At 41.3% G+C, this 56,704-nt stretch carries 70 protein-coding genes, 1 pseudogene and 2 other annotated features (1 of these 73 cut by a window edge); of the genes and pseudogenes, 1 reads left to right on the top strand and 70 read right to left on the bottom strand.

Going from position 1 to position 56,704, the window contains the following annotated elements; genetic code table 11:
• From IOC57_RS17055 to IOC57_RS17040, 4 genes are all read right to left on the bottom strand, one after another.
• Positions 1–190 carry the beginning of an Mrp/NBP35 family ATP-binding protein gene (locus IOC57_RS17055; protein WP_207439815.1) on the bottom strand. The gene continues 869 nt to the left of window position 1, outside the view, so the window shows 190 of its 1,059 coding nt (coding positions 1–190); the start codon lies at positions 188–190; its stop codon lies off the left edge, out of view.
• Between the two features lie 140 nt (positions 191–330).
• Positions 331–1,047 carry an N-acetylmuramoyl-L-alanine amidase CwlD gene (cwlD, locus tag IOC57_RS17050; protein WP_207439814.1) on the bottom strand — a complete coding sequence of 239 codons (717 nt, stop codon included), beginning with the start codon at positions 1,045–1,047 and terminating at the stop codon, positions 331–333.
• A gap of 83 nt (positions 1,048–1,130) precedes the next feature.
• Positions 1,131–1,556 (bottom strand): DUF2521 family protein, encoded by a 426-nt coding sequence (locus tag IOC57_RS17045; RefSeq protein ID WP_207439813.1) that lies wholly within the window; start codon positions 1,554–1,556, stop codon positions 1,131–1,133.
• Between the two features lie 577 nt (positions 1,557–2,133).
• The gene (locus IOC57_RS17040; RefSeq protein ID WP_207439812.1) at positions 2,134–2,664 is read right to left on the bottom strand and encodes an ECF transporter S component; all 531 of its coding nucleotides are present in this window, start codon (positions 2,662–2,664) and stop codon (positions 2,134–2,136) included.
• Between the two features lie 178 nt (positions 2,665–2,842).
• Between IOC57_RS17040 and IOC57_RS25980 the strand changes: the two are divergent.
• Positions 2,843–3,017 (top strand): annotated as a pseudogene (locus tag IOC57_RS25980) (MFS transporter); the annotation flags it as partial.
• A gap of 171 nt (positions 3,018–3,188) precedes the next feature.
• Here the strand turns inward: IOC57_RS25980 and rpsI are convergent.
• The 66 genes from rpsI to IOC57_RS16710 form a co-directional block, all read right to left on the bottom strand.
• Positions 3,189–3,581 carry a 30S ribosomal protein S9 gene (gene rpsI / locus IOC57_RS17035; protein WP_057915234.1) on the bottom strand — a complete coding sequence of 131 codons (393 nt, stop codon included), beginning with the start codon at positions 3,579–3,581 and terminating at the stop codon, positions 3,189–3,191.
• Between the two features lie 20 nt (positions 3,582–3,601).
• Positions 3,602–4,039 carry a 50S ribosomal protein L13 gene (gene rplM, locus IOC57_RS17030; protein ID WP_034304960.1) on the bottom strand — a complete coding sequence of 146 codons (438 nt, stop codon included), beginning with the start codon at positions 4,037–4,039 and terminating at the stop codon, positions 3,602–3,604.
• Between the two features lie 267 nt (positions 4,040–4,306).
• Complete coding sequence (gene truA / locus IOC57_RS17025; RefSeq protein WP_207439811.1) at positions 4,307–5,047, bottom strand: tRNA pseudouridine(38-40) synthase TruA; 741 nt, start codon at positions 5,045–5,047, stop codon at positions 4,307–4,309.
• Positions 5,048–5,061: 14 nt separating this feature from the next.
• Positions 5,062–5,859: an energy-coupling factor transporter transmembrane component T family protein gene (locus IOC57_RS17020; RefSeq protein WP_207439810.1), complete on the bottom strand. Its 798-nt coding sequence runs from the start codon at positions 5,857–5,859 to the stop codon at positions 5,062–5,064.
• Entirely contained in the window at positions 5,859–6,725 is an 867-nt protein-coding gene (locus IOC57_RS17015; RefSeq protein ID WP_207439809.1) for an energy-coupling factor ABC transporter ATP-binding protein, read from the bottom strand. Before IOC57_RS17015 ends, IOC57_RS17020 begins: the two co-directional genes overlap by 1 nt.
• Complete coding sequence (locus tag IOC57_RS17010) at positions 6,701–7,537, bottom strand: energy-coupling factor ABC transporter ATP-binding protein (protein ID WP_207439808.1); 837 nt, start codon at positions 7,535–7,537, stop codon at positions 6,701–6,703. Before IOC57_RS17010 ends, IOC57_RS17015 begins: the two co-directional genes overlap by 25 nt.
• A gap of 370 nt (positions 7,538–7,907) precedes the next feature.
• Entirely contained in the window at positions 7,908–8,270 is a 363-nt protein-coding gene (rplQ, locus tag IOC57_RS17005) for a 50S ribosomal protein L17 (RefSeq protein WP_034304973.1), read from the bottom strand.
• An 83-nt stretch (positions 8,271–8,353) separates the two neighbouring features.
• Positions 8,354–9,298 (bottom strand): DNA-directed RNA polymerase subunit alpha, encoded by a 945-nt coding sequence (locus IOC57_RS17000; protein WP_034304976.1) that lies wholly within the window; start codon positions 9,296–9,298, stop codon positions 8,354–8,356.
• 176 nt (positions 9,299–9,474) lie between these two features.
• Positions 9,475–9,864 carry a 30S ribosomal protein S11 gene (rpsK, locus tag IOC57_RS16995; protein ID WP_028390438.1) on the bottom strand — a complete coding sequence of 130 codons (390 nt, stop codon included), beginning with the start codon at positions 9,862–9,864 and terminating at the stop codon, positions 9,475–9,477.
• A gap of 22 nt (positions 9,865–9,886) precedes the next feature.
• Positions 9,887–10,252, bottom strand: coding sequence for a 30S ribosomal protein S13 (gene rpsM / locus IOC57_RS16990; protein ID WP_034304978.1), 366 nt, complete (start codon positions 10,250–10,252; stop codon positions 9,887–9,889).
• Positions 10,253–10,274: 22 nt separating this feature from the next.
• Entirely contained in the window at positions 10,275–10,388 is a 114-nt protein-coding gene (gene rpmJ, locus IOC57_RS16985; protein WP_003156543.1) for a 50S ribosomal protein L36, read from the bottom strand.
• A 40-nt stretch (positions 10,389–10,428) separates the two neighbouring features.
• On the bottom strand, positions 10,429–10,647 hold the full coding sequence (gene infA / locus IOC57_RS16980) for a translation initiation factor IF-1 (RefSeq protein ID WP_028390440.1): 219 nt from the start codon (positions 10,645–10,647) through the stop codon (positions 10,429–10,431).
• A gap of 565 nt (positions 10,648–11,212) precedes the next feature.
• A complete protein-coding gene (locus IOC57_RS16975) occupies positions 11,213–11,866 on the bottom strand; it encodes an adenylate kinase (RefSeq protein ID WP_207439807.1) in 654 nt (217 codons plus the stop codon).
• A gap of 58 nt (positions 11,867–11,924) precedes the next feature.
• Positions 11,925–13,220 (bottom strand): preprotein translocase subunit SecY, encoded by a 1,296-nt coding sequence (gene secY / locus IOC57_RS16970; RefSeq protein WP_207439806.1) that lies wholly within the window; start codon positions 13,218–13,220, stop codon positions 11,925–11,927.
• Positions 13,220–13,660 (bottom strand): 50S ribosomal protein L15, encoded by a 441-nt coding sequence (rplO, locus tag IOC57_RS16965; RefSeq protein WP_034304982.1) that lies wholly within the window; start codon positions 13,658–13,660, stop codon positions 13,220–13,222. Before rplO ends, secY begins: the two co-directional genes overlap by 1 nt.
• 32 nt (positions 13,661–13,692) lie before the next feature.
• On the bottom strand, positions 13,693–13,875 hold the full coding sequence (gene rpmD, locus IOC57_RS16960; RefSeq protein ID WP_034304984.1) for a 50S ribosomal protein L30: 183 nt from the start codon (positions 13,873–13,875) through the stop codon (positions 13,693–13,695).
• A gap of 16 nt (positions 13,876–13,891) precedes the next feature.
• On the bottom strand, positions 13,892–14,392 hold the full coding sequence (rpsE, locus tag IOC57_RS16955) for a 30S ribosomal protein S5 (RefSeq protein ID WP_034304987.1): 501 nt from the start codon (positions 14,390–14,392) through the stop codon (positions 13,892–13,894).
• Positions 14,393–14,414: 22 nt separating this feature from the next.
• Complete coding sequence (gene rplR, locus IOC57_RS16950) at positions 14,415–14,777, bottom strand: 50S ribosomal protein L18 (protein WP_053349055.1); 363 nt, start codon at positions 14,775–14,777, stop codon at positions 14,415–14,417.
• 32 nt (positions 14,778–14,809) lie between these two features.
• Positions 14,810–15,346, bottom strand: coding sequence for a 50S ribosomal protein L6 (rplF, locus tag IOC57_RS16945; protein ID WP_207439805.1), 537 nt, complete (start codon positions 15,344–15,346; stop codon positions 14,810–14,812).
• 30 nt (positions 15,347–15,376) lie between these two features.
• Positions 15,377–15,775, bottom strand: coding sequence for a 30S ribosomal protein S8 (gene rpsH / locus IOC57_RS16940; protein WP_034304995.1), 399 nt, complete (start codon positions 15,773–15,775; stop codon positions 15,377–15,379).
• A 30-nt stretch (positions 15,776–15,805) separates the two neighbouring features.
• Positions 15,806–15,991, bottom strand: a complete 186-nt coding sequence (locus IOC57_RS16935) for a type Z 30S ribosomal protein S14 (protein ID WP_034304998.1) — start codon at positions 15,989–15,991, stop codon at positions 15,806–15,808.
• 25 nt (positions 15,992–16,016) lie between these two features.
• Positions 16,017–16,556 (bottom strand): 50S ribosomal protein L5, encoded by a 540-nt coding sequence (gene rplE / locus IOC57_RS16930; RefSeq protein ID WP_048677889.1) that lies wholly within the window; start codon positions 16,554–16,556, stop codon positions 16,017–16,019.
• A gap of 29 nt (positions 16,557–16,585) precedes the next feature.
• Positions 16,586–16,897, bottom strand: coding sequence for a 50S ribosomal protein L24 (rplX, locus tag IOC57_RS16925; protein WP_034305002.1), 312 nt, complete (start codon positions 16,895–16,897; stop codon positions 16,586–16,588).
• A gap of 43 nt (positions 16,898–16,940) precedes the next feature.
• A complete protein-coding gene (rplN, locus tag IOC57_RS16920) occupies positions 16,941–17,309 on the bottom strand; it encodes a 50S ribosomal protein L14 (RefSeq protein ID WP_034305005.1) in 369 nt (122 codons plus the stop codon).
• A 41-nt stretch (positions 17,310–17,350) separates the two neighbouring features.
• Positions 17,351–17,614, bottom strand: a complete 264-nt coding sequence (gene rpsQ / locus IOC57_RS16915) for a 30S ribosomal protein S17 (RefSeq protein ID WP_048677887.1) — start codon at positions 17,612–17,614, stop codon at positions 17,351–17,353.
• An 18-nt stretch (positions 17,615–17,632) separates the two neighbouring features.
• On the bottom strand, positions 17,633–17,836 hold the full coding sequence (gene rpmC, locus IOC57_RS16910) for a 50S ribosomal protein L29 (RefSeq protein WP_034305010.1): 204 nt from the start codon (positions 17,834–17,836) through the stop codon (positions 17,633–17,635).
• Positions 17,826–18,260, bottom strand: a complete 435-nt coding sequence (rplP, locus tag IOC57_RS16905) for a 50S ribosomal protein L16 (RefSeq protein WP_034305012.1) — start codon at positions 18,258–18,260, stop codon at positions 17,826–17,828. The genes rpmC and rplP overlap by 11 nt, the downstream gene beginning before the upstream one ends.
• Position 18,261: 1 nt before the next feature.
• Positions 18,262–18,918, bottom strand: a complete 657-nt coding sequence (gene rpsC / locus IOC57_RS16900; protein ID WP_034305014.1) for a 30S ribosomal protein S3 — start codon at positions 18,916–18,918, stop codon at positions 18,262–18,264.
• Positions 18,919–18,921: 3 nt separating this feature from the next.
• Positions 18,922–19,263, bottom strand: a complete 342-nt coding sequence (rplV, locus tag IOC57_RS16895) for a 50S ribosomal protein L22 (RefSeq protein WP_034305017.1) — start codon at positions 19,261–19,263, stop codon at positions 18,922–18,924.
• 17 nt (positions 19,264–19,280) lie between these two features.
• Complete coding sequence (gene rpsS, locus IOC57_RS16890) at positions 19,281–19,559, bottom strand: 30S ribosomal protein S19 (RefSeq protein ID WP_034305018.1); 279 nt, start codon at positions 19,557–19,559, stop codon at positions 19,281–19,283.
• Positions 19,560–19,619: 60 nt separating this feature from the next.
• Positions 19,620–20,450: a 50S ribosomal protein L2 gene (gene rplB / locus IOC57_RS16885; RefSeq protein ID WP_034305021.1), complete on the bottom strand. Its 831-nt coding sequence runs from the start codon at positions 20,448–20,450 to the stop codon at positions 19,620–19,622.
• Between the two features lie 26 nt (positions 20,451–20,476).
• Positions 20,477–20,764, bottom strand: coding sequence for a 50S ribosomal protein L23 (rplW, locus tag IOC57_RS16880; RefSeq protein WP_170946989.1), 288 nt, complete (start codon positions 20,762–20,764; stop codon positions 20,477–20,479).
• Positions 20,761–21,384, bottom strand: a complete 624-nt coding sequence (rplD, locus tag IOC57_RS16875; RefSeq protein WP_034305025.1) for a 50S ribosomal protein L4 — start codon at positions 21,382–21,384, stop codon at positions 20,761–20,763. Before rplD ends, rplW begins: the two co-directional genes overlap by 4 nt.
• 25 nt (positions 21,385–21,409) lie before the next feature.
• Positions 21,410–22,039 carry a 50S ribosomal protein L3 gene (rplC, locus tag IOC57_RS16870; protein WP_076372869.1) on the bottom strand — a complete coding sequence of 210 codons (630 nt, stop codon included), beginning with the start codon at positions 22,037–22,039 and terminating at the stop codon, positions 21,410–21,412.
• Between the two features lie 40 nt (positions 22,040–22,079).
• Positions 22,080–22,388 (bottom strand): 30S ribosomal protein S10, encoded by a 309-nt coding sequence (rpsJ, locus tag IOC57_RS16865; protein WP_019244375.1) that lies wholly within the window; start codon positions 22,386–22,388, stop codon positions 22,080–22,082.
• 418 nt (positions 22,389–22,806) lie between these two features.
• On the bottom strand, positions 22,807–23,994 hold the full coding sequence (tuf, locus tag IOC57_RS16860; protein WP_207439804.1) for an elongation factor Tu: 1,188 nt from the start codon (positions 23,992–23,994) through the stop codon (positions 22,807–22,809).
• Between the two features lie 121 nt (positions 23,995–24,115).
• A complete protein-coding gene (gene fusA, locus IOC57_RS16855) occupies positions 24,116–26,194 on the bottom strand; it encodes an elongation factor G (protein WP_207439803.1) in 2,079 nt (692 codons plus the stop codon).
• Between the two features lie 44 nt (positions 26,195–26,238).
• Positions 26,239–26,709 carry a 30S ribosomal protein S7 gene (rpsG, locus tag IOC57_RS16850; RefSeq protein ID WP_048677878.1) on the bottom strand — a complete coding sequence of 157 codons (471 nt, stop codon included), beginning with the start codon at positions 26,707–26,709 and terminating at the stop codon, positions 26,239–26,241.
• 41 nt (positions 26,710–26,750) lie between these two features.
• The gene (rpsL, locus tag IOC57_RS16845; protein WP_034305038.1) at positions 26,751–27,173 is read right to left on the bottom strand and encodes a 30S ribosomal protein S12; all 423 of its coding nucleotides are present in this window, start codon (positions 27,171–27,173) and stop codon (positions 26,751–26,753) included.
• 104 nt (positions 27,174–27,277) lie between these two features.
• The gene (locus tag IOC57_RS16840; protein ID WP_207439802.1) at positions 27,278–27,526 is read right to left on the bottom strand and encodes a 50S ribosomal protein L7ae-like protein; all 249 of its coding nucleotides are present in this window, start codon (positions 27,524–27,526) and stop codon (positions 27,278–27,280) included.
• Positions 27,527–27,816: 290 nt separating this feature from the next.
• Positions 27,817–31,416: a DNA-directed RNA polymerase subunit beta' gene (gene rpoC, locus IOC57_RS16835; RefSeq protein ID WP_207439801.1), complete on the bottom strand. Its 3,600-nt coding sequence runs from the start codon at positions 31,414–31,416 to the stop codon at positions 27,817–27,819.
• Positions 31,417–31,599: 183 nt separating this feature from the next.
• Positions 31,600–35,169 carry a DNA-directed RNA polymerase subunit beta gene (gene rpoB, locus IOC57_RS16830; RefSeq protein ID WP_048677874.1) on the bottom strand — a complete coding sequence of 1,190 codons (3,570 nt, stop codon included), beginning with the start codon at positions 35,167–35,169 and terminating at the stop codon, positions 31,600–31,602.
• Between the two features lie 238 nt (positions 35,170–35,407).
• A complete protein-coding gene (locus IOC57_RS16825) occupies positions 35,408–36,013 on the bottom strand; it encodes a class I SAM-dependent methyltransferase (RefSeq protein WP_207439821.1) in 606 nt (201 codons plus the stop codon).
• Positions 36,014–36,207: 194 nt separating this feature from the next.
• Positions 36,208–36,567 carry a 50S ribosomal protein L7/L12 gene (gene rplL, locus IOC57_RS16820; RefSeq protein WP_034305050.1) on the bottom strand — a complete coding sequence of 120 codons (360 nt, stop codon included), beginning with the start codon at positions 36,565–36,567 and terminating at the stop codon, positions 36,208–36,210.
• Positions 36,568–36,629: 62 nt separating this feature from the next.
• Positions 36,630–37,130: a 50S ribosomal protein L10 gene (gene rplJ / locus IOC57_RS16815; protein WP_207439800.1), complete on the bottom strand. Its 501-nt coding sequence runs from the start codon at positions 37,128–37,130 to the stop codon at positions 36,630–36,632.
• A 39-nt stretch (positions 37,131–37,169) separates the two neighbouring features.
• Positions 37,170–37,320 (bottom strand) — a sequence feature (ribosomal protein L10 leader region).
• Between the two features lie 46 nt (positions 37,321–37,366).
• On the bottom strand, positions 37,367–38,062 hold the full coding sequence (rplA, locus tag IOC57_RS16810; protein WP_207439799.1) for a 50S ribosomal protein L1: 696 nt from the start codon (positions 38,060–38,062) through the stop codon (positions 37,367–37,369).
• Positions 38,063–38,166: 104 nt separating this feature from the next.
• Complete coding sequence (gene rplK / locus IOC57_RS16805) at positions 38,167–38,592, bottom strand: 50S ribosomal protein L11 (RefSeq protein ID WP_063235791.1); 426 nt, start codon at positions 38,590–38,592, stop codon at positions 38,167–38,169.
• Between the two features lie 174 nt (positions 38,593–38,766).
• Positions 38,767–39,300, bottom strand: a complete 534-nt coding sequence (gene nusG / locus IOC57_RS16800; protein WP_063235790.1) for a transcription termination/antitermination protein NusG — start codon at positions 39,298–39,300, stop codon at positions 38,767–38,769.
• A gap of 257 nt (positions 39,301–39,557) precedes the next feature.
• A complete protein-coding gene (gene secE / locus IOC57_RS16795) occupies positions 39,558–39,740 on the bottom strand; it encodes a preprotein translocase subunit SecE (protein WP_053349076.1) in 183 nt (60 codons plus the stop codon).
• A gap of 51 nt (positions 39,741–39,791) precedes the next feature.
• Positions 39,792–39,941, bottom strand: a complete 150-nt coding sequence (gene rpmG / locus IOC57_RS16790; RefSeq protein WP_081113075.1) for a 50S ribosomal protein L33 — start codon at positions 39,939–39,941, stop codon at positions 39,792–39,794.
• Positions 39,942–40,143: 202 nt separating this feature from the next.
• Entirely contained in the window at positions 40,144–40,776 is a 633-nt protein-coding gene (sigH, locus tag IOC57_RS16785; RefSeq protein WP_094246690.1) for an RNA polymerase sporulation sigma factor SigH, read from the bottom strand.
• Between the two features lie 85 nt (positions 40,777–40,861).
• Positions 40,862–41,371, bottom strand: a complete 510-nt coding sequence (locus IOC57_RS16780; RefSeq protein WP_034305067.1) for an NYN domain-containing protein — start codon at positions 41,369–41,371, stop codon at positions 40,862–40,864.
• Positions 41,372–41,375: 4 nt separating this feature from the next.
• A complete protein-coding gene (rlmB, locus tag IOC57_RS16775) occupies positions 41,376–42,119 on the bottom strand; it encodes a 23S rRNA (guanosine(2251)-2'-O)-methyltransferase RlmB (protein WP_063235788.1) in 744 nt (247 codons plus the stop codon).
• Complete coding sequence (locus IOC57_RS16770) at positions 42,116–42,538, bottom strand: Mini-ribonuclease 3 (protein WP_207439798.1); 423 nt, start codon at positions 42,536–42,538, stop codon at positions 42,116–42,118. The genes rlmB and IOC57_RS16770 overlap by 4 nt, the downstream gene beginning before the upstream one ends.
• 3 nt (positions 42,539–42,541) lie before the next feature.
• Positions 42,542–43,939, bottom strand: a complete 1,398-nt coding sequence (cysS, locus tag IOC57_RS16765; RefSeq protein ID WP_207439797.1) for a cysteine--tRNA ligase — start codon at positions 43,937–43,939, stop codon at positions 42,542–42,544.
• A gap of 1 nt (position 43,940) precedes the next feature.
• Positions 43,941–44,582, bottom strand: a complete 642-nt coding sequence (gene cysE / locus IOC57_RS16760; protein ID WP_286184951.1) for a serine O-acetyltransferase — start codon at positions 44,580–44,582, stop codon at positions 43,941–43,943.
• A 94-nt stretch (positions 44,583–44,676) separates the two neighbouring features.
• Positions 44,677–44,925: a binding site (T-box leader), on the bottom strand.
• Between the two features lie 42 nt (positions 44,926–44,967).
• The gene (gltX, locus tag IOC57_RS16755) at positions 44,968–46,425 is read right to left on the bottom strand and encodes a glutamate--tRNA ligase (protein WP_207439796.1); all 1,458 of its coding nucleotides are present in this window, start codon (positions 46,423–46,425) and stop codon (positions 44,968–44,970) included.
• Between the two features lie 89 nt (positions 46,426–46,514).
• Positions 46,515–46,994, bottom strand: a complete 480-nt coding sequence (gene ispF, locus IOC57_RS16750; RefSeq protein WP_207439795.1) for a 2-C-methyl-D-erythritol 2,4-cyclodiphosphate synthase — start codon at positions 46,992–46,994, stop codon at positions 46,515–46,517.
• A 14-nt stretch (positions 46,995–47,008) separates the two neighbouring features.
• The gene (gene ispD, locus IOC57_RS16745; protein ID WP_207439794.1) at positions 47,009–47,698 is read right to left on the bottom strand and encodes a 2-C-methyl-D-erythritol 4-phosphate cytidylyltransferase; all 690 of its coding nucleotides are present in this window, start codon (positions 47,696–47,698) and stop codon (positions 47,009–47,011) included.
• A gap of 21 nt (positions 47,699–47,719) precedes the next feature.
• Entirely contained in the window at positions 47,720–48,817 is a 1,098-nt protein-coding gene (locus IOC57_RS16740; RefSeq protein WP_207439793.1) for a PIN/TRAM domain-containing protein, read from the bottom strand.
• A 226-nt stretch (positions 48,818–49,043) separates the two neighbouring features.
• Positions 49,044–50,117, bottom strand: a complete 1,074-nt coding sequence (gene disA, locus IOC57_RS16735) for a DNA integrity scanning diadenylate cyclase DisA (protein ID WP_207439792.1) — start codon at positions 50,115–50,117, stop codon at positions 49,044–49,046.
• A 2-nt stretch (positions 50,118–50,119) separates the two neighbouring features.
• Complete coding sequence (gene radA / locus IOC57_RS16730) at positions 50,120–51,508, bottom strand: DNA repair protein RadA (RefSeq protein WP_207439791.1); 1,389 nt, start codon at positions 51,506–51,508, stop codon at positions 50,120–50,122.
• Between the two features lie 197 nt (positions 51,509–51,705).
• Positions 51,706–54,147, bottom strand: coding sequence for an ATP-dependent protease ATP-binding subunit ClpC (gene clpC, locus IOC57_RS16725; RefSeq protein WP_207439790.1), 2,442 nt, complete (start codon positions 54,145–54,147; stop codon positions 51,706–51,708).
• Between the two features lie 129 nt (positions 54,148–54,276).
• A complete protein-coding gene (gene mcsB, locus IOC57_RS16720) occupies positions 54,277–55,353 on the bottom strand; it encodes a protein-arginine kinase McsB (RefSeq protein ID WP_207439789.1) in 1,077 nt (358 codons plus the stop codon).
• Complete coding sequence (gene mcsA / locus IOC57_RS16715) at positions 55,350–55,901, bottom strand: protein-arginine kinase activator protein McsA (protein ID WP_207439788.1); 552 nt, start codon at positions 55,899–55,901, stop codon at positions 55,350–55,352. Before mcsA ends, mcsB begins: the two co-directional genes overlap by 4 nt.
• A 21-nt stretch (positions 55,902–55,922) precedes the next feature.
• Positions 55,923–56,384, bottom strand: a complete 462-nt coding sequence (locus tag IOC57_RS16710) for a CtsR family transcriptional regulator (protein ID WP_048677843.1) — start codon at positions 56,382–56,384, stop codon at positions 55,923–55,925.
• Between the last annotated feature and the right edge of the window lie 320 nt (positions 56,385–56,704).

The raw sequence follows: 56,704 nt of genomic DNA, 5'->3' as shown, positions 1-56,704 counted from the left end.
CCACAACCTCCGATTGCATTTGCATTTGTTCGGCAGTCCCCGTTTTCGCAATCGCAAGCTTAACGCTTACATGATTCTTTTCAGGTTTTATTTTGATTTCTATGATTCCATTTGTCTCTTCAAGGTTTTTATGTAGAAAAGGGTCTTTAAGATCCTTTAATAAACTCAGCACTTTCTCTTCTGTTAACAAGTCGAGCACCCCTTTGAATTTTTATTTTCCCATTTTTCAGTATAACATATTACAAAAGGAAAGCTTATTATCTACCCTGCATGCGAAACCGGATTATTTTCCCATAATAAAAAGGCCTTGTACCTTACAAGACCCAGACATCACTCTTCATCAGATAGTTTTTCCTCTGTAAAGTACCGTAAAATACCCATATATATCGAACTGGCAACCTTTTCTTGATACTTATCACTGATAAGGCGTTCCCTTTCCTCAGAATTGGAAAGAAAGCCAATTTCCACAAGCGCTCCCGGTTTCTTTGCATTATTCATCAAATACACATGATTAATCGTTTTTGCATCACGCTTTGTATTTTCCAGGTTTCTAATGATTTCAGTCTGAATGAATTTTGCAACCTGTTCATTTTCCTCGAACCTGCTTGTATAAAAAGTCTGGGCACCTTTCGATGACGCTGATGGGAAAGAGTTTAAATGAATGCTTAAAAATAAGTCCGCTTCCGAATCATTGATCATTTCAACCCGATTCCGTAAGTCCTCCTGTTTTCGCTGGCGGATCCCCTTTGTATTACCCTGTGCCAAATCCTCATCCTTCTCACGGGTCATGATGACAAGAGCACCCTGTTCCTGTAAATAGTCCCTGACCTTTAATGAAACGGAAAGAGCAATTTCCTTTTCCATTACCTCTTGTACATTTGCCCCGCCATCCATTCCTCCGTGACCTGCATCCAGAATGATGACCTTACCTGCCAACGGAAGGTTCCAGGAGTCCCAAGAATCATCTTCAACAAATTTAAAAGTCACAATTAAAAAAAGGACAAACAATCCCATAGCGATTCCTGTATATTTCAGCTTTCTGCGCATGACCGTTCCCCTTCCATGATCTCTCTACTAAAAAGTATGGGACAAACCATGGAATTAGAACAAGGAATGGGATTTTTGCCTGCTTAATGCAGTTTCATTTTATATCGTTTTTCTCCAGTCTTAAAGCCATCCAGCCACCAATCTCCCACAAATCCTTCACAACAATAAAACAAACCCTCATCGAAAGCGTTATTCGCAGTAACTTCCCGCCAATACAAAATAAAGTTAAAAAGTGTATCGACCAAAAACTTTTCTTCCTTCCAGCACCTGGCCCTTACATCTTCTTCCGACTCACCATAATAGCCAAACTTACTATAGTTGGCTCCTAATAAATAAGCCTCAATGGCAACATCAAAGTAGCCTTCCTCCAAAACATCCATCAAATCCTGTCCGAAGTAACGCTGGATCCTTCCCTTCATATCCTCAATGGAAAGTTCCCTGAGCAACCTACGTTCGAACTTCAATTGCCTTTCCCTTTGCATCTCCTGTAAACCTACTATCAAAGCCATATTTCACCTCCGGGGCAATTCTCCATTTCCCAAAATTATTTCCCAAGACATAATTTAGTTTTTACGTTCTATTTTGAACCATTCATTTATTCCATTGGCAAAAAATAATGAGGATAGGATTGGCAGGCAACTGAAAGGCCTACCGATATGTGATTTCCTTTCTCCTATAAGAAACCCGTTAAAGTGCTAACTGCAAATTTTGGAAGATAAAAGGTTCTTGCAAGGGGTATAACAGTCTTGAAAAAAGTCGGAATCACCCCCCTACCCCGCCACTCAGGCCGCTACCCGAGGCTGACCTTGCAGACTTGGGTCGCTCACTGCGCATGTCCCTTTGGACTTTGATCAATACTTACATTAGCCAGCCATTCTGCATGAAAATCTTCAGGCTTTGTGATTTATTAAGATAAAAAGGACATCCATGGTAAACGGATGCCCTTTTCTAACAGGATATAACAAAAGTCATTTAATGCCCGCCTCTTAGCAGAATGTCTTTTTAAACTGCCTGAAATTCAGAGCGCAGTCACATTTAATCGGTGTGCAACACAAAATTTGAAATGGCTTCTATATTTGTTTCACTTTATATCTGCCCTGCCCTTTTCTTTAATCGTCCAGCAAGCGGCACTACTATTATACCCGCTATCACGACCTGCATTACGTTTCCGGGGATGGAGCCAAATGGCTGTATCCAGTTACCATAAAGAATAACTTCGACAAAATAGTAGCCGATTATTTTTATAATCAATGCAACGGCAACCGCGATTGTATATACAAATTCTCTTTTGCCCGGTACCTTTTCGGATATAAGGCCGGCTAGAAAGCCCATAGCTCCCACGATGACGAATGTAAACGGTGCCCATGCTGCCCAACCAGAGAAAAGGTCGAAGAAGGCCATACCGAAGGCGCCTGCTATCGCCCCTGTTTTTTTGCCATATACCAAAGCTGCTATAAAAAGGGGAACGTTACCCAGATGGATTAGGCCACCGTTACCCATTATTGGAAGCTTAATGTTGATGAACATGGTTGCTACAAGTGTTAATGCAATGAATAACGCATTGATGACCAAGGCTTTTGTTTTAGTTGTTTCAATCGGTGAGTATGTTGAATTCATATGAAGTCCTCTTTCTTTTTTTAAGTATTATCATACTCCTAAACGGAAAGTTAATAAATATGGATTTTACAAATAAACCTGCTTTACATAAATAAACTCACATGTCAACAAACGGAACAACTGTCACCAACGTCTCTGCGGCGTTTCATTTGTATCCGATGCCGGAAATATGGTCAAATTTATCGGGTTAACCCCTTTTATATTAATCGTCATTGTTCTAGCATTCCAAAATTCAATGAATGTTGCAGAGACAACAAAAGCAAAGTTATCAACGACTGGTTTTGGCTGTATTTTATTTGGATTTAATAGCGCAGGACAAGGGGTGGGATGATCTCGTTGTCATACCTACAATTCCACATAATTCATCTCTGAATGGTAAATATTCGTGAACCTATAACAGTTGCTATACGCAAAAAGCTTCCAATATTCAAAGGTTCGCTTGCATGAGGGGGATCAAAAAAATTTTCAGACAAAAAAAGACCCCCAACCAAAATGGTTGAGAGCCTTTCGAAACGGTAATGGAATTAACGTTTTGAGAACTGAGGTGCACGACGTGCGCCTTTAAGACCGTATTTTTTACGTTCTTTCATACGTGGGTCACGAGTTAGTAAACCAGCAGTTTTAAGAGACGGACGGTATTCTGGATCAACTTGAAGCAATGCACGAGCGATACCGTGACGGATTGCTCCAGCTTGACCAGTGTATCCACCACCGCTAACGTTTACTAGAATGTCGTAATTTCCAGTAGTTTCAGTTGCAACTAGTGGTTGGTTAACAACTTCACGTAATGCTGCGAAAGGAATATATTCATTAATGTCACGACCGTTGATAACGATGCGACCTTCGCCTGGTACTAAACGTACACGAGCTACTGAGCTCTTACGGCGACCAGTACCATAATATTGAACTTGTGCCAAGATAGTAACCTCCTTAGTAATTATCCGCGTAATTCGTATACTTCTGGTTGTTGAGCAGCGTGTGGGTGCTCAGCTCCAGCGTATACGTGTAATTTTTTGTAGATTTGACGTCCAAGAGAATTCTTTGGAAGCATACCTTTGATAGCAAGTTCAAGCATTCTCTCAGGGTAGTTTGTACGCATTTCAAGAGCAGTTCTAGTTTTAAGACCGCCTGGATGCATAGTGTGACGGTAATAAATTTTGTCAGTCAATTTTTTACCAGTCAAATGGATTTTTTCAACATTGATTAGAATTACATGATCACCAGTGTCAATGTTCGGTGTAAAAGTTGGTTTATGTTTACCACGTAGAATGGATGCTACTTCAGTAGAAAGGCGACCCAAAGTTTTGCCTTCAGCGTCAATCACATACCATTTACGTTCTACTTCATTAGCTTTCGCCATAAATGTCGTACGCATGGTTAACCTCCTAAAAAACTTTTTAATTTTTTATATTTATTTTCAATCACAATAAACTTCCGGGGCTTATCGTGGGATTAAAATACATACCATATTATATTAACTTCTCCCAGATTCATTGTCAAGGGAATGTTACACTAGGATAAGTTGTCTATAAAACACTCTCAGCAACTCCATGAAATGGTCTGTATAGCGTCAAACCGCTCCGTTACTGATTTCATCCCGTTTTCCATTTGTAAAAAAACTGGAATCACCACAAAAATATTTTTATTTGTAAAATACTTTCCATAAATACAAGCCTTGGGCTGGTGCTGTTTTTCCTGCAAAACTGCGGTCCTTTTTGTCCAATATCCCGAGCATATCCCGAGCTGACATCTTGCCGCTGCCGACATCCAGGAGCGTCCCAACCAAGATACGCACCATATTATACAAAAAACCTTCGCCAACGAAGCGGAAAACCATGACACCATCGCTCTCTTCAAACTCCATCTCCCGTATCGTTCGAACTTTATCGACCACTTCCGTTTTTGCCGAACAAAAACTTGTAAAGTCATGTGTCCCTATCAAATAGGAGATCGCTTCCCTCATCGCCTCCCCATCTAATGGGAAGGGGTAATGGTAGGCGTAATTTCGTTGAAACGGATCCCGTAGTTTCGAGCGGGCTATGATATAACGGTACTCTTTCCCAGTCGTATGGAACCTCGCATGAAAATCGTCAGGGGCGATTTCGACTTCCAGAACGATGATATCGGTCGGAAGAAGGGCGCTGAACGCCTTTACCCAGTTTTCCGTAGGAAATGTAAGGGGCGATTCAAAATGAAGTACCTGCCCCTTTGCATGGACCCCTGAATCTGTCCTGCCTGAAGCAGTCACTTTTATAATTGTGCCTTTATGCATTTGGGCCAAGACTGCCTCGAATTCACTTTGTATGGTACGTTTCTCAGGCTGCACCTGATAACCAGCAAAATCCGTGCCGTCATAGGCGATCACACATTTATATTTTGGCATAGTTCTCTTCCTTATTATGAACGTAATAAAAATAACATGACCGTTAGAACACCAATTGAGACCATCAAAAGGCTATCACTCGTCTTCCAGTCCAATTTGCGATATTTCGTACGGCCTTCACCGCCACGGTATCCTCTAGATTCCATGGCAGTTGCCAATTCTTCCGCCCGTTTGAACGAACTAACAAATAAAGGAACAAGCAGCGGTACAATCGATTTAACCCTGTCCTTTATCGGGCCAGATGAAAAATCGACGCCCCTTGCAGTTTGAGCCTTCATGATTTTTTCCGTTTCCTCCATTAGTGTTGGAATGAATCGAAGGGCAATGGACATCATCAATGCCAGTTCATGTACAGGCATCTTCCACTTTTTCAAGGGCGCCAAAAGCTCTTCCATGCCATCTGTAATGGATATCGGTGAAGTTGTCAAAGTTAAAAGTGACGTAACAAGGATTAGTAAGGTAAATCTAATGGATATGAAAAGACCCTGAATCAGACCGCCTTCATAGATTTCAAACCAACCGTATTCAAAAAGCAATTCCCCTTCTTTCGTAAACAAGATATGGAGAATGAATGTAAATATGATCAAGAAAAAGATTGGCTTTAACCCATTATAAAGATAGCGAAGCGGTATTTTGGAGAGACTGATCAATAGGATGGTGAATACAGCAAGCAATCCATAGGAAACGACATTATTCGCCAAAAAGACGACACAAACAAATAGGAACACGAGGAGCAATTTAGCCCTTGGGTCCATCTTGTGGATCAGTGAGTTTGCAGGGACATAACGCCCGATAATCATTTTATCCAGCATCAGCGGTTCCCCCGTTTCATGGCTTTATCAATTTCTATCGCCAAATCACCGATATTAAGACATGGGTGATCAAATCGAACACCAAGTTCCTTCTGAAGCTTTAGCTGAAAACGGACCGTATCAGGAACATCCAGGCCAAGCTCCATTAATTGTTCCGGCTCAGAGAAAATTTCCTGGGGGGTTCCTTTTTTGAACACAGTACCTTTATGCATAATAATGATATCATCCGCGTACTTGGCTGCATCCTCCATGCTATGTGTCACCAGAATCGTTGAAATGCCTCTTGCTTTATGCAGATCATAAAACATATCCATGATTTCTTTACGTCCTCGTGGATCCAGCCCAGCTGTGGGCTCATCAAGTACCAATACCTCCGGCTCCATGGCAAGTACCCCAGCGATGGCAACCCGCCGCATTTGTCCGCCGGATAAGTCGAATGGGGATTTTTTAAGAATTTCCTCATTCAATCCGACTTGAGCGATGGCTTTTCTGGCCAGTTTCTTAGCATCGATTTCAGAAACCCCAAAATTCATGGGCCCGAAACATATATCCTTTTCAACCGTTTCATCAAATAGCTGATGTTCCGGAAACTGAAAAACAATACCGACCTTTTGTCTAATTGGTCGCAACGCCTTCTCTTTTCTTCCGGCCTCAATCGTCCGATCCCCAATGAAGACCCGACCCTTCGTCGGTTTTAGTAGAGCATTCAAATGCTGCAGTAGAGTCGATTTCCCGGACCCTGTATGCCCGATGATTGCGGTATAGGTTCCCGGCTCCATTGAAATATTGACATCATGAAGGGCTAGATGTTCAAAAGGAGTATTCACCTGATAGCGGTATTCTACATCATCGAGTGTAATTCGCATAAATCCTTCACCAACTCTTCCTCTGTCAAATGCCCATCAACTACACGAACACCATTTTTTTGTAACTCCTTGGTTAGTTTCACTGAAAAGGGAATATCCAAACCAAGAGCAATCAATTCTTCCTCTAATTCAAAAATATCCTGAGGAGGTCCTTCACGATATAACCTACCTTGATTCATGACGATCATTCGATCAGCTTTCGCTGCTTCCTCAAGATCATGGGTGATTGATATGACAGTAATCTCGTTTTCCCGTTTTAATTCCCTAACTGTTTCAAGCACTTCTTCACGGCCTCTTGGGTCAAGCATGGAGGTTGCTTCATCTAAGATGATTATGTCTGGCTGCAAGGCTATTACACCTGCTATGGCCACTCTTTGCTTTTGACCGCCGGATAGATGGTGCGGCTCTTGATTAAGAAAGGCATTCATTTTAACCTTATTTAACGCACCATGAACACGCTCCACCATAACCTGCTGAGAAACACCGGCGTTTTCTAAACCAAAAGCCACATCATCCTGAACTGTAGTGCCTACAAATTGATTATCTGGGTTTTGAAAAACCATGCCAATTCTCTGGCGTACATCCCAAACGGATTCTTCTGTCAAAAGTTGATCATTAATAGTAATGGTACCTGAGTTAGCGAACTGAAGACCATTCAGTAACTTCGCTAATGTCGACTTGCCAGAACCATTATGCCCGACAATCGCAAGCCACTCCCCCTGATGAATATCAAAAGAAACATCATCCAAGGCGTTTCGAGACTGACCCTCATATTTAAAAACAATATTATTTAAAGAAACCAGCTTCTTCACTTTGTGGCCCTCCTCATCCTCGACTGCACTCGTCTAATCTAAACTCTGCTCATTCAAACTAAAAATAGTAGTATTTCCTTCTGAAAATATAAAAAAACGCTGCACCCCTTCCACCGAAAGAATTTTCGGTAAATTAAGAGCAGCTAACAGCGGGCCTGTTACGAAAAACAGGTTATCTTATAATCGCTTATCAAAAGCGGGAAGGGATGCTTGAGCTAGACGTGAAGGCTCCCTGCATAATACAGGTTCCGCCAGCCATCGTAACACTCAATGCGAATTTCTAAATGACAGAATTTCTATTATAAAAAAAGAAAAAGGGCATAGAACAAGTGAGCATATTCATTTGTCCCGCCCTTTTTCATCGTTGTTATTAAACTAATTCAATAACCACGACTGGTGCACCGTCACCGCGGCGTGGACCAACTTTCATGATACGAGTGTATCCACCTTGACGTTCTTCATAACGTGGAGCCACGTCACTGAATAGTTTTTGAAGGGCATCTGTGCCATTCTCAGCGTCAGCGATTTCGTTACGGATGAAAGATGCAGCTTGACGGCGTGCATGCAAGTCACCACGTTTACCAAGAGTGATCATTTTATCTACTACAGAACGTAATTCTTTTGCACGTGCTTCAGTAGTTTCAATGCGCTCATGGATAATAAGATCCGTAGCTAAATCACGAAGTAATGCTTTACGTTGTGCGCTAGTGCGTCCTAACTTTCTGTAACCCATTAGAGATTCCCTCCTTTGTTGAAGTTCTATATTGTGTGTCTATAACAAGGCTCACAACATAATGGATTGATTCCGCCATGTTATCAGTCGTCTTTACGAAGACCTAAGCCTAATTCTTCTAGCTTCGCTTTCACTTCTTCAAGTGATTTACGACCTAGATTACGTACTTTCATCATATCTTCTTCCGTTTTATGAGCTAGCTCTTGAACGGTATTGATTCCAGCACGTTTCAAGCAGTTGTAAGAACGAACAGAAAGGTCTAATTCTTCGATCGTCATCTCAAGAACTTTTTCCTTTTGATCTTCTTCTTTTTCAACCATGATTTCAGCATTTTGAGCTTCATCGGTTAAACCAACAAAGATATTTAAATGCTCTGTTAAAATCTTAGCTCCAAGTGCTACCGCTTCTTGCGGACCAGTACTGCCATCAGTCCAAACATCGAACGTTAACTTGTCAAAGTTAGACAACTGTCCAACACGTGTATTTTCAACTTGGAAAGATACGCGTGAAACTGGAGTGTAAAGAGCATCGATTGGAATTACACCAATTGGCTGGTCTTCTCTCTTGTTTTGAACAGCAGGAGTGTAGCCGCGGCCGCGACGTGCAGATAAACGCATACGCATATGACCGTTTTTACCAATTGTAGCAATATATAAATCCGGATTAAGAATTTCTACATCACTATCATGAGTGATATCAGCAGCCGTGATGACTCCGTCACCTTGAACGTCAATTTCCAGCGTCTTCTCTTCATCAGAGTAAATCTTAAGAGCTAGTTTTTTCACATTAAGAATGATAGATGTTACATCTTCCACGACGCCTTCAATTGTTGAGAACTCATGTAGCACTCCATCAATTTGTATAGCTGTGACAGCAGCACCTGGGAGTGAGGATAAAAGGATACGACGTAAGGAGTTACCCAATGTAGTACCATACCCACGCTCTAGTGGCTCTACGACGAATTTACCGTATTTGGTATCGTCGTTGATTTCAACCGTTTCGATTTTTGGTTTTTCTATTTCGATCATCAACAAACCCTCCTTCAAAACGTCAAAACCCCGGCAAGTAACGAAGTCACTTAAACCGAAATTCCCCATGTATACGTTCCCGCTGTGCGCAACAACTGAAAATTAATCCTCTGTAAGAACGCAAACTCAGTATTATATCCCATTATTGACAGGAATACAAAATCTATACAGAAAAATTAAACACGGCGACGTTTTGGTGGACGGCATCCGTTATGTGGAACTGGAGTTACATCTTTAATTGCAGTTACTTCTAGGCCAGCAGCTTGAAGTGCACGAATAGCAGCCTCACGTCCAGCACCAGGTCCTTTAACTGTAACTTCAAGAGTTTTCATACCATGTTCAATTGATGTTTTAGCAGCTGTTTCAGCAGCCATTTGTGCAGCGAAAGGAGTGGATTTACGAGATCCACGGAATCCTAGAGCTCCAGCACTTGACCAAGAAATAGCATTACCATGAGAGTCAGTGATCGTAACAATAGTGTTATTGAATGTTGAACGAATATGTGCAATACCAGTTTCTATATTCTTTTTCACACGACGTTTACGTGTATTAGTTTTACGTGCCATGAAAAGTAACCTCCTTTACTAATTATTTTTTCTTGTTAGCTACAGTACGACGAGGTCCTTTACGCGTACGAGCATTGTTTTTTGTGTTTTGACCGCGAACAGGAAGACCACGACGGTGACGTAAACCACGGTAAGAACCGATTTCCATTAAACGTTTGATGTTTAGGGAGATTTCACGACGAAGGTCGCCTTCTACTTTTAGCTTGTCAATGATATCACGAATTTTGTTCAATTCGTCTTCCGTTAAGTCACGAACGCGAGTTTCTTCAGAAACGCCTGCTTCTGCAAGAATCTTGATCGCTGTTTGTTTTCCAATACCATATATATATGTTAATGAGATAACAATACGTTTGTCACGGGGAATATCTACTCCAGCAATACGTGCCATGCTTGAGTGCACCTCCTTCTATTTAGCCTTGTTTTTGTTTATGTTTAGGGTTTTCGCAAATAACCATAACTTTACCTTTTCTGCGGATAACTTTACACTTTTCGCAGATTGGTTTGACTGATGGTCTGACTTTCATTGCTATCTAACCTCCTTATACAGATCGGAGCGTAACCGGATTATTTGAACCGGTATGTGATTCTGCCGCGAGTTAGATCATACGGGGAAAGCTCAACCGTAACTTTATCTCCAGGCAAAATGCGAATAAAGTGCATACGAATTTTACCGGATACATGAGCTAAAACAGTATGACCATTTTCTAATTCTACCTTAAACATTGCATTTGGCAAAGTCTCTTGTACTGTGCCTTCTACTTCAATTACATCATCTTTCGCCATTAAAGTGATTCTCCCTTCTCTATGCGTGAACCTATTAAAGGTACACATCTTTCCGTCAACATTACTACAGTCCAATTATCCTCATAAGTCTTACAATTCTGCATCAAGTATTCACCATTTTGTAGAACCAGGCTTTAACTGAGGACCTTTATCAGTTGGACCGAAATGAGGATTTTATGGGTCCTCATGTAAGTCTTGACCGATTCCGTGACCGACATACTCTCAGAATAGAGAAGCAATTAGTCTCGACATAGGTTTGAATAGCATGGGAGATGTTTGAAAGGCGCACGCCTGACATAGCTTCTTTCAACCCTCTATATCACGACTCTTTAGGAATCCCAATAGAGTCACTGCATTTCTTCATCAATTTTGCCGACCGGATATGTCCATGAAGATCACTTATAAAGTAATCGCCCAATTCAGGGAATACCAAGTACAAGAACCTGATTAATAAATGTGCGAATGCTCTCGCGAAATCCATTATACCCTTTGTATTATAGGAATGCACCAAGTTTAACTAGTAAGTTGTAAAAATGGTATGAATTTCATAAATCAATACGAATGATTAATTTTGTAAAGCACCAAGCAACACATCAATATCTTCAAATACCTTATTAATATCTTGCTGTCCGTTAATGTTGACCAAGTATCCCTTTTCTCCGTAGAAATCAAGAAGTGGCTTGGTTTGTTTCAAATTCACATCTAAGCGATTTTGAACCGTTTCTGCATTATCGTCGGCACGTTGATATAATTCTCCGCCGCAGCGGTCGCATACATCATCATTAGCAGGAGGATTGAATACAAGATGGTATGTCGCACCACATGTTTTGCAAATACGACGTCCTGTCAATCTTTCCATTAAGATGCTTTTATCAACATCGATATTAATGACAAAATTCATTTTGCGATCTAAATCAGTAAGAATGCTTTCAAGTGCCTCTGCCTGTGCCACAGTACGTGGAAATCCATCAAGCAAAAATCCTTTTAGGCAGTCATCCTTGCTTAAACGTTCACGTACGATGCCAATGGTAACTTCATCTGGTACCAATTCGCCTTTGTCCATGAATGATTTCGCCTTTAGACCTAATTCTGTTCCATCTTTGATAGCTGTTCGGAACATATCTCCAGTAGAGATATGAGGGATATTATATTTTTCTACGATTTGTTCAGCTTGAGTGCCCTTACCAGCACCCGGCAGACCCATTAACACTAGATTCAATTTTCTTCCCCCTCAAACTCTATAATGGGTAAAGGGAACAAGCCGTTCCCAAAACTCATTACTTTATAAAGCCTTTATAGTGTCTCTTCACAAGTTGAGATTCCAGCTGCTTCATCGTATCAAGGGCAACCCCCACTACGATCAGCAAACTGGTACCACCAATCTGTGCAGATTGAGGTAGATCAGCAAGCTTAATGAAAAATACCGGTAAAACGGCAATGATGGCTAAAAATATAGAGCCTACAAACGTTAATCGGTATAAAACACGTGTTAAATATTCTTGTGTACTCTTACCAGGACGAATCCCCGGCACATAGCCACCTTGCTTTTTCAAATTCTCAGCCATTTGTTCAGGGTTAACCTGAATGAATGCATAAAAATACGCAAAAGCAATGATAAGAGCAACATATATGATCATACCAATTGGCTTGGTGTAATCAAGATTTGTTGAAATCCAACTAGTCACGCTGTTCTTTCCAAAGAAAGAAGCGATTGTAGTGGGAGTAATGATAAATGCCATTGCAAAGATTACCGGAATAACCCCCGCAGCATTTACTTTCAATGGTAAATGAGTAGACTGGCCACCCATTTGTGTACGACCTACCGCAGCACGTTTCGCATACTGAATAGGAATTTTACGTAATGCCTGCTGAATGAAGATAACAGCAACCACGATTGCTAATACTGCTAAAACAATGAGGATAATCGTTATGATTCGTAAGAATAATTGATCTCCGGCATTTTCAAATTGTTGGGCGTAAATCTGATTTGCCGTATTTGGCAAACTAGCTACGATACCAGCAAAGATTATGATGGAAATCCCATTACCCACACCCTTAGCAGTGATCAGCTCCCCTAACCACAAAAGAAAAGCTGTTCCTGCCGTTAAGACAGTCGCAATAAGCAAGTATGTTGCAACTCCAGGATTTTCAATCAACTGGCCACCTGACATATTATTGAACCCATAAGACATACCAACTGCTTGGATAAATCCTAGGATAATAGTGAAGTAACGAGTGAATTGAGCTAATTTACGGCGCCCTGCTTCTCCTTGTTTAGACCATTCAGTGAACTTGGGAACAACATCCATCTGTAACAGTTGAACGATGATGGAAGCCGTGATGTACGGCATGATACCCATCGCTAGTATAGAAAAGTTTTGCAGTGCCCCGCCGCCAAAGGTATTTAAAAGACCGATGACGCTCAGCTGGTCCTGTTCAGCGAGAAAATCGGCATTCACATGCGGTACAGGTATAAATGTACCGATGCGATAGACGATTAACATTAGAAGGGTAAAAATAATCTTATTCCTTATTTCACCCACGCGCATAAAATTGGAGATCGTGCGAAACATTAGATCACCTCTGTATTACCGCCAGCAGCTTCGATAGCTTCTTTAGCAGTAGACGAGAATTTGTGAGCTTTAACAGTAAGCTTTTTCTCAATGCTTCCTTTGGCAAGAATTTTGATTCCTGCTTTTTCTTTACTTACTACCCCAGTCTCAAGTAAAAGAGCTGGTGTTACTTCAGTACCGTCTTCGAAAAGATTTAACGTATCAAGGTTCACGATAGCATAGTCTTTACGGTTGATGTTGGTAAATCCACGTTTAGGTAAACGTCTGAATAGAGGAGTTTGACCCCCTTCAAATCCAAGACGCACACCGCCGCCGGAGCGAGCGTTTTGTCCTTTGTGTCCTTTACCTGCTGTTTTACCGTTACCAGATCCAATACCACGACCTTTACGTTTACGTTCTTTACGAGAACCTTCTGCAGCTTTTAACTCATGAAGTTTCATGTTGGCACCTCCTTGTTAAGTTAAAAATTATTTTATTGTTCTTTTACAGTAACAAGATGAGCAACTTTGGTAATCATACCGCGAATCGCAGGGTTATCTTCTTGAACAACCGTTTGATGCATTTTGCGTAAACCCAAAGTGTTAACTGTAACACGTTGATCTTCAGGACGACCAATCAAGCTGCGAGTGAGGGTGATTTCTAATTTATTAGCCATAATTCGATTTCCCTCCTTATCCTAACAGTTCTTGTACTGATTTTCCACGTAACTTAGCTACGTCTTCAGCACGTTTCAATTGCTTCAATCCTTCAATTGTTGCGCGAACCATATTAATAGGTGTATTAGTACCTAGTGATTTAGACAAGATATCGCTAACTCCGCCTAATTCTAGTACCGCACGAACAGGACCACCAGCAATTACTCCTGTACCTTCAGAAGCTGGTTTCAATAGAATGTGACCTGCGCCATAGCGACCGTTCACAAGATGAGGAATAGTAGTACCAACCATTGGTACAGTAATTAGATTTTTCTTAGCATCCTCAATAGCTTTACGGATAGCATCCGGAACTTCTTGAGCTTTACCAGTACCAAATCCAACATGACCATTTTTATCACCAACAACAACTAGTGCAGTGAAACGGAAACGACGTCCGCCTTTAACAACTTTAGCTACACGATTTACTGTAACTACGCGTTCTTCAAGTTCTAATTTATTAGGATCAATGCTACGCATCTGTTATGTCCCTCCTTATCCATTAAAATTCTAAGCCGTTTTCACGAGCAGCGTCAGCCAATGCTTTAACACGACCATGGAAGAGGTAACCACCGCGGTCAAATACCACAGCTTTGAAACCTTTTTCAACAGCACGTTTCGCAATAAGTTCGCCAACTTTTTGAGCTGCTTCAGCATTGCTACTAGCTTCGATACCGATCTCTTTATCAAGAGTTGAAGCACTTGCTAATGTTACGCCTTTTGCATCGTCAATTAATTGTGCGTAAATGTGTTTGTTTGAACGAAACACATTTAAACGAGGACGAGCTTCTGTTCCAGAAAGCTTAGCACGTACACGCGCATGTCTTTTCTGACGAGTAGCATTTTTATCAAGCTTCGTAATCATTTACGTCACTCCTTTCGTTTACTTATGCGGCATTACTTACCAGTTTTACCTTCTTTACGACGAACGAATTCGCCTTCGTAACGAATACCTTTACCTTTATACGGTTCAGGCGGGCGAACATCACGGATATTAGCTGCTAGAGCTCCTACACGTTCTTTGCTTGCACCTTTGATGATTACTTTTGTATTAGAAGGAACTTCGACTTCAACGCCAGCTTCTGGTTCTATTTCTACAGGGTGGGAATATCCTACGTTAAGGATAAGCTTGTTACCTTGCTTTTGTGCACGGTACCCAACCCCAATAAGTTCAAGTGATTTTACGAAACCTGTTGATACACCTTCAACCATGTTAGAGATAAGTGCGCGAGTAGTACCGTGTAAAGAACGGTGAGCCTTCTCGTCAGACGGACGTGTAACAGTTAACACGTTCTCTTCAACAACGATTGAAAGGTCAGGATTGAATGATCTAGTTAATTCACCTTTAGGTCCTTTAACAGTTACTTCACTTCCAGTAACAGTAACTGTAACGCCTGCAGGGATTTCAATAGGTTTTTTACCTATACGAGACATAATGTGCACCTCCATTCTTGTGAAAATGTATTACCAAACGTATGCTAAAACTTCTCCGCCAACTTGTTTAGAGCGAGCTTCCTTGTCTGTTAAAACTCCGTGAGAAGTAGAAACAATTGCGATACCTAAACCGTTAAGAACGCGTGGTACCTCTCCAGTTTTTGCATATACGCGCAAACCAGGTTTGCTGATACGTTTTAGACCAGTGATAACACGTTCATTGTTTGCACCGTATTTTAAGAAGATACGGATGATACCTTGTTTGTTGTCTTCGATTAATTCAAAGTCACGTACGAAGCCTTCACTTTTTAAGATCTCAGCAATTTCCTTTTTGATCTTTGAAGCAGGAACTTCCAGTTTTTCGTGACGAACCATATTCGCATTACGGATGCGAGTAAGCATATCTGCAATAGGATCTGTCATGACCATTATATTTTACCTCCTTCCCAAACTCGGGTTTTACCAGCTAGCTTTTTTAACGCCAGGAATTTGTCCTTTATATGCAAGTTCGCGGAAACAAATACGACATAGTTTAAATTTACGTAATACAGAATGTGGACGTCCGCAACGTTCGCAACGTGTATATTCTTGTACTTTAAACTTCTGTTCGCGTTTTTGCTTTACGATCATAGACTTTTTAGCCACGATTTCGCCTCCCTTTATTTAGAGATTACTTTTGGAACGGCATTCCAACTTGAGTAAGTAGTTCACGAGCTTCTTCGTCAGTGTTGGCAGTCGTTACGATAACGATGTCCATACCACGAACTTTGCTCACTTTATCGTAATCAATCTCAGGGAAGATAAGTTGTTCTTTAACGCCTAATGTATAATTCCCACGTCCGTCAAAGGATTTCTTTGAAACGCCGCGGAAATCACGTACACGCGGTAAAGATACAGATACTAGCTTATCAAGGAATTGATACATACGCTCTCCGCGTAATGTAACTTTCGCTCCGATAGGCATACCTTCACGCAAACGGAAGCCTGCGATTGATTTTTTTGCTTTTGTTATAACCGGTTTTTGACCAGTGATCAATGTAAGTTCTTCAACAGCTGTATCTAAAGCTTTAGAGTTAGATACTGCGTCACCCACACCCATGTTAATAACGATTTTCTCAATGTTTGGTACTTGCATTACTGATTGATAGTTGAATTTACCCATCAATGACGGTGTAATTTCACTTTTGAATTTTTCTTTAAGGCGGCTCATTGCTTAGTGTACCTCCCTTCATTTATGACTTATTTATCTAAAGATTCACCTGATATTTTAGCTACGCGTACTTTTTTACCATTTTCGATCTTATATCCAACACGAGTCGGTTTACCTGATTTAGGATCAAGTGGCATTACATTGGATACGTGAATAGCTGCTTCTTTGCTGATAATTCCACCTTGTGGATTAAGTTGAGATGGCTTGGAATGCTTTTTCACGATGTTAATTCCTTCAACAAGCACACGATTTTGTTTCGGATATGCTGAAAGAATTGTTCCTTGTTTGCCTTTGTCCTTACCAGAGATGACTACGACTTTGTCACCTTTTTTAACATGCATTAGCTTGGCACCTCCTTGAAAGGCTTTATACAAATTTTACATATTATAGAACTTCTGGAGCAAGGGAAACGATTTTCATGAAGCTATTGTCACGTAATTCACGAGCAACAGGTCCAAAAATACGTGTTCCACGTGGGCTCTTATCGTCACGGATAATTACACATGCGTTTTCATCAAAACGAATGTAAGAACCGTCAGGACGACGCATACCACGTTTTGTACGGACAACAACAGCCTTAACGACTTCACCTTTTTTAACAACGCCTCCTGGTGTTGCCTGTTTAACTGTACAAACGATGATATCACCGATGTTTGCAGTTTTACGGCCAGAACCACCTAGGACTTTAATTGTTAGCACTTCACGAGCACCTGAATTGTCAGCGACTTTTAAACGAGATTCTTGTTGAATCATGTACGGTACCTCCCTTCGGAATTAGCTTAATCCGAACTATATTAAATGATTACTGCTTTTTCTACTACTTCTACAAGACGGAAGCGTTTTGTAGCTGAAAGTGGACGAGTTTCCATGATACGTACTACGTCGCCTGCTTTAGCTTCGTTTAGCTCGTCATGAGCTTTAAACTTTTTAGAGTATTTCACGCGTTTACCGTATAAAGAATGCTTTTTATAGGTTTCTACAACTACTGTAACTGTTTTATCCATTTTGTCGGATACCACGCGTCCAGTGTAGATTTTGCGTTGGTTGCGTTCGCTCATTCTGCAAACCTCCATTCATTATCGATTAGTGACACCGATCTCTCTTTGACGAACAACTGTTTTCATACGAGCAATCGATTTGCGAACTTCACGGATGCGAGCTGTATTTTCAAGTTGTCCAGTAGCTAACTGGAAACGAAGATTAAATAGTTCTTCTTTAAGAGATTTTAGTTTTTGTTCAATTTCAGCAGTGGTTAGATCTTTGATTTCATTAGCTTTCATTTGTTTCACCACCAATTTCCTCTCTTTTTACAAACTTGCATTTGATTGGAAGTTTGTGTGCTGCAAGGCGCAATGCTTCTCTTGCCACCTCTTCAGATACACCAGAGATTTCAAACATAACTTTGCCCGGTTTAACTACTGCTACCCAACCTTCAGGAGCACCTTTACCGGAACCCATCCGTACTTCTAGCGGCTTAGCTGTGTAAGGTTTGCTTGGGAAGATTTTGATCCAAACTTTCCCTCCACGTTTCATATAACGAGTCATCGCAATACGAGCTGCTTCGATTTGACGGTTCGTGATCCAGGAAGCTTCTTGAGCTTGAAGTCCAAATTCTCCAAAATGAACTTCAGTGCCGCCCTTAGCCATCCCTCTCATCTTACCGCGGTGTTCACGACGGTATTTTACGCGTTTTGGCAATAACATATTATTTTCCTCCTTCCTCAGATTTCTTCTTAGTAGGAAGAACTTCTCCACGGTAGATCCAAACTTTCACGCCTAGCTTACCGTAAGTAGTATCTGCTTCAGCATGAGCATAATCTATGTCTGCACGAAGTGTGTGAAGTGGAACTGTTCCTTCGCTGTAATGTTCAGCACGAGCAATATCAGCACCGCCAAGACGACCAGAAACTTGAGTTTTGATTCCTTTTGCTCCAGAACGCATAGTACGTTGGATAGCTTGCTTTTGAGCACGACGGAATGAAACACGGTTTTCTAATTGACGAGCGATGTTTTCAGCAACCAATTTTGCGTCAAGATCTGCTCTTTTAATTTCAATGATATTGATATGAACTCTTTTGCCAGTCAGCTGGTTCAAAGCTTTACGAAGTGCTTCGACTTCAGTACCGCCTTTACCGATAACCATTCCTGGTTTAGCAGTGTGGACAGATACATTGATACGGTTAGCTGCACGTTCGATTTCAACCTTTGAAACTGAAGCATCATTTAGACGTTTCGCGATATATTCACGAACTTTGATGTCTTCATGCAAAAGAACTGCGTAGTCTTTATCAGCGTACCATTTGGATTCCCAGTCACGGATTATCCCGATACGCATACCGATTGGATTTACCTTTTGACCCACAGATTACCCCTCCTTCTTTTCTGATACAACGATTGTAATATGACTAGTACGTTTGTTTATTGCACTCGCACGACCTTGAGCGCGAGGACGGAAACGTTTTAATGTTGGTCCTTCGTTTACGTATGCCTCTGAAACGACTAGGTTATTAATATCCATTTCGTAGTTGTGTTCTGCATTTGCGATAGCAGATTTCAGAATTTTTTCTACGACTGGAGAAGCAGATTTTGGTGTTAAGCGAAGAATCGCTACTGCTTCACCTACTTGTTTTCCTCGAATTAAATCTGCGACTAAACGCACTTTACGAGGAGCAATACGAACTGTTTTAGCGACAGCTTTAGCTTGCATGAGATGCCCTCCTCTCATTAACGTCTTGTTTTCTTGTCATCACTTGCGTGACCTTTATAAGTGCGTGTAGGCGCGAATTCGCCTAGTTTGTGACCTACCATATCTTCTGTTACATAAACCGGCACATGCTTACGACCGTCATAAACGGCGATAGTGTGTCCGATGAATTGCGGGAAGATTGTTGAGCGACGAGACCAAGTTTTTACTACCTGTTTCTTGTCAGCTTCATTTAATTTTTCAACTTTTACCAATAAATGATCATCAACAAAAGGCCCTTTTTTTAAGCTACGACCCATGCGAGTACCTCCCTTCGTGACTGTTCTACGGTTCTATATATGAACCGTAGGTCAATCCCGTTATTTTTTACGACGACGTACGATAAATTTATCGGATTTATTTTTCTTCTTACGAGTTTTGAATCCAAGAGTAGGTTTACCCCATGGAGACATTGGTGATTTACGTCCGATTGGTGCTTTACCTTCACCACCACCGTGTGGGTGATCATTCGGGTTCATTACAGATCCACGAACTGTTGGGCGTTTACCTAACCAACGGTTACGGCCAGCTTTACCAATGTTGATAAGTTCATGTTGTTCATTACCAACTTGACCGATTGAAGCACGGCAAGTAGCAAGAATCATACGAACCTCACCTGAGTTTAGACGTACAAGAACATAACGACCTTCTTTACCAAGTACTTGAGCAGATGTTCCTGCTGAACGGACCAATTGTCCACCTTTTCCTGGTTTAAGTTCGATGTTATGAATTACTGTACCAACTGGGATGTTAATAAGAGGTAAAGCGTTACCCACTTTGATGTCAGCTTCTGGACCTGACATAACTTCCAAACCTACTTCTAGGTTTTTCGGAGCTAGGATATAACGTTTTTCTCCATCAACGTAATTAATTAATGCAATGTTTGCAGAACGATTTGGATCGTACTCAATAGTAGCAACGCGTCCTGGTATACCATCTTTATTCCGTTTGAAATCGATGATACGGTATTGACGCTTGTGGCCGCCACCTTGATGACGAACTGTTAACTTACCTTGGTTATTACGGCCGCCTTTGCTGTGTAAAGGAGCAAGTAATGATTTTTCCGGTTTGTCTGTAGTAATCTCAGCAAAATCGGAAGTTGTCATATTACGTCGACCGTTAGAGGTAGGTTTATACTTCTTAATCGCCATTTGTATTTCCCTCCTTCTCTAATGAATTAAGCCTCGAATAGCTCGATTTCTTTGCTGTCAGCAGTTAATTTAACAATAGCTTTACGGCGCTTGTTAGTATAGCCTGCATGTTTGCCCATGCGTTTGAATTTACCCTTGTAATTCATGATGTTTACTTTCTCAACTTTAACGCCGAAAATTTCTTGAACAGCATCTTTAACTTGAGTTTTATTAGCTCTAACATCAACTTCAAAAGTATATTTCTTTTCAGCCATTATGTCTGAAGAGCGTTCAGTGATTACGGGGCGCTTAATGATATCGCGTGCATCCATTATGCAAGCACCTCCTCTACTTTTTCGACAGCTGATTTAGTCAAGATCAATTTGTTGTGTGAAACAACATCAAGAACATTAAGACCATCAGCTTCCACTACAGTAACACCAGGGATGTTACGTGCAGAAAGAGCAACTTTCTCATCTAAACCGTCAGTAACGACTAACGTTTTAGTGTCTACAGAAAGGTTTTTAAGAACCGCTACAAACTCTTTTGTTTTTGGAGCTTCGAAAGACAAGCTTTCAAGAACCAAAATGTTCTCTTCCAATGCCTTTGCAGACAATGCAGATTTAATAGCTAAACGACGTACCTTTTTAGGTAGCTTGTAAGCGTAAGATCTTGGAGTTGGTCCAAAAACAACGCCACCGCCACGCCATTGTGGAGAACGGATAGAACCTTGACGCGCACGTCCAGTCCCTTTTTGTTTCCAAGGTTTACGTCCACCGCCTGCAACTTCAGAACGGTTTTTGACTTTATGAGTTCCTTGACGTAAGGAAGCTCGTTGCATGATGATTGCTTCAAATAATACATGATTATTAGGTTCGATACCAAAGATGGATTCATTCAGTTCGATGTCGCCAACTTGTGAACCTGTTTGGTTGAACAATGTAACTTTTGGCATTCTATTGCTCCTCCTTTCTCAGAAATTACTTTGCTTTAACAGCAGATTTAACTTTGATCAACGCTTTTCTAGCACCAGGTACATTACCTTTGATCAATAGTAGGTTACGTTCAACATCAACTTTAACGATAGCCAAGTTTTGAACTGTGATTTGTTCTCCACCCATACGTCCTGGTAAAAGTTTACCTTTGAATACGCGGTTTGGAGCTACAGGACCCATTGAACCTGGGCGACGGTGGTAACGAGAACCATGAGACATAGGTCCGCGAGATTGTCCATGACGCTTGATAGAGCCTTGGAAACCTTTACCTTTTGAAATTCCTGATACATCTACTAAATCGCCTTCAGCGAAAATACTTACATTGACTTCTTGACCGATCTCATATTCAGTAAGATCCGTTCCGCGGAATTCGCGAATGAAGCGCTTAGGAGTAGTATTTGCTTTTTCAACATGGCCCTTTTCAGGTTTGTTAGAAAGCTTTTCACGTTTGTTTTCAAAACCAACTTGAACTGCTTCATAGCCATCAGTTTCAACAGTTTTCTTTTGAAGAACCACGTTATTAGCAGCTTCGATAACTGTTACCGGAATAAGTTCACCGTTTTCAGCAAAAACTTGAGTCATACCGATTTTTCTTCCTAAGATTCCTTTGGTCATAAGTCACACCTCCTAGAGTAATTGTTCATATTTATATGAATTATAATTTGATTTCAATGTCAACGCCTGATGGTAAATCTAAACGCATCAATGAATCAACTGTTTGTGGAGTTGGATTAACGATGTCGATTAGACGTTTATGCGTACGCATTTCGAATTGTTCACGAGAATCTTTGTATTTATGAACCGCACGTAGGATCGTATATACCGATCTTTCAGTAGGTAATGGAATTGGACCAGATACAGCCGCACCAGAACGTTTTGCAGTTTCAACAATTTTCTCAGCAGATTGATCAAGGATTCTGTGATCATATGCTTTTAAACGGATACGAATTTTTTGTTTTGCCATAATTTTCCCTCCTTTTCGCCTATTTTAAAATAGACCTTCTCAATGGAAATTTCCCACACACTCGCCATGGCAAAGCGGCCGGGTGTGTCAGCAACCTTCCACATCATCGCAGTCAAAGACCAACATTGTCTATTATACATAAAGCACAAGTATAATGCAAGTTAAACTTATATTTTTCTTGTGCAACACACTTTTATTATTATACATACTATCACAAGGATTTACAAGTACATTCTACACGGTCTTTCATATCCATTTTCTTCATTTCAATAACCCACTTGAAACCATTAAATCCACTTCATTTTTTACAGGTCTTTATAGAAGGAAGCATGTACATTTTTTAAAAATAAAAAAAGCAGATGGCGTCCCATCTGCTTCTCCCGGAAGGCGTCCCTTCCGATATTGTTTTATGAATCAATTATTCTTGGATTGTAGCAACTACACCAGCGCCTACAGTACGTCCACCCTCACGGATAGAGAATTTAGTACCTTCTTCGATAGCGATTGGAGCGATAAGTTCTACAGTCATTTCAATGTTGTCTCCAGGCATAACCATTTCTACGCCTTCAGGTAGGTTACAAATGCCAGTTACGTCAGTTGTACGGAAGTAGAACTGAGGACGGTAGTTTGTAAAGAATGGAGTGTGACGTCCACCTTCTTCTTTAGAAAGAACGTAAACTTCAGCTTTGAACTTTGTGTGTGGAGTGATTGTACCTGGTTTAGCAAGTACTTGTCCACGTTGGATATCTTCACGGGATACACCACGAAGTAGTGCACCGATGTTGTCACCAGCTTCAGCGTAGTCAAGAAGTTTACGGAACATTTCAACACCAGTTACTGTTGTTGGTTTAGACTCTTCGTTGAAACCGATGATGTCAACAACGTCACCGACTTTAACTTGTCCACGCTCAACACGGCCAGTTGCAACTGTTCCACGACCAGTGATTGAGAATACATCCTCAACTGGCATCATGAATGGTTTTTCAGTGTCACGAGTTGGTTCTGGGATGTACTCGTCAACAGCAGCCATTAATTCATGGATTTTTTCTTCCCAAGCAGCGTCACCTTCAAGAGCTTTTAATGCAGAACCTTTGATAACCGGAATGTCATCGCCAGGGAAATCGTATTCAGATAATAGATCACGAATTTCCATTTCTACTAATTCAAGAAGTTCTTCGTCATCAACCATGTCGCATTTGTTCATGAATACTACTAGGAATGGTACACCTACTTGACGAGAAAGAAGGATGTGCTCACGAGTTTGTGGCATTGGGCCATCAGCAGCAGAAACTACTAGGATACCGCCGTCCATTTGTGCAGCACCAGTGATCATGTTTTTAACATAGTCAGCATGTCCTGGGCAGTCAACGTGTGCATAGTGACGGTTAGCTGTTTCATACTCAACGTGTGCAGTAGAGATTGTGATACCACGTTCTCTTTCTTCTGGAGCACCATCGATTTGGTCATAAGCGCGAGCTTCTGCGCCACCAGATTTAGCAAGTACAGTTGTGATTGCAGCAGTTAGAGTTGTTTTACCATGGTCAACGTGACCAATTGTTCCAACGTTAACGTGCGGTTTTGAACGATCAAATTTAGCTTTTCCCATTAGGAATTCCTCCTTAAAATTATAAATAAAAGATTAAGTATATAAGGGCTGTGAAAGAAGACTAATTCTTCCATCACAGCTTACATAAGATAGTTATACTTTAATAAGAGATGAAAATCAATTATTCACCTTTATTTTTTTTGATGATTTCTTCAGAAATGCTCTTAGGTACTTCTTCATAATGATCGAAGTGCATAGAGAATGTTCCGCGTCCTTGAGTGTTAGAACGTAAAGATGTAGCATATCCGAACATTTCAGATAGTGGAACCATCGCTTTAACCATTTGCGTGTTACCGCGGGCTTCCATACCTTCTACGCGTCCACGACGAGATGTGATATCCCCCATGATGTCGCCTAGGTAATCTTCTGGAATAACTACTTCCACCTTCATGATTGGTTCAAGGATGACAGGCTTACATTTAGATGCTGCATTTTTAAGCGCCATTGATGCAGCGATTTTAAATGCCATTTCGTTGGAGTCAACGTCATGGTAAGATCCGTCAAATAATTTTGCTTTGATGTCGACTAGCGGGTAACCAGCAAGTACACCACGGTCAAGTGAATCAACTAATCCAGCTTGTACAGCAGGGATATATTCACGTGGTACTACACCACCGACGATAGCATTTTCAAATTCGAATCCTTTACCTTCTTCGTTTGGACCAAATTCGATCCATACGTGTCCGAATTGTCCACGACCACCAGATTGGCGAACGAATTTACCTTCAACTTTAGCTGAACCACGGAAAGTTTCACGGTATGCTACTTGAGGAGCACCAACGTTAGCTTCTACTTTGAATTCGCGACGCATACGGTCAACAAGGATGTCCAAGTGAAGTTCACCCATACCAGCGATAATTGTTTGACCAGTTTCTTGGTCAGTATGCGCACGGAATGTTGGATCTTCATCTTGAAGCTTTTGTAAAGCTTGAGACATTTTGTCTTGGTCTGCTTTTGATTTCGGTTCAACTGAAAGTGAAATAACAGGCTCTGGGAATACCATGGATTCAAGAATTACTTGGTTCTTGTCATCACATAGAGTATCTCCTGTCGTAGTATCTTTCAATCCAACTGCAGCTGCGATATCCCCTGCATATACAGTAGATATTTCTTCACGGCTGTTTGCGTGCATTTGAAGGATACGTCCAATACGTTCACGTTTTCCTTTAGTTGAGTTGATTACATAAGATCCTGATTCTAATGTACCTGAGTACACTCGGAAGAATGTAAGTTTACCAACGTAAGGGTCAGTCATAACTTTAAACGCTAAAGCCGAGAACGGTTCAGAGTCGTCCGAATGACGTTCTACTTCGTCTTCTGAATCCGGTAATGTACCTTTGATAGCTGGCACATCCAATGGAGATGGAAGGAAGTCGATAACGTTATCAAGCATTAATTGAACACCTTTGTTTTTGAAAGCTGATCCGCAAATAACAGGGAAGAATTCAACATTAACGGTTGCTGTACGGATAGCAGCTTTTAATTCAGCAATGCTGATTTCTTCGCCACCAAGGTATTTTTCCATTAAGTCTTCATTAACTTCTGCTACTGCTTCAATTAACTTTTCACGGTACTCTTCAGCTAATTCGCGATGTTCTTCAGGAATTTCACCAACAGAGATATCAGTTCCTAGGTCATTACCGTAGAAATGAGCTTTCATTTCAATAAGGTCGATGATTGCAGAGAATTGATCTTCTGCTCCGATTGGTAACTGAACTGGGTGAGCGTTAGCTTGTAAACGATCGTGAATTGTTCCAACTGAATACAAGAAATCTGCACCGATTTTGTCCATTTTATTTACGAATACGACACGTGGTACACCATAAGTTGTAGCTTGGCGCCAAACTGTTTCTGTTTGAGGCTCAACACCTGATTGGGCATCAAGTACTGCTACAGCTCCATCAAGTACACGCAAAGAACGTTCAACTTCAACTGTGAAGTCTACGTGTCCAGGTGTATCGATGATGTTTACTCGGTGACCTTTCCACTGTGCAGTCGTTGCAGCGGAAGTGATCGTGATTCCGCGTTCTTGTTCCTGTTCCATCCAGTCCATTTGTGAAGCACCTTCGTGCGTTTCACCAATTTTGTGGATTTTACCAGTGTAATATAGAACACGTTCTGTTGTTGTCGTTTTACCAGCATCGATGTGAGCCATGATACCGATATTACGAGTGTTTGCTAAGGAGAACTCTCTTGCCATTTGTCTTTCTCCTTCCTTCTATAAGGATTTTATAGTGATTAATCTTACCAGCGATAATGAGCGAAAGCTTTGTTGGCTTCAGCCATTTTGTGTGTATCTTCACGTTTCTTAACGGCTGCTCCAGTATTGTTAGCAGCATCCATGATTTCATAAGCTAAACGCTCTTCCATCGTTTTTTCTCCACGAAGGCGAGAGTAGTTTACTAACCAACGAAGTCCTAGTGTCGATTTACGGTCTGGACGCACCTCAACTGGTACTTGGTAGTTAGCTCCACCCACACGGCGTGCTTTTACTTCTAATACAGGCATGATGTTTTTAAGTGCTTGATCGAATACTTCGATTGGCTCATTGCCAGTACGTTCTTTGATTAAATCAAATGCAGAGTAAAGAATTTTTTGTGATTTACCTCTTTGTCCATCAACCATTAATTTGTTGATTAAGCGAGTCACAAGTTTTGAATTATAAATTGGATCTGGTAATACGTCTCTTTTCGTTACAGGTCCTTTACGAGGCATTATATTTCCTCCTTTCAAGAAAGTTCAATTTTTGTTTGAGATTATTTTTTAGCTGCTTTCGGACGCTTAGTACCGTATTTAGAACGGCCTTGCATACGATTGTTAACTCCAGCAGTATCAAGAGCACCACGTACGATATGGTAACGTACCCCTGGTAAATCTTTTACACGACCGCCACGGATAAGAACCACGCTGTGTTCTTGTAGGTTGTGACCGATACCTGGGATATAAGCTGTTACCTCGATACCATTTGTTAAACGTACACGCGCATATTTACGTAACGCGGAGTTTGGTTTTTTCGGTGTCATAGTACCCACACGAGTGCAAACACCACGTTTTTGCGGAGATGATACGTTAGTTTGTGCTTTTTTAAAGCTGTTGTAGCCTTTGTTAAGTGCTGGAGATTTTGAATTAACCTCTTTAGACTCGCGTCCTTTACGCACTAATTGATTAATAGTAGGCATTACATTTTTCCTCCCTTCACGTTTTCATTTCTAGTACCACACATCCAGGTGGTTCATAAATGGGTAAAAACAAAGTTTTTGCAAATATAATTGCAAAAACATTTTTACTTTTTGATGGCAACAGTTGCTGCTCCGACATCAATACCACATGCTTTGCCAAGCATTCTCATCGAATCAACATATGTGATAGGAACATCCAATTCTTTAGCGGTCTCAATGACACGCCCAGTCAAGTATATATCTGCATCATCAGCGATGATAACTTCTTGAATTAAATTGTTTTTAAGAGCTCTAACTGCTTGTTTCGTCCCTATAATCACTGACTTTGCCTGTATTACTTTTTCATAAGACATGGTCCATATCCTCCAAAGTTACAGGGTAACATAGGAGCACCTTTGCTATAGTATCATTATTAGTCGGATACTGTCAACTTCTTTCAAAAAATAATTTCAGCAAAAGGTTTTCCTTACATAATTCTATTAAGATAATCAATTTGCCTAAAGGGAATATATCAAATCCTCATACGGCTTTTTATTCAACCATGAGTAATAAGAGAGACCAGCTCAATAAATCCTGATCCTTCAGTTCCCAACATACAGGAGTGCGGTTTTCAGTTTGAATTATTGAGCTGGTCCTTTTTCCTTTAATCCACTGTTACTGTATCGGCACTTTCATCACCAACAACGACAGGGTTTGCTTTTCTGTATCTAAGCATTCCTGTTCCTGCAGGAACAAGTTTACCGATGATGACATTTTCTTTAAGTCCAAGCAATTCATCACGTTTTCCTTTTATTGCTGCATCAGTCAAGACTCTGGTAGTTTCTTGGAATGACGCGGCGGACAAGAAGGAATCCGTTTCTAGAGATGCTTTTGTGATACCCAGCAATACAGGGCGGCCTGTAGCTGGTAATTTGTTGGTCAGCAATGCATCTGTGTTTGCAGTAGTGAACTGGTTAACATCCAATAATGTTCCTGGAAGCACTTCAGTTTCGCCTGCATCAAGCACACGGACTTTACGCATCATTTGTCTAACCATTACCTCGATATGTTTATCACCGATCTCAACGCCTTGCATCCGGTATACTTTTTGAACTTCATGAAGCAGGTACTCCTGAACAGTAAGAACGTCTGTAACCTTAAGCAATTCTTTCGGATCGATAGAACCCTCTGTCAACTCTTCACCGCGACGGACAGGAGTATCAACAGTTACTCTTAAACGGGCAGTGTATGGCGCAGTATATGTGCGCGATTCAACTGCACCTTGAACAACGATTTCCTGTTGTTTATCCCGAATTTCATTAATCGAAACAATCGTTCCTTCGATTTCGGAGATGACAGCTTGACCTTTAGGGTTTCTCGCTTCAAATATTTCTTGGATACGAGGAAGACCTTGAGTGATATCATCCCCAGCAACCCCACCTGTATGGAATGTACGCATTGTTAATTGTGTACCAGGTTCTCCGATTGATTGAGCGGCAATAATACCGACTGCTTCGCCCACTTCAACTTCTTGACCTGTAGCCAGGTTGCGTCCATAACATTTTTTACATACACCATGGCTGGTGTTACATGTAAAGGCAGAACGGATCCAAGCTGTTTCAATTCCAAGTGATTCAATATAGTTAGCAAGATCTTCAGTAATAAGATCGTTTTCAGCCACGATTACTTCTTTTGTTTCTGGATGTCTGATCGCTTTTCTTGCATAACGGCCCACTAGGCGCTCTTCAAGATGCTCAATTATTTCAGTACCCTCTCTCAAGGCTGAAATCTTCAAGCCGCGGTCCGTTCCACAATCGTCATCACGGATGATGACATCTTGGGCAACGTCAACAAGTCGACGGGTAAGGTAACCGGAATCGGCAGTTTTAAGTGCTGTATCGGCAAGACCTTTACGCGCACCATGTGTAGAGATGAAGTACTCCAACACTGTTAAACCTTCACGGAAACTTGATTTGATCGGTAATTCAATGATACGTCCAGCCGGGTTGGCCATCAAACCACGCATACCCGCAAGCTGCGTAAAGTTGGAAGCATTACCACGGGCACCGGAGTCACTCATCATGAAGATCGGGTTGCGTCGGTCCAGTGAGTCCATAAGTTTGGACTGAATGGTATCCTTGGCAGCACTCCAAATTGAAATGACGCGATCATAACGCTCATCCTCAGTAATAAGACCACGTCTGAATTGTTTCAAGACATTATCCACTTTGGTTTGAGCCTCAGTAATGATTTCCTGTTTTTCTTTTAAAACGACAATATCAGCCACACCAACGGTAATACCGGCTTTTGTCGAATATTTGAATCCAAGATCTTTCATCCGGTCAAGCATTTTGGATGTTTCGGTAATTTTAAAGCGTTTAAAGACTTCTGCAATAATATTTCCAAGGATTTTTTTCTTGAAAGGATCGATAGCAGGTTGAGCCTTAATCAATTCAGGGATATTAGCGCCTTTTTCCACAAAATATTTCTCTGGAGTTTTGGTTTCCAAATTATATCGTGTAGGTTCGTTAATATACGGGAATGATTTTGGTAAGATTTCATTGAAGATCAATTTACCGACAGTTGTAATTAGAAGTTGTCCGTTTTGTTCTTCAGTGAATGTTTCATTATTTAGTGACGATGCATGTACGGCACAACGGGAATGTAAGTGTACATATCCGTTTTGGTATGCAAGTAATGCTTCACTTGTATCTTTAAAGATCATACCCTCACCGATAGCGCCTTCTCTTTCCAATGTTAAGTAATAGTTACCTAATACCATATCTTGAGAAGGTGTAACGACAGGTTTACCGTCTTTAGGGTTCAAAATGTTCTGTGCTGCAAGCATAAGCATGCGTGCTTCAGCTTGGGCTTCAGAAGATAGAGGAACGTGGACCGCCATTTGGTCACCGTCGAAGTCAGCATTGTAAGCTGTACATACGAGCGGATGCAAACGAATTGCGCGACCTTCAACCAACGTTGGCTCAAATGCTTGGATCCCGAGTCTATGAAGAGTCGGTGCACGGTTCAATAGTACTGGGTGCTCTCTAATAACTTCTTCTAATACATCCCATATTTCAGGAGATAAACGTTCAATTTTTCGCTTAGCGGATTTGATGTTATGTGCTAGACCTCTTTGAACAAGCTCCTTCATAACGAATGGTTTGAATAATTCAATCGCCATTTCTTTCGGAAGACCACATTGGTACATCTTTAAGTTTGGTCCGACTACGATAACGGAACGGCCAGAATAATCAACACGTTTACCAAGAAGGTTTTGACGGAAACGACCTTGTTTACCTTTTAACATGTGAGATAAAGATTTTAACGGACGGTTACCTGGACCAGTTACCGGACGGCCTCGACGGCCATTATCGATAAGAGCATCGACAGCTTCTTGCAGCATACGCTTCTCATTTTGAACGATAATGCTTGGTGCTCCAAGATCCAGTAATCTTTTCAGCCGATTATTACGGTTGATAACACGGCGATATAAATCGTTTAAATCAGATGTGGCAAAACGTCCTCCATCAAGTTGAACCATAGGACGAAGTTCCGGTGGAATGACCGGAAGCACGTCAAGGATCATCCATGAAGGCTCATTTCCGGAGTTACGGAACGCTTCAAGCACTTCCAAGCGTTTGATTGCACGGGTTCTGCGTTGTCCTTGAGCTGTTTTAAGCTCCTCTTTCAACGACTCTACTTCCTTTTCCGTATCAATATCTTGTAAAAGTTTTTTAATGGCTTCCGCACCCATGGCAGCTTGGAATTTCTTACCGTATTTTTCACGGTATGTACGATATTCCTTTTCAGAAAGAAGCTGTTTCTTTTCTAAAGTAGTATCGCCCGTTTCAGTTACGACGTAAGATGCAAAGTAAATAACTTCTTCCAAAGCCCGTGGAGACATGTCAAGTACAAGTCCCATACGGCTAGGAATTCCTTTAAAATACCATATGTGTGAAACTGGAGCTGCCAGCTCAATATGACCCATACGCTCACGACGTACCTTAGCACGAGTGACTTCAACGCCACAACGGTCACAGACTACGCCTTTATAACGAACACGTTTATATTTTCCGCAATGACATTCCCAGTCCTTTTGAGGTCCAAAAATTCTCTCACAGAATAAACCGTCTTTTTCTGGCTTTAACGTACGATAGTTGATTGTTTCTGGTTTTTTAACTTCTCCATGGGACCAAGAACGAATCTTGTCTGGTGAAGCAAGACCAATTTTCATATACTCAAAATTATTAACGTCTAACAAGGGGCCTACCTCCCTTTTAATCTCCAGGTTTAACCCTTGATTGCCGTCAAATATCAGGCAATCTACACCGGATGATGGTTGATCGAATCAATAAGGCTCTAACGAGGCAGCATGATCTTCAAATGAACATCGTACTGCCAGTCAGAGCGGGTAATATATAACTAGATATGTTTATATTTAATTTTATTCTTTGACAGGTGCCCCTACTTCGGAAGCGACCATATCTTTAGTTTCTGAATCAAGGCTTAATTTGTCCGCTTGGTTGGCTTCGTCTTCATCTTCCAAATCACGCATTTCGATTTCACGATCTTCGGCATTGAGAATTTTAACATCCAATCCTAAACTTTGAAGCTCCTTAATCAATACTTTGAAGGACTCAGGAACGCCTGGTTCAGGGACATTTTCACCTTTGACAATCGCTTCGTACGTTTTAACACGACCTACGACATCATCGGATTTAACGGTTAGGATTTCTTGTAATGTATAGGCAGCACCATAAGCTTCAAGTGCCCATACTTCCATCTCACCGAAACGCTGTCCACCAAATTGCGCTTTACCACCAAGTGGTTGCTGCGTAACAAGGGAGTAAGGTCCAGTTGAACGTGCATGAAGTTTATCATCGACCATATGTGCCAGTTTGATCATATACATGACACCAACTGATACACGGTTATCGAACGCTTCACCTGAACGGCCATCATAAAGGACAGTTTTTGCATCACGGGACATCCCGGCTTCTTCAATCGTACCCCAAACATCTTCCTCAGTGGCACCATCAAATACAGGAGATGCTACATGAATGCCAAGTGCGCGTGCAGCCATACCTAAGTGAAGCTCCAACACCTGACCGATGTTCATACGCGAAGGTACACCCAATGGGTTTAACATGATGTCGACCGGAGTGCCATCTGGTAAATAAGGCATATCTTCTTCAGGAAGAATCCTGGAGATTACCCCTTTGTTACCATGTCGTCCAGCCATTTTATCGCCTTCATGGATTTTACGTTTTTGAACGATATATACACGTGCGAGCTGGTTTACACCAGGAGGCAGTTCATCGCCGTCTTCTCTGTTGAATACTTTAACATCAAGAACGATTCCTCCGCCGCCGTGAGGTACACGAAGTGATGTATCCCTTACTTCACGTGCTTTTTCACCGAAGATTGCATGTAATAGACGTTCCTCAGCAGTCAGTTCCGTAACACCTTTAGGCGTGACTTTACCTACGAGAAGGTCTCCGTCTTTCACTTCAGCACCCACACGGATTATTCCGCGCTCATCAAGATTACGAAGCGCATCTTCCCCTACATTAGGGATATCACGCGTGATTTCTTCAGGTCCTAATTTTGTATCGCGTGATTCAGATTCATATTCTTCAATATGAATAGAAGTGTACACATCATCTTTAACCAATCGTTCACTCATGATGATGGCATCCTCATAGTTATATCCATCCCATGTCATGAAAGCAACCAATACGTTACGTCCAAGTGCCAACTCACCTTTTTCCATTGAAGGACCATCAGCAAGAATTTCACCTTTTACAACGTTGTCGCCAACACTTACGATAGGGCGTTGATTATAGCACGTTCCTTGGTTAGAACGGATGAATTTTAATAGTCGGTATTTATCAAGGTTTCCTTTTACTTGCTGTCCGTCAACCTCACTTACCCTGCGTACCCATACTTCACGTGATTCAACGTGCTCTACGATACCAGGATGCTTACAGATTACAGCAGCACCGGAGTCTTTCGCTGAAACATACTCCATACCCGTTCCGACTCGAGGAGCTTCCGGTTGCAGCAAAGGAACTGCTTGACGTTGCATGTTCGCTCCCATAAGGGCACGGTTGGAGTCATCATTTTCCAAGAAAGGAATACATGCTGTCGCAGCAGATACGACCTGTTTAGGCGAAACATCCATGTAATCTACGCGGTCACGCGGAACAACGGTATTTTCACCGCGGAAACGTGCAACAACATCATTATCAAGGAATGATCCGTCATCTGACAATCGGACATTCGCTTGGGCAACTACATAATTATCTTCCTCATCAGCTGTTAAGTAGTCGATTTGGCTTGTAATTTTACCTGTTTCAGGGTCCACGCGGCGGTATGGTGTTTCAATGAAGCCATATGGGTTAACCTTTGCAAAACTGGATAACGAGTTAATCAAGCCAATATTCGGTCCCTCAGGCGTTTCGATCGGACACATGCGGCCATAGTGGGAATAATGAACGTCACGTACTTCAAAGCCAGCACGCTCACGTGTCAGACCACCAGGTCCTAATGCAGATAGACGACGCTTATGCGTCAATTCAGCCAACGGGTTCGTTTGATCCATGAACTGGGAAAGCTGTGAGCTTCCAAAGAACTCTTTAATGGATGCAATGACCGGACGAATGTTGATTAGTTGCTGTGGAGTGATTGTATTCGTATCCTGAATGGACATTCTTTCACGGACAACACGCTCCATACGGGATAAACCAATTCTAAATTGGTTCTGCAGCAATTCACCAACGGAACGCAGACGACGGTTACCTAAATGGTCAATGTCATCCGTGATTCCCACACCATGCAATAAGTTAAAGAAATAACTGATGGAAGAAATAATATCAGCCGGTGTAATGTTTTTGACCTGGTCGGTCACATAGGCATTACCGATGATATTGATCACTTTTTCGCCTTCAGCATCGTTTGGTGCAAACACTTTAATAGGTTGAAGAAGAGTTTCTTCTTCTACTACGCCACCTGATGGATGGAATGTTTTGAATCCGATTCCACCTTCAATATGAGGCAGAATCCTATCAAGGGTCCGACGATCAAGCATTGTACCTTTTTCAACGATGATTTCACCTGTTTCAGGGTCAATCAAAGTCTCTGCAATACGTTGTCCGAATAAACGGTTCTTAATATGCAGTTTTTTGTTTATTTTATAACGGCCTACATTAGCTAAATCATAACGTTTCGGATCAAAAAAGCGTGATACTAAAAGACTTTTCGCGTTTTCGACAGTAGGCGGTTCACCTGGGCGTAGACGCTCATAGATTTCCAGTAATGCTTTTTCTACACTCTCGGTGTTATCCTTTTCAAGAGTGTTGCGAAGATATTCGTTGTCTCCGATCAAATCGATGATTTCTTGATCTGTTCCGAATCCAAGGGCACGCATCAATACCGTGATCGGTAATTTCCTGGTGCGGTCGATTCGAACATACACAACATCCTTGGCGTCTGTTTCATATTCGAGCCATGCGCCACGGTTAGGAATAACGGTCGCAGAGAATCCAAGCTTACCGTTTTTATCCATTTTCCCGTTGTAGTAAACACTCGGTGAGCGCACTAATTGGGATACAATTACCCGTTCAGCACCATTGATGACAAATGTACCTGTTTCAGTCATCAGCGGGAAGTCACCCATAAATACATCCTGGTCTTTCACTTCCCCTGTTTCTTTGTTAACAAGGCGCACTTTCACACGAAGTGGTGCAGAATACGTAACATCGCGTTCTTTTGTTTCTTCCACAGAATACTTCGGTTCAGCTAAGCTGTAATCGATGAATTCTAACGATAAATTACCTGTAAAATCCTCAATAGGAGAAATATCCTGGAACATTTCCTTTAAACCTACATCTAGAAACCATTGATAAGAAGCTGTTTGAATTTCAATCAGATTCGGAAGATCCAAAACCTCACTGATTCTTGCATAACTTCTACGTTGGCGGTGTCGTCCATACTGAACAAGTTGACCTGTCAACTGATTCACCCCTTAAATCAAGCGTTATAAGGATCCATTTGCCTCGGAAAAGGAATCATTTCCATAGACAAAAAGAAAATGGTTTTTATTTTAAAAACCACTATTTCTCATAAAACGAACTATTATTTATATATTTTTCCCATATTATCCATTGGTTATACACCAATGGTATAAAAATTGCATAGTTACGGAATTATATATATGCATTTTATAATACTAACATAGCGAAAATTTAGAGTCAAACCTTTTTGGCTAATAGTATATAGTAACCTTTTTTCTTAACGGGCACTTCAACATTTCCAAATAATTGCTCCATTTTATCCATGGCGGATGGAGCCCCTTGTTTTTTTTGAATGACAACCCATAATTCTCCACCAGCTACCAAACTGCGATAGCTTTCTTCTAAAATTTCGTGGACTACACTTTTACCTGCGCGAATGGGAGGGTTCGTAAGAATCGCCGCGAATTGATTGGAGCCAACTTTGTCAAAACGATCACTTTCGTAAATCTTCACATTTGCAATCCCATTGAAAGCGGCATTCTCTTTTGACAATTCAACTGCCCGGCTATTTATATCAATCATTTCTATCGTTCTATCGGGATAAGCTGCCGCAATTGATATTCCGATTGGTCCATAACCGCAACCGACATCGAGAATATCTCCTTCCACAGCTTCATTAAGGTTAAAACTCTCAACCAAAAGACGCGATCCGAAATCAACTTCCTTCTTCGAAAAAACACCATTATCACTTTTGAAGCGAAAGGTACGTCCCTTTAATGTGAAATCCCAAAATTTAGGATTGCTTACGACATCCGGTTTATGTGAGTAGTAATGCTCTGTCAGAGTCATCTCCCCCTATCAGAAAGGAATATTGAAGATTTAATGAGAGAAGAGAATTGAAGAATGGATGCTTGCACGCCGGAATGTTCGAATAACGAAACCCTCGTTATCAAACCATTAACAGCTAGTTTCCGTCATTTCTTTAAAATGAAGAAAAAAAGCCCGCCAGTGATAGCGAGCTTTTTGTTTATGCAAGATTACTTAACTTCAACGCCAGCTCCAACTTCTTCAAGTTTAGCTTTGATTTCTTCAGCTTCTTCTTTAGAAGCAGCTTCTTTGATTGCTTTTGGAGTGTTGTCAACAAGTTCTTTCGCTTCTTTAAGTCCAAGACCTGTAACTTCACGTACAGCTTTGATAACTTTGATTTTTTGATCTCCAGCAGATGTAAGGATTACATCAAACTCAGTTTTTTCTTCAGCAGCAGCGCCACCAGCAGCAGCTACAGCTACAGGTGCAGCAGCAGTTACGCCAAATTCTTCTTCGATTGCTTTTACAAGGTCGTTTAATTCTAAAACAGTCATATTTTTAACTGCTTCAATGATTTGATCTTTAGTCATTTTTATTTCCTCCTCGAAATGGTTGGTTTTTTTTGAATCAGTAGGCTATATAAGCGGTTAGCTTACGCGCCTTGTTCTTCTTTTTGCTCTGCAACAGCTTTTGTAGCAAGAGCAAGTCCGCGCATAGGTGCTTGAAGCACGCTGAGTAGCATTGAAAGTAGGCCTTCGCGTGAAGGTAGTTCTGCAAGAGCTTTAATTTCTTCAGCAGTTGCAACATTTCCTTCGATAACTCCAGCTTTGATTTCTAAAGCTTCATGTTTTTTCGCAAAATCGTTAAGGATTTTTGCTGGTGCAATAACATCTTCAGTTGAGAATGCAATTGCGTTTGGTCCTGTTAATGATTCGTTCAAAGTGCTAAGTTCAGCACTTTCAGCAGCACGACGAGTTAAAGAGTTTTTGTAAACTTTAAACTCAACGCCAGCTTCACGAAGTTGCTTACGAAGTTCTGTTAACTCAGCAACAGTCAATCCGCGGTAGTCAACAACTACTGTAGATTGGCTTGCAGTTAATTTACCAGTAATCTCAGCAACGATTTTTTGCTTTTGTTCAATAATAGCGTTCATCCTTACACCTCCTGTAGATTTGCTTGAAAACATTTATACCGTTTCAAAGAAAAAGCCTTCATCTCTATTGCAGACATGAAGGCAGTAATTTCAAAAGTCATAGTCAAGGACTATTATTATCGAATTACCTCGGCAGGGAATTAAGCTCGTAATGAGCACCTACTGTCTACGGTACAAATGATATTCATTTATTCACAACAAAACTTATTATAACAACAATAGTTTTGGAATGTCAATTATTTATTGAAAGTAGAAGGATCAACTTTCACACCAGGGCCCATAGTAGTTGTTACAGAAACGTTTTTCATGTAAGTTCCTTTAGCAGCCGCAGGTTTAACTTTCATTAATGTATCATAGATAGTAGTGAAGTTTTCCACTAGTTTAGCATCTTCGAAAGATACTTTACCGATTGGAGCATGGATGTTACCAGCTTTATCTACGCGGTATTCAACTTTACCAGCTTTGATTTCATTAACAGCTTTTGTTACGTCGAATGTTACTGTGCCAGTTTTAGGGTTAGGCATTAATCCTTTAGGTCCTAATACACGGCCAAGTTTACCAACTTCACCCATCATGTCTGGAGTCGCAACGATTACATCGAATTCGAACCATCCTTGTTGGATTTTGTTGATGAATTCAGAATCGCCAACGTAGTCAGCACCAGCAGCTTCCGCTTCTTTTGCTTTTTCACCTTTAGCGAACACTAATACGCGTTGAGTTTTACCAGTACCGTTCGGAAGCACAACAGCTCCACGAATTTGTTGGTCAGCTTTCTTAGGGTCTACACCTAAACGGAAAGCAACTTCAACAGTCGCATCGAATTTTGCGAAGTTTGCTTTTTTAGCAACTTCGATTGCTTCAGTTACAGCATAAGCCTTAGAAACTTCTACAAGCTTAGCTGCTTCAAGATACTTTTTACCTTTTTTCGCCATGATATAAATCCTCCTAAATTGTGGTTTTAACGGAATGACCTCCCACGAATAAAGGTTGCGAGTATCAATCGCAACCCCGTAGAAACAAATAGCAATTACATGGATTAGTCTTCGATGACAATACCCATGCTGCGAGCAGTACCTTCAACCATACGCATTGCAGCTTCAACACTTGCAGCGTTTAGGTCAGGCATTTTAGTTTCAGCAATCTCGCGCACTTGATCACGCTTGACTGTAGCAACTTTTTTACGGTTAGGTTCACCAGAACCAGACTCTATACCAGCTACTTTCTTAAGCAATACTGCAGCCGGTGGAGTTTTTGTAATGAATGTAAATGAACGGTCTTCAAATACCGTGATTTCAACAGGAATAATTAGACCAGCTTGATCTGCTGTACGAGCGTTGAACTCCTTACAGAATCCCATGATGTTTACACCAGCTTGACCTAATGCAGGACCGACTGGCGGTGCCGGATTCGCTTTACCAGCAGGAATTTGCAATTTAACCATTTTAATTACTTTTTTAGCCACGAGACACACCTCCTTATAAGTCCGTGATGTGGTAATAGGGTAATACCCTCCCACTCATCTTGAATTCTTTATATATTAATAAAGAATGCTTGTATCGTTGAGGCCTAAAAATTGAAACATACTGACCTTTGAAATTTTACCACTTTCAAAAGGCAATTTCAAGTTTTTTTCCGTTTATAATTTTTCCACTTGATTAAAATCAAGTTCAACCGGTGTATCACGACCGAACATATTGACTAGGACCCTTACTTTCCCTTTGTCTTTATCTAGTTCTTCAATCGGCCCTGCAAAGGTTGCAAATGGTCCTTCTTTAACTTGAACCGTATCACCGAGTTCAAAATCAACTTCGATTTTACTTTCATCCACGCCCATTCGTTTAAGAACGACTTCAATTTCTTCCGGCAGCAACGCAGTCGGTTTTGACCCAGCTCCAGATGAACCTACGAAACCTGTTACGCCAGGCGTATTCCGGACAACATACCATGAATCATCCGTCATGATGATCTCAACCAATACATACCCCGGAAAAACTTTCTTTTTGGTCACTTTCTTTTTGCCATCTTTCACTTCTGTTTCTTCTTCTTCTGGAACTACAACGCGAAAGATCTTGTCTTCCATCCCCATAGTTTCAACACGTTTTTCCAAGTTAGCCTTAACTTTGTTTTCATAACCTGAATAGGTGTGAACTACATACCAATTCTTTTCCATGTGTTAGGACTTTAACGTCCTTCCCTCCCTGCAATCAATCATTTTCTTTATTAATCTTTATCTTTGAACGTTTTAGCCAAAAAACAATACCGGCGTCATCCCGACTTAACTAGAATATATTATGATGATTCATATTACAGCAGTGCTCAATTTTAATCTTCTTCACTTCTTAAAAAAGACAAATTAAAAAACCCGTTTCCGGGCTTTTCTGCTGACACATATTATTCTATCACTATTATACCTTATTTTCGAACCTCTTATTCAATAACTAAGCGAATTAATTCAGAAATGCCCAAATCGACCACTGTAAAGAATAAAGCCATAAACAATACAGTCGTTACTACCACGATTGTATATTTGGTAAGCTCCTTGCGTTTCGGCCAGCTTACTTTTTGCATTTCGCGAGCTACTCCGCTGAAAAATTCGGTAAGACGTTTCATGAATGTATCCTCCAAGCATTAGAAGCTTCTGTCAATCTATTTATAAAACGGTTATTTCGTTTCTTTATGAATCGAGTGTGAGTTGCACGTACTGCAAAATTTCTTGATTTCCAGTCGTTCGCCGCTTGTCGATTGTTTACTCTCATAACTATAATTCCTTGAACCGCAATCAGTGCAGGCAAGAACTATTTTTTTTCGCATTAGATACACCTATCCTATCTACTATATCCATAAAACCTTATCACGACTGTTTTTTATTGTCAATATCAAAGCGGTTTAGCCCATTATGGACCTCGAAAAATCAAAAGCGCGGTTTACTTAACTTCCATTAAAAAATCATAGTGAATAATAAACTTCCATGTGGAGAAGGGACAGATGAAATTAAGCGGAAAAAGCGGAGGGATTATAAACTGATTTCCCTTACTTCCAGATAGCGCTCGAGCTTTCTTTTCACCCGCTGAAGGGCGTTGTCGATTGACTTAACATGCCGGTTCAACTCTTCCGAAATTTCTTGGTAGGTTTGTCCATCCAGGTAAAGAGCTAACACTTTTCTCTCAAGATCACTCAGGAGCTCGGCCATCTTTAATTCGATATCGTCAAACTCTTCTTGGTTGATGATCAGTTCTTCCGGGTCCAAAACTTTCGTACCCGATATAATATCCATTAGAGTTCGATCCGATTCCTCATCATAAATGGGCTTGTCCAGGGAAACATAGGAATTGAGCGGAATATGTTTTTGACGTGTTGCTGTTTTGATAGCTGTAATGATCTGCCTTGTAATGCATAGTTCTGCAAATGCTTTAAAAGAAGATAACTTATCCCCTTTAAAATCACGGACTGCTTTATATAAACCAATCATACCTTCTTGCACGATGTCTTCCTTATCGGCACCAATCAAGAAATAAGTCCTTGCCTTCGCTCTTACAAAATTACGATACTTTTGGATCAAATAATCTAGCGCTTCACTGTCTCCAGTGTGCACCAACCCTATCAATTCATCATCCTCAAACTGCAGATACTTTTCGTTCAGCTTCATTCCGAATTTGAGACCCACATTTTATCCCCCTGACCTGACTCAGATAGAAATATTATACAGCAGGTAAATTTTACCCGTCAATGGCTCAAATTTTACCCCGGCGCCATTTTTCGAAAATTTCTGCCACTTCTTCACTTAAAGGAATTTTAGCCACGGGTCTTATCGTCGTTGTTTTTCTTACATCTTTCTTGATTTCACCTTGAATTTCTTCCATTTCAATAAGCAGTTCACGAGCAGATTTCCTTAGGGCCCCTTGGCCAAAGATCACCCACTGTTCCGTAAAGTCGGAAGTTGCCACTTGAATTTGCGTTTTGACATTATTCAGTTCAATGGCCATCTTTTCTATTCTTTCATCCGCAGTTTCATTTTCTTTTGTAAAAATTACATCAACTTTGTGATTTTTGAATATGCGGGCAATTCCCTGAACATATTGAGCGTCAAATACAACAATTACACGATATCCGGTAAATGCTTGATATTCCGCCATCATTTCTATCAATCGATCTCTTGCGGCAGCAAGATCCCGTTCTTTTAATTCTCTCAGTTCCGGCCAAGCTCCAATAATGTTATAACCGTCCACCAACAGAATATTCATTGCATCATTGCCCTAGGGGATTTCTTTTTCTATAAACCTCATACATCAATAAACCGGCTGCTACCGATGCATTTAACGAAGTTACTTGTCCTGCCATAGGGAGACGGATGAGAAAATCACATTTGTCCTTCATTAACCTGGCCATACCTTTTCCTTCGCTGCCAATAACAAGTCCGATAGGCATCTTTCCGTCCATGTTACGGTAATCATCGCTGCCTTTCGCATCGGTACCGACTATCCATACCCCTCGCTCTTTCAGCTCTTCCACTGCTCTTGCCAAATTTGTAACGCGGGCCACCGGAATATATTCGATTGCACCCGTCGAAGCTTTTGCCACTGTTGCCGTCAAGCCCACCGCTCTTCTTTTTGGAATGATGATTCCATGGGCCCCGACTGCATCAGCCGTCCTCATGATCGAACCTAAATTATGCGGATCCTCAACTTCATCAAGAATCATGAAAAATGGTGCTTCGTCCCGTTCAGCCGCTTTTGCGAATAAGTCATCCAACTCCACATATTCATATGCAGCAACTTGTGCAATAACGCCTTGATGGATGCCTTCTGCCATTTGGTCAATTTTTTTCTTCGGTACGATTTGCACGAATACCTTCTTTTCCTTCGCCAGACCGATAAGAGGTTGCATTGAGCCTTTTTGCGAGCCCTCGGCTATCCAAATTTTATTAATATCCCGTTCGGAGCGAAGTGCTTCCAATACGGGGTTTCTGCCAATGATATATTCTTCGCTCATGGGTTACTCCCCTTTTCTTCTTCAATGTATTCAATGGATTTTTTGATGAGTTCTTCCATTCTTTCTATTCGACCGGATAAATACAAAAATCCCATAAGTGCCTCGAAGGCTGTACTGTAGCGATACGTTTGCACATCTGTATTCTTCGGAACCGTACCGGATTTTGCATTTCGGCCGCGCCGGACGACAGCGGATTCCTCTTCCGATAACCGATCTGACTCCAGGAAAAAGTGGATGATTTTATTTTGCGCTTTAGCAGCTACAAAAGATGTAGCTTTTTTGTGAAGCAGATTGGGCTTGACTGCTCCTTTTTGAATGAGGTGATGCCGTATATACGTTTCGTATACAGCATCACCTATATATGCTAAAGCAAGACTGTTCAGCATTTTTGCATCTACCTTACTATCGTAATGAAGCATTAATTACCCTCTTTTCCATCTTGTACCTTGAGGGGTATCCTCTAATATGATATTCATGTTTTTCAAGCGATCACGAATTTCATCAGATAACCCAAAATTGCGGTCTTTCCGCGCTTGAATTCTCTGCTGTATCAACCCTTCGATTTCTTCATCCAAAAGCCCCTCTTCTTCAAGGGACAAACCTAGGACAGAAAATAAGATGTTGAATTTATCAAGGAAAGCATCAATCACTTCCTTGTCTGTGTTTTTCTCCATCAAGTAATAATTTGCCTGTTTGGAAAGTTCAAAGAGCATGGATATCGCATTAGCTGTGTTGAAATCATCGTCCATTTCCTTAATGAATTGTTCATGTAATTCATTAAGTTTCTCCAACCAAACATCATCATTCTCAGTCAATCCATCACTTACTTGAAGGCGATGCTTTAAGTTTTGATATGATGTCCTTAAGCGATCAAGGGACGCTTTTACATTTTCAAGCACTTCTTCACTATAATTGATGGGGTGACGGTAATGTACAGACAACATAAAGAAGCGTAACACTTGTGGATCATGCTTCTTTATGATGTCATGCACAAGGACGAAATTGCCTAGGGACTTAGACATTTTTTCATTTTCAATATTTATATACCCGTTATGCATCCAATAATTCGCAAACGTTTTGCCCGTCAATGCTTCGGATTGTGCAATTTCATTTTCATGATGCGGGAAAGCCAGATCTTGACCTCCTGCATGAATATCGATTGTATCACCCAAATACTTTTTAACCATTGCGGAGCATTCGATATGCCAGCCAGGGCGCCCCTTCCCCCATGGGCTCTCCCAAGATATTTCATCATCCTTGGCCGTTTTCCAAAGGGCAAAATCAAGGGCATCTTGTTTTTTCTCCCCTATTTCGATACGTGCCCCCACTCGCAGCTCATCGATGGACTGATGTGAAAGTTTTCCATAACCCTCAAACTTACGGGTGCGGTAATACACATCCCCTTCAGATTCATAAGCGAATCCTTTCTCAATCAATGTCGAGATGAATTCAATGATTGCATCCATATTCTCCATTACGGTTGGGTGAGCATCCGCTTTTTTGCAACCCAATGCGGACACGTCTTCAAAATAAGCCTTGATGAAACGCTCTGATATGGTAGGGACATCTTCCCCCAATTCTTTTGCCGCACGAATCAGCTTATCATCCACATCCGTAAAGTTCGAAACGAATTGAACATCATATCCACGGTATTCCAAATACCTCCGAACGGCATCGAATACGATTGCCGGTCTTGCATTACCAATATGAATGTAGTTATAGACAGTGGGTCCGCATACGTACATCTTCACCTTACCCTCTTCAATCGGGACGAAGGTTTCCTTTTTTCTTGTAGCTGTGTTATATATTTTAATCGCCATATTATAGACTCCTTTCTTCCTGCTTCTGTTCAGCCAGCTTCGCTCTTAAGGTCTTGATTTCACTATCCAATTCCTTAAAGCGATCAGCAATTGGATCAGGAAGATCACAATGATTTAGGTCTTTATTAATTTTGATACCATCTTGAATGACCACTTTTCCTGGAATGCCCACCACTGTAGAATTAGGCGGCACTTCCTTTAAAACGACCGATCCTGCACCGATCTTTGAGTTTTCCCCAACAGTGATGGAACCCAGCACTTTTGCTCCTGTAGCAATCAACACATTATCTTTTATCGTAGGATGACGTTTTCCTTTTTCCTTTCCGGTCCCCCCAAGGGTTACACCTTGAAAGACAGATACATTGTCGCCAATTTCACAAGTTTCGCCAATGACGATCCCCATTCCATGGTCAATGAAGAAACGTCGGCCAATCGTAGCCCCTGGATGAATTTCAATCCCGGTAAAAAACCGACTGATTTGAGATATACTTCTTGCCAGGAAAAAGAATTTCTTCTTAAATAGTGCGTGAGCCATCCTATGACTCCAAATCGCATGTAAACCCGCGTACGTCAATATGACTTCCAAATAGCTGCGCGCCGCAGGATCTTGATCAAAAACCACTTCGATATCTTCTTTAAACATCTTTAACAAAATGATTCCCCCCTATGTTCCGTCCTTTTCCAACATCCCCTTTTGAAGCTTTTAAAGCATATAAAAAAGCGTCTCTGTCCAAATAGACAGAGACGCTTAAAGCGCGGTTCCACTCTGTTTGGAATGTACGAACCAGGTAAAGCTTTTTCCTGTTTTCCCATCCCCAACTTTAATCCCTGTAACGGAGGACATTCCGCCTGTGCCTACTATAGGTTAGTTCAGCAAAGGACTCAAGGGTGCATTTCGGAAAACGAGAGGCTTGAACCACTTTCAGCAGGTTATGGTTCTCTCTAAAAAGCTTCGTTTACTTACTTCTCCCCATCTACGCGTTCTTTTGTAAGATTATTAAATACTATATTACATTTTCGACAAATTGTTAATATAAAATACTCTGAATACGCTGTTTAATTTTTTCCTTGCCCAGTAATGAAATCGCCTTAGGCAAGTCAGGACCATGTGTTTGACCCGTGACGGCCGCTCTTATCGGCATGAATAATTTTTTCCCTTTGTGACCTGTGCTTTTTTGTACGGCTTTTATCGACTTCTTGATTTCATCCGCATTAAATACTTCAAGCCCTTCGATCTCCTTAAGGAAAGCCTTCATGACTTCCGGTACCTGTTCTTCAGCCAGCACTTCCTTAGCTTCTTCCTCGAATACGACCTCATCCTTGAAAAACAGTTCAGATAACTCAACTATTTCCGCTCCATAGCTCATTTGCTCTTGGAAAAGGGAAACTAGCCCATGTACCCACTCTTCTTCTTCTGCAGTCAGTGTCTCAGAAACCTTCCCTGCTTTAATTAAGTGAGGCATTGACAATTCCACTGCACGATTTTCGTCCAATTGCTTCACATATTGGTTATTCATCCATGTAAGTTTTTGTTTATCGAAAAGTGCAGGTGATTTAGACAGCCGATCAGCATCGAAAAGATTAATGAATTCTTCCTTCGTGAAAATCTCCTCTTCGCCAACCGGAGACCACCCTAGTAGTGTAATGAAATTGAATAAGGCTTCAGGTACATAACCAAGCGCTTCATATTGCTCAATGAATTGAATGATCGACTCATCACGTTTACTCAGTTTCTTCCTGCTTTCGTTTACAATCAGTGTCATATGTCCGAATACCGGTGGTTCCCAGCCGAAAGCTTCATAAATCATCAATTGTTTTGGAGTATTGGAGATATGATCATCACCGCGAAGGACATGGGAAATCTTCATCAAGTGATCATCGACTGCCACTGCAAAGTTATAGGTTGGAATGCCATCCTTTTTAACGATGACAAAATCACCAAAGCCATCTGTTTCAAACGAAACCTCATCTTTAACCATATCTTTGAAAGTAAGGACCTTTCCCGCTGGAACGTCAAAGCGAATGCTCGGTTTTCTTCCTTGAGCCACTAGATTCGCTTTCTCTTCTTCAGTTAAATGCTTACACTTCCCTGAATATTTTGGTGTTTCATTCCGTTCGACCTGTCCTTCACGCTCTGTTTCAAGCTCCTCTTCCGTACAATAGCATTTATATGCCAAACCTTTATCTAAAAGTCCTTGATACAATTCCTGATAAAGGTCGTTCCTTTCGGATTGACGATATGGCCCGTATTCACCGCCAACATCAACACCTTCATCCCAATCCATACCAAGCCATTTCAAATATTTAAGCTGACTTTCCTCTCCGCCTTCAATATTTCTCTTTTTGTCGGTATCTTCAATACGGATGATGAATTTCCCGCCTTTATTTCGTGCGTATAAATAATTAAATAAAGCAGTCCGTGCATTACCAATATGTAAATGTCCAGTCGGACTCGGTGCATAGCGAACTCGAATATCGCTGCTCATGATATATATAGACCTCCCAGTCGTTCTATTCTATTGTATATATTATCATTTAAATACATTGGGATAAAGGCATCCACTCTAAAAACGATTTAGTTTGATTTAACCAATAAGACCACAGCCTGTGCCGCAATCCCTTCGCTCCTGCCGGTAAATCCCAGCTTCTCGGTAGTGGTCGCCTTTACATTAATTCTGTCTATCGACGCATCTAAAAGTTCAGCAATCCTGCCTCGCATTTCCTCAATATACGGTGCCATTTTCGGGGTTTGTGCAATGATTGTACAATCCGCATTGCCTAGGGAATATCCTTCTTTTTTTACAATCGCCCAAATATACTGCAGCAGTTTTGCCGAATCGGCATCTTTAAATTCAGGATCGGTATCCGGAAAATGCTTACCGATATCCCCTGCACCAATTGCCCCCAAGCAGGCATCAGCAACAGTATGCAGAAGGACATCCGCATCCGAATGCCCTAGCAAGCCTTTCTCATACGGAATCGTAATCCCGCCAATAATCAAAGGCCTTCCCTCCACAAGCTGATGAACGTCATATCCTTGTCCTATTCTAAACATATCATTCTCCCCAATCATCGTTTTCCATGTTGTTGTTTATGTAAAATCGCTTCTGCAAAATATAGGTCTTCCCGAGTCGTAATTTTAATATTATCATAATTGCCCTCAATAATAACTACCTGTTCATTGATCCGCTCTAGCAAACTTGCATCATCCGTCCCTAAAAACGCTTCCGCTTCAGCCTGTTCATATGCCCTTTTTAATATGGATACACGAAAAGCTTGTGGAGTTTGCACCGCCCACAAGCTTGATCGTTCCACTGTCTCCACTACCTTTTTATTTGCCGCTTTTTTAATCGTATCCTTAACTGGCACTGCAATTACGGCACCTCCATGAAGGGAGGCGGCAGTGGTCAATTCACTGATTTGCCCAAGATTGATAAAAGGGCGGGCACCGTCGTGGACCAGGATGATTTCTTCTCCTGCATGTTGCAGTCCATTATGAACGCTTTGTTGGCGCTCCTTGCCACCCATGACCAGTTTCTTGACCTTTTTAAGCCCATACGCTGCTATCAATTGACTGAAATAACCCTTTTCTGCCGGGTTTATCGAAAGGATAATCCCCCGACAGTCAGGATCTTCTTCGAAGACACGCAGTGTATAAACAATAATCGGAATACCCGATAGTTCAATAAAAAGTTTATTCTTGCCCGCCTTCATTCTTTTGCCTTGTCCAGCTGCAGGTATCACTACTTCATAAAACATAACGGTTTCTCCTACTCTTCTTTATAATGCTTTTTCTAATAGTTTCGGTTTAGCGAATATCATACGGCCTGCAGATGTTTGCAATACACTTGTGACAAGTACATCGATGCGCTTCCCGATATGGTCACGGCCACCTTCGACAACGATCATCGTGCCATCGTCTAAATAAGCGATGCCCTGGTTCTGCTCTTTCCCGTCCTTTATGACCTGAACATTCATCTCTTCCCCAGGAAGTACAACAGGTTTAACCGCATTGGCCAGGTCATTGATATTAAGGACCGCCACATTTTGAAACTCGCATACTTTGTTTAAATTGAAATCATTGGTAACGACCATTCCGCCCGATATTTTGGCAAGCTTCACCAGTTTACTGTCCACTTCCTGGACGTCTTCAAAATCCCCTTCGTACATCTCCACTTTAATCGGAAGGTCTTTTTGAATCCGATTCAAGATATCCAAACCACGTCTTCCACGATTCCTTTTCAATGCATCAGATGAATCGGCAATATGCTGCAGTTCGTTTAATACGAATTGAGGAATGACTATGGTGCCCTCCAGAAAGCCTGTTTGACAGATATCCGCAATTCTACCGTCAATGATGACGCTTGTATCGAGAATCTTCAGCCGCTTGCTATACCCCTCTTCATCCTCTTCACTTGCTTCACCGTCAGCATTCTTTTTCTTATTGCTTTTCGTAAATAAATTCAATAGTTCATCACGTTTTTTAAAGCCCACCTGGAAACCAAGATAACCAAATAAAAGCGTAAGGATGATAGGAACCACTGTATTTAAAATAGGAACCTTGATGGCACTGAAGGCGGAGCCAACCAAGAACGCCGCAAGCAGTCCCACTAAAAGACCGACGCTGCCAAAGATTATATCCGTACTTGGTATCTTTACAAGCTGTTCCTCCAGCCACTTCATAAAATAGATCACATGATCTACAGCCCAAAAAGTAATAAGATAAAAGATAATGGCACCCAACAGTACACTTACATAAGGATTGTTTATTAAAGCAATATCGTCTGCATGTAAAACAATTAATAATTCTGGAATAAGTAACATACCAAGTGTTCCGCCGACTATTAAGAAGCATGCTTGTATAATGCGTTTTAACATCCCTTTCACCTCCCTCTACTCATTATTGACCAATAAAATAAAATGAAACCTTCGAAAATTCGTTTTCATTATATACGTTAAATTCACTTAAGGAATTAGTGGATTTACAAATATGAATTCTTCTCTTTTTCGTAATATTAGCCTAGCACCCTAAGTTTTGAGTGTCAAAAATAAACACCGATCAATTTCAGGCTGATTCAGGTAAGTCTTGAAGGTCAGCTGCCCCTTACATCCTTCTATTTGTGACCAGCTGATTTTTTAAAATGCGGAGTCCTTCTTTGATTTTATTGGCCCGGACTTCGCCTATCCCCTCCACATCGTCAAGGTTTTCAACCGTTGCTTTATTGACTTCACCAAAGCTCCCGAACTGTTTCACTAAATTTTCGATGATCAAACCCGGCAAGCGTGGGATTTTATGAAGAATACGGTAACCACGGGGATGCACTGACTCATCAAGATGTATGTATCCATGATAGCCCAGCACCTTTAGAAGAATGCTTTCATCCAGTTTTTCCTGCATGGCCAACTCTTGAAGCCTGGAAATGATTTCCTCGGGATTTTCATCATTACTGGAGGTATAATCCTTGATAAGCCATTTTCCCTCCGTTTCAATATCCGCCAGAATTTCATTCATTTGCAAACGGATCAACCTTCCCTCTGTACCAAGTTCATTAAGGTATGTTAATAGCTCCGCCTTGATTCTGAGCACCATTACATAACGGTGAAATACCTGCAAAAGGTCGGCATAGGTCACGATTTCCTCAAACTCGAGCGCTCCTAAAACGGATATGCTCTGCTGAAGGACCACCTTGTATTTTTCCAAGGTCTGGATGGCTAAATTAGCCTTGGCAAGTATGACTCCTATATCTTTAAGGGCATACCGGAAATTGCCTTGATATAAAGTGATGACATTCCGGCGTTGTGAGATTGCGACGACCAACGACTTGGTCTCCCTTGCCACACGTTCCGCCGTCCTATGCCTCATTCCCGTTTCAGTGGAAGGCGTACTATTATCCGGCACTAATTGGGCATTTGCAAAAATGATCTTATCGGCAGTTTCATTTAAAATGATGGCCCCGTCCATCTTCGCCAACTCATATAATGTGCTTGGAGTACAGCTGCAGTTGATTTCGAATCCGCCATCTACGATCGTTCGCACCTTCTCGTTATATCCGACGACTATCAAACCACCTGTATTTGCCCTCAGGACATTTTCAATTCCCTCCCGAAGCGGGGTACCCGGAGCTACAATTTGCAGAATTTCCAATTTTGTTTTCTCATACCCTTTTTTATCTGTCATACTTAACCCCCTAACGTTTGTTTAAGAGCCTCCGACACCGATGAAACACCAACGATCTTAATGCCTTTCGGCGCAGTCCATCCCCCTATATTATTAGCCGGAATTATAACCCGCTCAAACCCTAATTTCGCTGCTTCCTGCACCCTTTGTTCAATTCGTGACACCCTTCTTACCTCCCCGGTCAGCCCCACTTCACCAATAATGCAATCGGCAGGGTTTGTTGGTTTATCACGGAAGCTTGATGCAATGCTTATTGCAACCGCCAGGTCAATTGCCGGTTCATCCAGCTTGACGCCACCAGCAACCTTTAAATACGCATCTTGGTTTTGGAGCAGCAATCCAACTCTCTTTTCCAGAACAGCCATTAAAAGCGAAACTCGATTGTGGTCAATTCCCGTGGCCATTCGCCTTGGATTTCCAAAACTTGTAGGTGAAATCAATGCTTGAATTTCGACAAGCACTGGCCTTGTGCCCTCCATGGAAGCGACGACTGTGGAGCCCGAGGCTCCTTGCGACCGTTCTTCAAGAAAAATTTCCGATGGATTCGCAACCTCTTCCAAACCATGTTCTTTCATTTCAAAAATACCCATCTCATTCGTCGAACCAAAGCGATTTTTGACCGCACGTATAATCCGATATGTATGGTGTCTTTCCCCTTCAAAATATAAAACGGTGTCAACCATGTGCTCAAGCAGCCGTGGCCCTGCGATGGCCCCTTCCTTTGTAACGTGCCCGACGATAAAAATAGCGATCCCGTTCGTTTTAGCGATGCGCATGAGTGAGGCTGTGCATTCCCTTACTTGTGAAACGCTTCCTGGGGCAGATGTAACCTCCGAATGGTATACCGTTTGAATGGAGTCAATAATGACCAAATCTGGTTTTACCTCTGTAATTGCCTGTTGGATATAGTCCATGTCGGTTTCGGCATAAACGTATAGATTTTCCGACATGGTCCCAAGCCGGTCCGCTCTCAATTTGGTCTGCTTGACTGATTCTTCACCTGATATATAAAGCACTTTTTTCTGTTTATGCGCCAATTGGGATGATACCTGTAAAAGCAGGGTGGACTTTCCGATACCCGGATCTCCACCGATCAATACAAGGGATCCCTGTACGATCCCGCCCCCAAGGGCACGATTCAATTCCATTAAATCCGTCTTAATCCGTGGTTCCTTTTCTGATTGAATAGTCGTTATGGGTGCTGCCTTCTCCCGTTCCCCGGAACCTCTAACCTCTGAATGGGTAAAAGCGCCTTTTCTAGCTGGTTTAACGATTTCGGTTTCCTCGACCATTTTGTTCCATTCACCGCATCCTGGGCATTTCCCCATCCATTTCGCGGACTCATAACCACAAGACTGACACATGAATTTCGTTTTCTTCTTTACAGCCATAAATTACTCCTCTTCCTTTGGGAAAAATATCTATATTAAGGATATTATATCTCTGTTTTATTTAAACCTTCTTAAGGCTAAGTTTTTTCAAAAAATATTCACCCTGCTTGTTCCATTTATACTCATATCTACCTATGGATAAAAAACAGAGGTACACTGCAAAAGAATCTGCGTGTACCTCGAAGTTTAGGATCAGGTTATTCACTTACATTAACAGGCTCTCCTTGTCGGATTGCAAACTCATTATTCACGACATCCATTACGACCGTTTGCCCTTTTTTCACGTTGCCCTTAAGCAACTCTTCGGATAGATAATCTTCTACATGCTTCTGAAGCGCCCTGCGGATTGGCCGTGCCCCATATTCCGGATCAAAACCTTCCGTAGCAATTTTTTCTCTAGCCGCATCAGTCATCTCCAAGTATATCTCCTGTTCTTTCAAACGGGTAGTAAGCTGATTTGACATTAATGTAACGATTTGTTTCAAATGATCCTTCTCTAATGAGTGGAACACGATAGTTTCATCGATACGATTCAGGAATTCCGGACGGAATGCACGTTTTAGTTCTTCCATCACTTTCCCTTTCATATTTTTATAATCCTGGCCAGTATCCTGGATGTTAAAACCGACATACTTATCAGTTTTCAGGGCCGACGCCCCTACATTCGATGTCATAATCAGAATGGTATTCCTGAAATCGACAGTACGTCCCTTGGAATCTGTCAGTCTTCCGTCTTCCAATACTTGAAGAAGAATATTGAAGACATCCGGATGCGCCTTTTCTATTTCATCAAGCAGAACGACGGAGTATGGTTTCCTCCGCACTTTTTCCGTTAACTGACCGCCTTCTTCGTATCCAACATATCCTGGAGGGGACCCAACAAGACGTGAAGTCGAATGTTTCTCCATATATTCGGACATATCGATGCGGATCATGGCATCTTCATCACCAAAAATGGATTCAGCTAAAGCACGGGCCAGCTCGGTTTTACCGACCCCTGTAGGTCCCAAGAAGATGAATGAACCAATTGGACGCTTAGGATCTTTCAAACCTGCTCTTGCACGTCTTACCGCTTTAGAAACCGCAATGACGGCCTCTTCCTGCCCAATTACACGATCATGGAGGATTGCCTCCATATTAAGCAGTTTGTCTGACTCTGTTTGCGCCAATTTAGTGACTGGCACTCCCGTCCAGCTGGATACGACATGAGCAATGTCTTCCACTGTGACTTCACTGTTCTCCTGCCCTTGTTTTTCTTTCCAAGTTTTTTTCGTTTCTTCCAATTGTTCTCTTAAGCGTTGTTCTGTATCGCGAAGCGAAGCAGCTTTTTCAAATTCCTGACTCTGAACGGAAGCATCCTTTTCCTTACGAACATCATCTAGCTTTACTTCAAGTTCCTTTAAGTTAGGTGGCGTTGTGTAGGAACGAAGCCTAACCTTGGAACCAGCTTCATCAATCAAGTCAATCGCTTTATCCGGTAAAAAGCGATCGGAAATATAACGGTCGGATAATTTGACTGCGGCATCAATCGCTTCGTCAGTAATCGATACGCGGTGATGTGCCTCATAACGGTCACGCAGCCCCTTGAGAATTTGGATGGATTCCAAAATAGTCGGCTCATCGACTTGGATTGGCTGGAAACGGCGTTCAAGCGCAGCGTCCTTTTCAATATACTTACGGTACTCATCCAAAGTTGTAGCACCGATACATTGTAATTCACCACGTGCCAATGATGGCTTAAGGATATTGGAGGCATCAATGGCGCCTTCTGCACCACCTGCACCAATCAATGTATGCAATTCATCGATGAATAAGATGATATTTCCTGCCTGACGGATTTCATCCATAACTTTCTTCAATCGGTCCTCAAATTCACCACGATATTTAGTACCAGCCACAACAGTACCCATATCAAGTGTCATTACGCGTTTATCACGCAAAATTTCAGGTACCTCATTATTGATGATCTGTTGGGCAAGCCCTTCAGCAATGGCTGTTTTACCTACCCCAGGTTCACCGATCAATACTGGGTTATTTTTTGTACGCCGGCTTAGTACCTCAATGACACGCTGTATTTCCTTACTTCTTCCGATAACGGGATCCAAGCTTCCTTCCCTGGCGATCGCCGTTAAATCACGGGCTAGGCCATCCAGTGTCGGCGTGCTTGCATTTGAAGCGGCTGAACCTTGATGACCGCCTGATTCATTGCTGCCCAAAAGTTGTAATACTTGTTGTCGGGCTTTATTTAAACTTACTCCAAGATTATTCAATACCCGGGCAGCAACACCTTCCCCTTCTCGTATAAGACCTAGAAGAACATGCTCTGTCCCAACATATGAGTGACCTAATTTTCTTGCCTCATCCATGGAAAGCTCAATGACTTTCTTCGCTCTTGGGGTATAATGTATCGTTTGAGCTGTATCCTGTCCGCGACCAATAAGATTTTCCACTTCTTTCTGAATCTTATCCGGACCCAATCCAAGAGCATATAACGCCTTGGCTGCAATACCATCACCTTCTCGGACCAGACCAAGTAAAATATGTTCCGTGCCAATATTATTATGACCTAAACGGATTGCCTCTTCTTGGGCTAATGCTAATACTTTCTGGGCTCTTTCAGTAAAACGACCAAACATCATAGGGAATTCCTCCTTAAGAATTTTCGTTTAAATAAAATTGCTGGCAATTCTTTAAGTAATGGCAGAAGCATTTTCGTGCTCCATATCTATTACATGAAATTTGATACTCCCTAAAGAGGTCAATGACCTCTATGAGGAGGAAGATTCCGTGAAATTCAAGCGTTCCCGGATGAGTGCTGCCCGACGGATATCCCTTTCATGGGGTCTTAATGGGCCGCCTGCATACTTTTGTAAAAATCCCGACTGCGTCAAAATCATCAACTCATTCAGAATGCTTTTAGAAATATTTTTTATATACCCAAGATCTATCCCTAACCTAACATCGGAGATACAGGTAGCAGCTTCCTTGGTCTCGATGATTCGAGCATTGGACAAAATCCCATATGAACGGAAAATTCTATCTTCTAATTGTATGTGGGAAGTCCTCTCTAATGCATTCCTCGCTGACCGTTCCTGGGCTATGATTTGTTGCACTACACTTGTTAGATCTTCAACGATATCCCTTTCCGACTTTCCAAGAGTAATTTGATTAGAGATTTGAAAAATATTTCCTAACGCTTGACTGCCCTCTCCATAAATCCCTCGAACCACCAACCCCAATTGGTTGATAGCCGGTATGATATTATTCATCTGCTGTGTAAGGACCAGGCCCGGAAGATGCATCATGACTGAAGCCCTTAATCCTGTTCCCACATTAGTCGGACAACTAGTTAGGTATCCTCTTTCTTCATCATATGCATAGTCTATGGATTCTTCAATCCAATCGTCAAGAACATTTGCAATCTTTAATGTTTCCTTTAGCTGCAGCCCCGACATTAGACATTGAATACGGAGATGATCCTCCTCGTTTATCATGATACTTATTTCTTCATTTTCCGAAAGGAGACATGCACTTTTCGCCGAATCTTCAACTAATTGAGGACTGATTAAATGTTTTTCAACAAGAACGCGTTTTTCCAGTGGCTGCAATTGGTCAATCTCTAAAAGTTCCAGTTTCCCAATATCTGGTGTTACTTCCTTTTCGATTCTTTTTTTGACCAATTCAATGATTTTTTTAGCTTCTTCGTTAGAAAAGGAGGTTGGGAAGGTAAAGTCCTTGAAATTCCTGGCCAGCCGAATCCGCGAACTCAATACAATATCAATTTCCGGACCTTCGGCACACATCCAGGAACTTAAGGCGTTTTCTACAAACTTTTCCAAGCTCATAATTCCTCGCCCCCCTCTTGTACTTCATACCTTTTTTCAAGGGAACGAACCTTATCTCTTACCTCTGCCGCTTTTTCAAACTCCTCTTGATCAATGTGGACCTTCAAAACTTCTTTCAAGTCCAAAATTTGCTTTCGAAGATATATGGTGCCACCAATCCTTTTTGGAATTTTTCCTATATGTGCTGTATTGCCGCTATGAACCCTCTTTAAAATGGGATTTAACTGTTCATTGAACGTCTTATAACATTCGGCACAGCCAAACTTACCAATATGGACAAATTCTTTATAAGATCGATGACAATGCGGGCAACGCCTCTCTTCCGTTTTGGGAAATGCATTTGCCTTTGTCTGTTGAATATTCGACTCCATATTCAACAATCCTGCTAATAAATTATTTATTGAAAAACCCGGACCACCTGCATCCATGAACATTTCACCTTTTTCCTGAGCACATTTCTCACAAATCATGACTTCAGTCTTCTTTCCATTGATGATTTTGGTGAAGTGCAGGGTAGCAGGTCTTTGTTGACATTCTTGGCAAATCAACGTTCATCACCTCTGCCAGTTTCATTTATATTTTAAAGTCGTAAGCATCGCAGTTAAAATTCTTGCCCTAAGCTCATCGCGATCAGGTAGGTCGATATAAATCACCGATCTATCTATGACGCTCATCATAATCTTTGCTTCTCTTTCATTAATGACGTCTTCATTCATCAGCCTTGAAATTACACCTTCAGCCATCGATTGAGTTACCCTGGAGCCAATAAGCGATAATAATTGGTTGATGAGTTGCACGGAATCCTGTGATTCGACTTTCATGATGCGTATATAACCGCCACCTCCACGCTTACTTTCTACAACATAACCTCTCTCGATCGTAAACCTGGTATTGATTACGTAATTGATTTGAGAAGGAACACACTGAAATTTATCTGCTATTTCACTTCTTTTAATCTCTAAGATATCTTTTTGACTTATTTCAAGTACTTGCTTTAAATAAGTTTCGATAACATCAGATATGTTTCTCACTCAGCCTCCTCCATTCTGACTTTGACTATATTTGACTATTATTATACAAGGAATAATCCATTTTGCAACTTAAACGCACTTTCTTTCTGCATTATCCATTTTCTCCAAATTATATGTAGTTGCATACCCCATTGAACATTAAAGTTGAAATATCTTACATAAATACCCTTAATCGATAAATGTAAAACCTGATATTTTTTCTTCTTCTTAAGGTTTCACCACTGAATTTTGTTCATTCCCCGCATGATATTGTAACCGATTCAAATAAGGCCGGCCCTATACTGTCCCTGGAAATATAAAACCCTTTTTTAATTACAAAC

The sequence above is a fragment of the Bacillus sp. SD075 genome, from assembly GCF_017355165.1.
Lineage (GTDB): Bacteria > Bacillota > Bacilli > Bacillales > DSM-1321 > Peribacillus.
Note: the sequence above shows the minus strand (reverse complement) of the source record. Positions and strands in the feature narration are given on the sequence as shown.

Excerpts from the sequence above, each read along its gene's own strand:
- cwlD (WP_207439814.1), bottom strand. The coding sequence starts at position 1,047 with ATGCGCAGAAAGCTGAAATATACAGGAATCGCTATGGGATTGTTTGTC.
- IOC57_RS17045 (WP_207439813.1), bottom strand. The coding sequence starts at position 1,556 with ATGGCTTTGATAGTAGGTTTACAGGAGATGCAAAGGGAAAGGCAATTG.
- IOC57_RS17040 (WP_207439812.1), bottom strand. The coding sequence starts at position 2,664 with ATGAATTCAACATACTCACCGATTGAAACAACTAAAACAAAAGCCTTG.
- rplM (WP_034304960.1), bottom strand. The coding sequence starts at position 4,039 with ATGCGTACGACATTTATGGCGAAAGCTAATGAAGTAGAACGTAAATGG.
- truA (WP_207439811.1), bottom strand. The coding sequence starts at position 5,047 with ATGCCAAAATATAAATGTGTGATCGCCTATGACGGCACGGATTTTGCT.
- IOC57_RS17020 (WP_207439810.1), bottom strand. The coding sequence starts at position 5,859 with ATGCTGGATAAAATGATTATCGGGCGTTATGTCCCTGCAAACTCACTG.
- IOC57_RS17015 (WP_207439809.1), bottom strand. The coding sequence starts at position 6,725 with ATGCGAATTACACTCGATGATGTAGAATACCGCTATCAGGTGAATACT.
- rplQ (WP_034304973.1), bottom strand. The coding sequence starts at position 8,270 with ATGGGTTACAGAAAGTTAGGACGCACTAGCGCACAACGTAAAGCATTA.
- IOC57_RS17000 (WP_034304976.1), bottom strand. The coding sequence starts at position 9,298 with ATGATCGAAATAGAAAAACCAAAAATCGAAACGGTTGAAATCAACGAC.
- rpsK (WP_028390438.1), bottom strand. The coding sequence starts at position 9,864 with ATGGCACGTAAAACTAATACACGTAAACGTCGTGTGAAAAAGAATATA.
- rpsM (WP_034304978.1), bottom strand. The coding sequence starts at position 10,252 with ATGGCACGTATTGCTGGAGTAGATATTCCCCGTGACAAACGTATTGTT.
- rpmJ (WP_003156543.1), bottom strand. The coding sequence starts at position 10,388 with ATGAAAGTCAGACCATCAGTCAAACCAATCTGCGAAAAGTGTAAAGTT.
- infA (WP_028390440.1), bottom strand. The coding sequence starts at position 10,647 with ATGGCGAAAGATGATGTAATTGAAGTAGAAGGCACAGTACAAGAGACT.
- secY (WP_207439806.1), bottom strand. The coding sequence starts at position 13,220 with ATGTTTCGCACGATCTCCAATTTTATGCGCGTGGGTGAAATAAGGAAT.
- rplO (WP_034304982.1), bottom strand. The coding sequence starts at position 13,660 with ATGAAACTTCATGAGTTAAAAGCTGCAGAAGGTTCTCGTAAAGAACGT.
- rpmD (WP_034304984.1), bottom strand. The coding sequence starts at position 13,875 with ATGGCTAATAAATTAGAAATCACCCTCACTCGCAGCTTGATTGGTCGT.
- rpsE (WP_034304987.1), bottom strand. The coding sequence starts at position 14,392 with ATGCGTAGCATTGATCCTAATAAATTAGAACTTGAAGAACGCGTAGTT.
- rplR (WP_053349055.1), bottom strand. The coding sequence starts at position 14,777 with ATGATTACGAAGCTTGATAAAAATGCTACTCGTCAGAAAAGACATGCG.
- rplF (WP_207439805.1), bottom strand. The coding sequence starts at position 15,346 with ATGTCTCGTATAGGTAAAAAACCTATTGAAATCCCTGCAGGCGTTACA.
- rpsH (WP_034304995.1), bottom strand. The coding sequence starts at position 15,775 with ATGGTCATGACAGATCCTATTGCAGATATGCTTACTCGCATCCGTAAT.
- rplE (WP_048677889.1), bottom strand. The coding sequence starts at position 16,556 with ATGAGCCGCCTTAAAGAAAAATTCAAAAGTGAAATTACACCGTCATTG.
- rplX (WP_034305002.1), bottom strand. The coding sequence starts at position 16,897 with ATGCATGTTAAAAAAGGTGACAAAGTCGTAGTCATCTCTGGTAAGGAC.
- rplN (WP_034305005.1), bottom strand. The coding sequence starts at position 17,309 with ATGATTCAACAAGAATCTCGTTTAAAAGTCGCTGACAATTCAGGTGCT.
- rpsQ (WP_048677887.1), bottom strand. The coding sequence starts at position 17,614 with ATGAGCGAACGCAACCAACGCAAAATCTACACTGGACGCGTGGTATCC.
- rpmC (WP_034305010.1), bottom strand. The coding sequence starts at position 17,836 with ATGAAAGCTAATGAAATCAAAGATCTAACCACTGCTGAAATTGAACAA.
- rplP (WP_034305012.1), bottom strand. The coding sequence starts at position 18,260 with ATGTTATTGCCAAAACGCGTAAAATACCGTCGTGAACACCGCGGTAAG.
- rplV (WP_034305017.1), bottom strand. The coding sequence starts at position 19,263 with ATGCAAGCTAAAGCTGTCGCTAAAACAGTTCGTATTGCTCCTCGTAAA.
- rpsS (WP_034305018.1), bottom strand. The coding sequence starts at position 19,559 with ATGGGTCGTAGCTTAAAAAAAGGGCCTTTTGTTGATGATCATTTATTG.
- rplB (WP_034305021.1), bottom strand. The coding sequence starts at position 20,450 with ATGGCGATTAAGAAGTATAAACCTACCTCTAACGGTCGACGTAATATG.
- rplD (WP_034305025.1), bottom strand. The coding sequence starts at position 21,384 with ATGCCAAAAGTTACATTGTTCAACCAAACAGGTTCACAAGTTGGCGAC.
- rplC (WP_076372869.1), bottom strand. The coding sequence starts at position 22,039 with ATGACCAAAGGAATCTTAGGAAGAAAAATCGGTATGACTCAAGTTTTT.
- rpsJ (WP_019244375.1), bottom strand. The coding sequence starts at position 22,388 with ATGGCAAAACAAAAAATTCGTATCCGTTTAAAAGCATATGATCACAGA.
- tuf (WP_207439804.1), bottom strand. The coding sequence starts at position 23,994 with ATGGGAAAAGCTAAATTTGATCGTTCAAAACCGCACGTTAACGTTGGA.
- fusA (WP_207439803.1), bottom strand. The coding sequence starts at position 26,194 with ATGGCAAGAGAGTTCTCCTTAGCAAACACTCGTAATATCGGTATCATG.
- rpsG (WP_048677878.1), bottom strand. The coding sequence starts at position 26,709 with ATGCCTCGTAAAGGACCTGTAACGAAAAGAGACGTATTACCAGATCCA.
- rpsL (WP_034305038.1), bottom strand. The coding sequence starts at position 27,173 with ATGCCTACTATTAATCAATTAGTGCGTAAAGGACGCGAGTCTAAAGAG.
- IOC57_RS16840 (WP_207439802.1), bottom strand. The coding sequence starts at position 27,526 with ATGTCTTATGAAAAAGTAATACAGGCAAAGTCAGTGATTATAGGGACG.
- rplL (WP_034305050.1), bottom strand. The coding sequence starts at position 36,567 with ATGACTAAAGATCAAATCATTGAAGCAGTTAAAAATATGACTGTTTTA.
- rplJ (WP_207439800.1), bottom strand. The coding sequence starts at position 37,130 with ATGAACGCTATTATTGAACAAAAGCAAAAAATCGTTGCTGAGATTACT.
- rplA (WP_207439799.1), bottom strand. The coding sequence starts at position 38,062 with ATGGCGAAAAAAGGTAAAAAGTATCTTGAAGCAGCTAAGCTTGTAGAA.
- nusG (WP_063235790.1), bottom strand. The coding sequence starts at position 39,300 with ATGGAAAAGAATTGGTATGTAGTTCACACCTATTCAGGTTATGAAAAC.
- secE (WP_053349076.1), bottom strand. The coding sequence starts at position 39,740 with ATGAAACGTCTTACCGAATTTTTCAGCGGAGTAGCTCGCGAAATGCAA.
- rpmG (WP_081113075.1), bottom strand. The coding sequence starts at position 39,941 with ATGCGAAAAAAAATAGTTCTTGCCTGCACTGATTGCGGTTCAAGGAAT.
- sigH (WP_094246690.1), bottom strand. The coding sequence starts at position 40,776 with ATGAAGCTGAACGAAAAGTATCTGCAGTTTGAGGATGATGAATTGATA.
- IOC57_RS16780 (WP_034305067.1), bottom strand. The coding sequence starts at position 41,371 with ATGAATATTCTGTTGGTGGACGGTTATAACATTATTGGAGCTTGGCCG.
- rlmB (WP_063235788.1), bottom strand. The coding sequence starts at position 42,119 with ATGAGCGAAGAATATATCATTGGCAGAAACCCCGTATTGGAAGCACTT.
- IOC57_RS16770 (WP_207439798.1), bottom strand. The coding sequence starts at position 42,538 with ATGCTTCATTACGATAGTAAGGTAGATGCAAAAATGCTGAACAGTCTT.
- cysS (WP_207439797.1), bottom strand. The coding sequence starts at position 43,939 with ATGGCGATTAAAATATATAACACAGCTACAAGAAAAAAGGAAACCTTC.
- cysE (WP_286184951.1), bottom strand. The coding sequence starts at position 44,582 with ATGTTTAAAGAAGATATCGAAGTGGTTTTTGATCAAGATCCTGCGGCG.
- gltX (WP_207439796.1), bottom strand. The coding sequence starts at position 46,425 with ATGAGCAGCGATATTCGAGTTCGCTATGCACCGAGTCCGACTGGACAT.
- ispF (WP_207439795.1), bottom strand. The coding sequence starts at position 46,994 with ATGTTTAGAATAGGACAAGGATATGACGTTCATCAGCTTGTGGAGGGA.
- ispD (WP_207439794.1), bottom strand. The coding sequence starts at position 47,698 with ATGTTTTATGAAGTAGTGATACCTGCAGCTGGACAAGGCAAAAGAATG.
- IOC57_RS16740 (WP_207439793.1), bottom strand. The coding sequence starts at position 48,817 with ATGTTAAAACGCATTATACAAGCATGCTTCTTAATAGTCGGCGGAACA.
- disA (WP_207439792.1), bottom strand. The coding sequence starts at position 50,117 with ATGACAGATAAAAAAGGGTATGAGAAAACAAAATTGGAAATTCTGCAA.
- radA (WP_207439791.1), bottom strand. The coding sequence starts at position 51,508 with ATGGCTGTAAAGAAGAAAACGAAATTCATGTGTCAGTCTTGTGGTTAT.
- clpC (WP_207439790.1), bottom strand. The coding sequence starts at position 54,147 with ATGATGTTTGGTCGTTTTACTGAAAGAGCCCAGAAAGTATTAGCATTA.
- mcsB (WP_207439789.1), bottom strand. The coding sequence starts at position 55,353 with ATGAGCTTGGAAAAGTTTGTAGAAAACGCCTTAAGTTCCTGGATGTGT.